The 57047-nt window shown below is 73.5% G+C and carries 51 protein-coding genes (1 of these 51 running past the window's edge); 33 read left to right on the top strand and 18 right to left on the bottom strand.

What is annotated here, in order from left to right:
- Window positions 1-1770: the 3' portion of a glycosyl hydrolase family 28-related protein gene (locus ACWGKI_RS06190; RefSeq protein ID WP_452185532.1), read on the top strand. It extends 66 nt beyond the left edge of the window; only the last 1770 of its 1836 coding nucleotides appear in the window; the start codon falls outside the window, past its left edge; it ends in the stop codon at window positions 1768-1770.
- A gap of 54 nt (window positions 1771-1824) precedes the next feature.
- On the opposite strand, the gene ACWGKI_RS06185 is transcribed toward ACWGKI_RS06190, so the two are convergent.
- The gene (locus ACWGKI_RS06185) at window positions 1825-2793 is read right to left on the bottom strand and encodes a LacI family DNA-binding transcriptional regulator (protein WP_452185530.1); all 969 of its coding nucleotides are present in this window, start codon (window positions 2791-2793) and stop codon (window positions 1825-1827) included.
- Window positions 2794-2889: 96 nt separating this feature from the next.
- Between ACWGKI_RS06185 and dnaE the strand changes: the two genes are divergently transcribed.
- Genes dnaE through ACWGKI_RS06170 form a run of 3 tightly spaced genes read left to right on the top strand, consistent with a single transcriptional unit; the run spans window position 2890 to window position 7438 of the window.
- Window positions 2890-6477, top strand: a complete 3588-nt coding sequence (gene dnaE / locus ACWGKI_RS06180; protein ID WP_452185528.1) for a DNA polymerase III subunit alpha — start codon at window positions 2890-2892, stop codon at window positions 6475-6477.
- The gene (locus tag ACWGKI_RS06175; RefSeq protein WP_452185526.1) at window positions 6474-6992 is read left to right on the top strand and encodes an NUDIX hydrolase; all 519 of its coding nucleotides are present in this window, start codon (window positions 6474-6476) and stop codon (window positions 6990-6992) included. Before dnaE ends, ACWGKI_RS06175 begins: the two co-directional genes overlap by 4 nt.
- A gap of 41 nt (window positions 6993-7033) precedes the next feature.
- The gene (locus ACWGKI_RS06170; RefSeq protein ID WP_452185524.1) at window positions 7034-7438 is read left to right on the top strand and encodes a pyridoxamine 5'-phosphate oxidase family protein; all 405 of its coding nucleotides are present in this window, start codon (window positions 7034-7036) and stop codon (window positions 7436-7438) included.
- Between the two features lie 54 nt (window positions 7439-7492).
- Here the strand turns inward: ACWGKI_RS06170 and ACWGKI_RS06165 are convergent, their stop codons facing one another.
- On the bottom strand, window positions 7493-7720 hold the full coding sequence (locus tag ACWGKI_RS06165; RefSeq protein WP_380241740.1) for an RNA-binding S4 domain-containing protein: 228 nt from the start codon (window positions 7718-7720) through the stop codon (window positions 7493-7495).
- Between the two features lie 58 nt (window positions 7721-7778).
- Here ACWGKI_RS06165 and hisD point away from each other — a divergent pair, with 58 nt between their 5' ends.
- Both hisD and ACWGKI_RS06155 read left to right on the top strand, forming a co-directional pair.
- Window positions 7779-9104: a histidinol dehydrogenase gene (hisD, locus tag ACWGKI_RS06160; RefSeq protein WP_380241742.1), complete on the top strand. Its 1326-nt coding sequence runs from the start codon at window positions 7779-7781 to the stop codon at window positions 9102-9104.
- Between the two features lie 121 nt (window positions 9105-9225).
- Entirely contained in the window at window positions 9226-12540 is a 3315-nt protein-coding gene (locus ACWGKI_RS06155) for a DEAD/DEAH box helicase (RefSeq protein WP_452185522.1), read from the top strand.
- A gap of 116 nt (window positions 12541-12656) precedes the next feature.
- Here ACWGKI_RS06155 and ACWGKI_RS06150 read toward each other — a convergent pair whose 3' ends face one another.
- The 6 genes from ACWGKI_RS06150 to ACWGKI_RS06125 form a co-directional block, all read right to left on the bottom strand.
- The gene (locus ACWGKI_RS06150; protein WP_380241747.1) at window positions 12657-14384 is read right to left on the bottom strand and encodes an ABC transporter family substrate-binding protein; all 1728 of its coding nucleotides are present in this window, start codon (window positions 14382-14384) and stop codon (window positions 12657-12659) included.
- 67 nt (window positions 14385-14451) lie between these two features.
- A complete protein-coding gene (locus tag ACWGKI_RS06145) occupies window positions 14452-16506 on the bottom strand; it encodes an ABC transporter ATP-binding protein (RefSeq protein ID WP_452185519.1) in 2055 nt (684 codons plus the stop codon).
- Window positions 16503-17420, bottom strand: a complete 918-nt coding sequence (locus tag ACWGKI_RS06140) for an ABC transporter permease (RefSeq protein ID WP_380241752.1) — start codon at window positions 17418-17420, stop codon at window positions 16503-16505. Before ACWGKI_RS06140 ends, ACWGKI_RS06145 begins: the two co-directional genes overlap by 4 nt.
- 19 nt (window positions 17421-17439) lie before the next feature.
- On the bottom strand, window positions 17440-18423 hold the full coding sequence (locus ACWGKI_RS06135) for an ABC transporter permease (protein WP_380241754.1): 984 nt from the start codon (window positions 18421-18423) through the stop codon (window positions 17440-17442).
- A gap of 274 nt (window positions 18424-18697) precedes the next feature.
- Window positions 18698-20980: a RecQ family ATP-dependent DNA helicase gene (locus ACWGKI_RS06130; RefSeq protein WP_452185574.1), complete on the bottom strand. Its 2283-nt coding sequence runs from the start codon at window positions 20978-20980 to the stop codon at window positions 18698-18700.
- A 292-nt stretch (window positions 20981-21272) separates the two neighbouring features.
- Window positions 21273-21695 (bottom strand): hypothetical protein, encoded by a 423-nt coding sequence (locus ACWGKI_RS06125; RefSeq protein WP_452185516.1) that lies wholly within the window; start codon window positions 21693-21695, stop codon window positions 21273-21275.
- Between the two features lie 90 nt (window positions 21696-21785).
- On the opposite strand from ACWGKI_RS06125, the gene ACWGKI_RS06120 reads away from it, so the two are divergent.
- Window positions 21786-22331 carry a Rieske (2Fe-2S) protein gene (locus ACWGKI_RS06120; RefSeq protein WP_452185515.1) on the top strand — a complete coding sequence of 182 codons (546 nt, stop codon included), beginning with the start codon at window positions 21786-21788 and terminating at the stop codon, window positions 22329-22331.
- Window positions 22332-22426: 95 nt separating this feature from the next.
- On the opposite strand, the gene adhP is transcribed toward ACWGKI_RS06120, so the two are convergent.
- Window positions 22427-23458, bottom strand: a complete 1032-nt coding sequence (gene adhP, locus ACWGKI_RS06115; RefSeq protein ID WP_380241761.1) for an alcohol dehydrogenase AdhP — start codon at window positions 23456-23458, stop codon at window positions 22427-22429.
- 278 nt (window positions 23459-23736) lie between these two features.
- On the opposite strand from adhP, the gene ACWGKI_RS06110 reads away from it, so the two are divergent.
- The 6 genes from ACWGKI_RS06110 (at window position 23737) to ACWGKI_RS06085 (ending at window position 28523) form a co-directional block, all read left to right on the top strand.
- Window positions 23737-24951 carry a histidinol-phosphate transaminase gene (locus ACWGKI_RS06110; protein WP_380241763.1) on the top strand — a complete coding sequence of 405 codons (1215 nt, stop codon included), beginning with the start codon at window positions 23737-23739 and terminating at the stop codon, window positions 24949-24951.
- Window positions 24951-25553: an imidazoleglycerol-phosphate dehydratase HisB gene (gene hisB, locus ACWGKI_RS06105; RefSeq protein ID WP_380241765.1), complete on the top strand. Its 603-nt coding sequence runs from the start codon at window positions 24951-24953 to the stop codon at window positions 25551-25553. The genes ACWGKI_RS06110 and hisB overlap by 1 nt, the downstream gene beginning before the upstream one ends.
- A 4-nt stretch (window positions 25554-25557) precedes the next feature.
- Window positions 25558-26094: a hypothetical protein gene (locus tag ACWGKI_RS06100; RefSeq protein WP_452185512.1), complete on the top strand. Its 537-nt coding sequence runs from the start codon at window positions 25558-25560 to the stop codon at window positions 26092-26094.
- A gap of 167 nt (window positions 26095-26261) precedes the next feature.
- Complete coding sequence (gene hisH, locus ACWGKI_RS06095) at window positions 26262-26933, top strand: imidazole glycerol phosphate synthase subunit HisH (RefSeq protein ID WP_452185572.1); 672 nt, start codon at window positions 26262-26264, stop codon at window positions 26931-26933.
- Window positions 26934-26982: 49 nt separating this feature from the next.
- Window positions 26983-27714: a bifunctional 1-(5-phosphoribosyl)-5-((5-phosphoribosylamino)methylideneamino)imidazole-4-carboxamide isomerase/phosphoribosylanthranilate isomerase PriA gene (gene priA / locus ACWGKI_RS06090; protein WP_452185510.1), complete on the top strand. Its 732-nt coding sequence runs from the start codon at window positions 26983-26985 to the stop codon at window positions 27712-27714.
- The gene (locus ACWGKI_RS06085) at window positions 27711-28523 is read left to right on the top strand and encodes an SseB family protein (protein WP_452185508.1); all 813 of its coding nucleotides are present in this window, start codon (window positions 27711-27713) and stop codon (window positions 28521-28523) included. The genes priA and ACWGKI_RS06085 overlap by 4 nt, the downstream gene beginning before the upstream one ends.
- A gap of 6 nt (window positions 28524-28529) precedes the next feature.
- On the opposite strand, the gene ACWGKI_RS06080 is transcribed toward ACWGKI_RS06085, so the two are convergent.
- The 5 genes from ACWGKI_RS06080 to ACWGKI_RS06060 form a co-directional block, all read right to left on the bottom strand.
- A complete protein-coding gene (locus ACWGKI_RS06080; RefSeq protein ID WP_452185506.1) occupies window positions 28530-29366 on the bottom strand; it encodes a S1C family serine protease in 837 nt (278 codons plus the stop codon).
- Window positions 29363-29971 carry a hypothetical protein gene (locus ACWGKI_RS06075; protein ID WP_380241773.1) on the bottom strand — a complete coding sequence of 203 codons (609 nt, stop codon included), beginning with the start codon at window positions 29969-29971 and terminating at the stop codon, window positions 29363-29365. Before ACWGKI_RS06075 ends, ACWGKI_RS06080 begins: the two co-directional genes overlap by 4 nt.
- 1 nt (window position 29972) lies before the next feature.
- A complete protein-coding gene (locus tag ACWGKI_RS06070) occupies window positions 29973-30359 on the bottom strand; it encodes a DUF1844 domain-containing protein (RefSeq protein WP_380241775.1) in 387 nt (128 codons plus the stop codon).
- A gap of 91 nt (window positions 30360-30450) precedes the next feature.
- A complete protein-coding gene (locus ACWGKI_RS06065; RefSeq protein ID WP_380245560.1) occupies window positions 30451-31968 on the bottom strand; it encodes a catalase in 1518 nt (505 codons plus the stop codon).
- A 32-nt stretch (window positions 31969-32000) separates the two neighbouring features.
- Window positions 32001-32456, bottom strand: a complete 456-nt coding sequence (locus ACWGKI_RS06060; protein ID WP_452185503.1) for a Fur family transcriptional regulator — start codon at window positions 32454-32456, stop codon at window positions 32001-32003.
- Window positions 32457-32837: 381 nt separating this feature from the next.
- On the opposite strand from ACWGKI_RS06060, the gene infC reads away from it, so the two are divergent.
- The 8 genes from infC to ACWGKI_RS06020 all read left to right on the top strand — a co-directional run bounded on the left by infC (window position 32838) and on the right by ACWGKI_RS06020 (window position 41143).
- Window positions 32838-33938: a translation initiation factor IF-3 gene (gene infC, locus ACWGKI_RS06055; protein ID WP_452185570.1), complete on the top strand. Its 1101-nt coding sequence runs from the start codon at window positions 32838-32840 to the stop codon at window positions 33936-33938.
- A 101-nt stretch (window positions 33939-34039) separates the two neighbouring features.
- Window positions 34040-34234, top strand: coding sequence for a 50S ribosomal protein L35 (rpmI, locus tag ACWGKI_RS06050; RefSeq protein ID WP_380245181.1), 195 nt, complete (start codon window positions 34040-34042; stop codon window positions 34232-34234).
- A 90-nt stretch (window positions 34235-34324) separates the two neighbouring features.
- Window positions 34325-34708: a 50S ribosomal protein L20 gene (rplT, locus tag ACWGKI_RS06045; RefSeq protein ID WP_380245182.1), complete on the top strand. Its 384-nt coding sequence runs from the start codon at window positions 34325-34327 to the stop codon at window positions 34706-34708.
- 44 nt (window positions 34709-34752) lie between these two features.
- Window positions 34753-35604: a TrmH family RNA methyltransferase gene (locus tag ACWGKI_RS06040; protein WP_452185501.1), complete on the top strand. Its 852-nt coding sequence runs from the start codon at window positions 34753-34755 to the stop codon at window positions 35602-35604.
- 116 nt (window positions 35605-35720) lie between these two features.
- Window positions 35721-36404 carry a 2'-5' RNA ligase family protein gene (locus ACWGKI_RS06035; protein ID WP_452185499.1) on the top strand — a complete coding sequence of 228 codons (684 nt, stop codon included), beginning with the start codon at window positions 35721-35723 and terminating at the stop codon, window positions 36402-36404.
- Window positions 36405-36571: 167 nt separating this feature from the next.
- Window positions 36572-37645, top strand: coding sequence for a phenylalanine--tRNA ligase subunit alpha (gene pheS / locus ACWGKI_RS06030; protein WP_380245185.1), 1074 nt, complete (start codon window positions 36572-36574; stop codon window positions 37643-37645).
- Window positions 37645-40257 (top strand): phenylalanine--tRNA ligase subunit beta, encoded by a 2613-nt coding sequence (gene pheT, locus ACWGKI_RS06025; protein ID WP_452185497.1) that lies wholly within the window; start codon window positions 37645-37647, stop codon window positions 40255-40257. The genes pheS and pheT overlap by 1 nt, the downstream gene beginning before the upstream one ends.
- Complete coding sequence (locus tag ACWGKI_RS06020) at window positions 40250-41143, top strand: SDR family NAD(P)-dependent oxidoreductase (RefSeq protein ID WP_452185495.1); 894 nt, start codon at window positions 40250-40252, stop codon at window positions 41141-41143. The genes pheT and ACWGKI_RS06020 overlap by 8 nt, the downstream gene beginning before the upstream one ends.
- Before the next feature lie 22 nt (window positions 41144-41165).
- On the opposite strand, the gene ACWGKI_RS06015 is transcribed toward ACWGKI_RS06020, so the two are convergent.
- The 4 genes from ACWGKI_RS06015 to ACWGKI_RS06000 all read right to left on the bottom strand — a co-directional run bounded on the left by ACWGKI_RS06015 (window position 41166) and on the right by ACWGKI_RS06000 (window position 44509).
- Window positions 41166-41951 carry an LLM class F420-dependent oxidoreductase gene (locus ACWGKI_RS06015; protein ID WP_380244126.1) on the bottom strand — a complete coding sequence of 262 codons (786 nt, stop codon included), beginning with the start codon at window positions 41949-41951 and terminating at the stop codon, window positions 41166-41168.
- Between the two features lie 34 nt (window positions 41952-41985).
- Entirely contained in the window at window positions 41986-42777 is a 792-nt protein-coding gene (locus tag ACWGKI_RS06010) for a methyltransferase domain-containing protein (protein WP_452185493.1), read from the bottom strand.
- A gap of 94 nt (window positions 42778-42871) precedes the next feature.
- Window positions 42872-43855 (bottom strand): quinone oxidoreductase family protein, encoded by a 984-nt coding sequence (locus ACWGKI_RS06005; protein ID WP_452185491.1) that lies wholly within the window; start codon window positions 43853-43855, stop codon window positions 42872-42874.
- Window positions 43856-43903: 48 nt separating this feature from the next.
- Complete coding sequence (locus ACWGKI_RS06000; RefSeq protein ID WP_452185489.1) at window positions 43904-44509, bottom strand: DUF1684 domain-containing protein; 606 nt, start codon at window positions 44507-44509, stop codon at window positions 43904-43906.
- A 23-nt stretch (window positions 44510-44532) separates the two neighbouring features.
- Here ACWGKI_RS06000 and ACWGKI_RS05995 point away from each other — a divergent pair, with 23 nt between their 5' ends.
- The 12 genes from ACWGKI_RS05995 to tyrS all read left to right on the top strand — a co-directional run bounded on the left by ACWGKI_RS05995 (window position 44533) and on the right by tyrS (window position 56607).
- Complete coding sequence (locus ACWGKI_RS05995) at window positions 44533-45051, top strand: N-acetyltransferase family protein (protein WP_452185487.1); 519 nt, start codon at window positions 44533-44535, stop codon at window positions 45049-45051.
- Window positions 45052-45114: 63 nt separating this feature from the next.
- The gene (gene argC, locus ACWGKI_RS05990) at window positions 45115-46203 is read left to right on the top strand and encodes an N-acetyl-gamma-glutamyl-phosphate reductase (RefSeq protein ID WP_452185485.1); all 1089 of its coding nucleotides are present in this window, start codon (window positions 45115-45117) and stop codon (window positions 46201-46203) included.
- Window positions 46200-47390: a bifunctional glutamate N-acetyltransferase/amino-acid acetyltransferase ArgJ gene (gene argJ, locus ACWGKI_RS05985; protein ID WP_452185483.1), complete on the top strand. Its 1191-nt coding sequence runs from the start codon at window positions 46200-46202 to the stop codon at window positions 47388-47390. The genes argC and argJ overlap by 4 nt, the downstream gene beginning before the upstream one ends.
- A complete protein-coding gene (argB, locus tag ACWGKI_RS05980; protein ID WP_380244119.1) occupies window positions 47387-48343 on the top strand; it encodes an acetylglutamate kinase in 957 nt (318 codons plus the stop codon). The genes argJ and argB overlap by 4 nt, the downstream gene beginning before the upstream one ends.
- Entirely contained in the window at window positions 48340-49677 is a 1338-nt protein-coding gene (locus ACWGKI_RS05975) for an acetylornithine transaminase (RefSeq protein ID WP_452185481.1), read from the top strand. Before argB ends, ACWGKI_RS05975 begins: the two co-directional genes overlap by 4 nt.
- Window positions 49677-50609 (top strand): ornithine carbamoyltransferase, encoded by a 933-nt coding sequence (gene argF / locus ACWGKI_RS05970; protein WP_452185479.1) that lies wholly within the window; start codon window positions 49677-49679, stop codon window positions 50607-50609. Before ACWGKI_RS05975 ends, argF begins: the two co-directional genes overlap by 1 nt.
- A complete protein-coding gene (locus ACWGKI_RS05965) occupies window positions 50606-51142 on the top strand; it encodes an arginine repressor (RefSeq protein WP_380244116.1) in 537 nt (178 codons plus the stop codon). The genes argF and ACWGKI_RS05965 overlap by 4 nt, the downstream gene beginning before the upstream one ends.
- A 78-nt stretch (window positions 51143-51220) precedes the next feature.
- Window positions 51221-52450: an argininosuccinate synthase gene (locus ACWGKI_RS05960; protein ID WP_380244115.1), complete on the top strand. Its 1230-nt coding sequence runs from the start codon at window positions 51221-51223 to the stop codon at window positions 52448-52450.
- A gap of 52 nt (window positions 52451-52502) precedes the next feature.
- Window positions 52503-53921, top strand: a complete 1419-nt coding sequence (gene argH, locus ACWGKI_RS05955) for an argininosuccinate lyase (RefSeq protein ID WP_452185568.1) — start codon at window positions 52503-52505, stop codon at window positions 53919-53921.
- An 85-nt stretch (window positions 53922-54006) separates the two neighbouring features.
- Entirely contained in the window at window positions 54007-54627 is a 621-nt protein-coding gene (locus ACWGKI_RS05950) for a uridine kinase family protein (protein ID WP_452185476.1), read from the top strand.
- Window positions 54624-55286: a DNA-3-methyladenine glycosylase gene (locus ACWGKI_RS05945; RefSeq protein ID WP_452185474.1), complete on the top strand. Its 663-nt coding sequence runs from the start codon at window positions 54624-54626 to the stop codon at window positions 55284-55286. Before ACWGKI_RS05950 ends, ACWGKI_RS05945 begins: the two co-directional genes overlap by 4 nt.
- A 61-nt stretch (window positions 55287-55347) precedes the next feature.
- Window positions 55348-56607 carry a tyrosine--tRNA ligase gene (gene tyrS, locus ACWGKI_RS05940; protein ID WP_380244112.1) on the top strand — a complete coding sequence of 420 codons (1260 nt, stop codon included), beginning with the start codon at window positions 55348-55350 and terminating at the stop codon, window positions 56605-56607.
- The last annotated feature ends 440 nt before the right edge of the window (window positions 56608-57047 follow it).

The following is a 57047-nucleotide window of genomic DNA, read 5'->3' as shown; positions in this document are numbered from 1 at the left end:
CCGGACCTCGGCCCGAACGTCACGGTCTTCGGGCCCGAGACCCCGCAGTCCGAGATCCAGGCGACGATGGACGCGCTGCACGCGCGGCTGGTCGACGCCGAGATGACCACCGAGCGGCAGGCCGTGTACTTCCTGCCCGGTACCTACGGCTCGGCCGCCGACCCGTTGCAGGTCAACGTCGGCTACTACACCGAGGTCGCCGGCCTCGGCGCCTCGCCCGAGGACGTCACGATCGACGGGGCGGTCGAGGTGCGCAACCGCTGCCTCGGCGACGACGCGAACCCGAACTGCATCGCCCTCGTCAACTTCTGGCGGACGATCTCCAACCTCTCCCTCGACGTGGACACGGCGGGCCAGGGCGGCTGCGAGGCGACGGCGAACTTCTGGGCCGTGTCGCAGGCGGTCTCCATGCGGCGGCTCGACGTCCGCGGGCCGCTGTCGCTCATGGACTACTGCACCGCCGGCCCGCAGTACGCCAGCGGCGGCTTCATCGCCGACTCCCGGTTCGACAGCCCGGTGGTCAACGGCTCGCAGCAGCAGTGGCTCACGCGCAACAGCGAGCTGGGCGGCGGCTGGTCGAACGGCGTGTGGAACCAGGTCTTCTCGGGGGTCGAGGGGGCGCCGAGCGAGGCGGGCTTCCCGGCCCAGCCGTACACCGTGCTGGGCGAGACCCCGACGAGCCGGGAGAAGCCCTACCTGTTCGTCGACGACCAGGGCCGGTACAACGTGCGGGTCCCGGCGGCGCAGCACGACAGCAGCGGCGTGTCCTGGTCCGACGGGACCACGCCCGGCCGGACCGTGCCGATCACCGACTTCTACATCGCGCGCCCGGGCGACTCGGCGACGCGGATCAACGCCGAGCTCGCGCGCGGCAAGAACCTGCTGCTCACGCCGGGCGTCTACGACGTGGACCGCAGCCTCCGGGTGATGCGCGCCGACACCGTCGTGCTCGGCATGGGGCACGCGACGCTGACGTCGGTCGACGGGGCGGTGCCGCTGGAGGTCGGGGACGTCCCGGGTGCGGTCGTCGCAGGGGTGACGATCGACGCGGGCCCCGAGCGGTCGCCCGCGCTCCTGCGGGTCGGCAAGGCGCACGGCAACAACCACCGCTCGGACCCCGCGAACCCCGTCACCCTCTCGGACGTCTACTTCCGCGTGGGTGGCCCGCACGTCGGGCGCACGGACGTCGCGCTCGAGGTGAACGCGGACGACGTGCTGATCGACCACACCTGGGTCTGGCGCGCGGACCACGGCGTGGAAGGGTTCGCCACCGACGGCTCGGCGGGGGTCAACGGCGACACCGAGCGGTGGCGCACCAACACGGCCCGCAACGGCGTCGTCGTCAACGGCGACCGGGTGACCGCGACCGGCCTGTTCGTCGAGCACTTCCAGGAGCACAACACGGCCTGGAACGGCGAGGACGGCACGGTGGTGCTGTACCAGAACGAGCTGCCCTACGACCCGCCCACGCAGGCCGACTGGACCCAGCCGGACGGGACGCTCGGCTGGGCCGGGTACAAGGTCGGTGACGACGTCCGCCGGCACCGGCTCTTCGGCGGCGGGGTGTACGTGTTCAACCAGAACAACCCCGCGATCGTGACCGAGGACGGGTTCTCGGTGCCTGAGCGGCCGGGTGTCCGGCTGCACCACCTCATGACGGTCAACCTCAGTGCCGGCACCATCGACCACGTCGTCAACGGCGTGGGCGACGCGGTGCCGCCGTCGTCCTCCGGCTCGCCGGAGTACCTGGCCGACTACCCGGCACCCTGACGCAGGGACCGCCGCCTGCGGTCGCACGGCCCTGGTGGTCGTGCGACCGCAGGATCAGGCCGAGCCGCGGACGACCACGCGAGCGGGGTCGTGCGGCCACGGCGGTGCCACGACGCCGTCCAGCGCCGCGAGCACGCTCGCGGCGAGGTGGTCCGACTGCGGCCCCACCGGCTGGGCGACGGTGGTGAGCGGAGGGGAGGCGACCCGCCCGGCGGGTGCGTCGTCGACCCCGATCACCGCGAGCCGGCCGGGGACCGTGAGCCCCGTCTCGCGTGCCCCCGCCACCACCGCCAGCGCCAGGTCGTCGTTGTACGCCACGACGCCCGTGACGCCCTGGCCGTGCCAGTCCCGCACGGCGCGGGTGGCGGCCTCGTCCGGGCGCACGACCGTGCGCAGGGGCGGGCGGAGACCGCGTCGCGCGCACGCGTCGCGCGCGCCGGCGACGCGGAGGTCGGCGAACCGGCTCAGCCGCGCGTCGTCGGTCGTGGCGACCGCGAGGCGCTCGTGCCCGGCGGCGGCCAGGTGGTCCACCTGCAGCGCCGCGATGCCGCGCTGCGAGCGGTCGAAGGCGTCGTCGTCGGCAGGCTGGGCGGCGCCGACCACCTGGATTCCGGCGCGCTCCATCGCCGCCACGTCCGCGGCGGAGAAGGGGGCGAGGCCGACCACCGCCCGGGGCGTCACCGCTCGCCACAGGTCGGCGAGGTCGCGCGAGCCCCGGTGGTGGTGCACGAGGACGAAGAGCCCGCGGGCGGCGAGGACGTCGGTGAGGTGGTCGAGCACGGAGTCCACGACCGGGCCCGTCGGCCAGTCCGGCAGCACGCAGACCACGAGGTCGCTGCGGCCACGCCGGAGGGTGCGGGCCGCGGCGGACGGGGCGTACCCCAGGCGGGCGGCCGCGGCATGGATGCGCGCGCGCGTCGCCTCGGAGACCGAGGCTCCCGGAGTGTCGTTGAGCACGTAGCTGACGGTGGTCCTGGACACCCCGGCCGCGCGCGCGACGTCGGAGCTGGTCACTCCCGGCACTGGGCCTCCTCGCGGTGTCGGCGGTCGCCAGCACTGTATCGGGGGTCGCCCGGGAGTCGTCACCGGGACGTCGGTGGGGCGACCTAGACTCGCGGCATGCCCGACGCAGGATCCCCCACCGTTCAGCCGACCGGCACCTCCGAGGACGACTTCGTCCATCTCCACGTGCACACCGAGTACTCGATGCTCGACGGCGCGGCGCGGATGAACGACCTGTTCAGCGAGGTGTCGCGCCTGGGCCAGAAGGCCATCGCCATCACCGACCACGGGTACCTGTTCGGCGCGTTCGACTTCTGGAGCACGGCGCAGAAGCACGGGGTGAAGCCGATCATCGGCGTCGAGGCGTACGTCACGCCGGGCACCAGCCGCCACGACCGCACCAAGGTCCTGTGGGGCGAGCAGCACCAGCGGCGCGACGACGTCTCGGCGGGCGGCGCGTACACGCACATGACCCTCTGGGCGCGGGACAACGAGGGCATGCACAACCTGTTCCGCGCGTCGTCCCTGGCGTCGCTGGACGGGCAGATGGGCAAGTGGCCGCGCATGGACCGCGAGCTGCTCGAGACCTACGGCAAGGGCCTCATGGGCACGTCGGGCTGCCCCTCGGGCGAGGTGCAGACGCGCCTGCGGCTCGGTCAGTGGGACGAGGCGGTGCGCGCGGCGGGCGAGCTGCAGGACATCCTCGGCAAGGAGAACTTCTTCGTCGAGCTCATGGACCACGGGATCGACATCGAGTCCCGCACCTTCAAGGACCTCCTGCGCCTCGCCGAGCACATCGACGCGCCGCTCGTGGCCACCAACGACCTGCACTACACCAAGCAGGAGGACGCCCACTCGCACGAGGTGCTGCTCGCGGTGAACTCCGGGTCGACGCTCGACGAGCCGACCTACGACCAGGGCGGCAGCCGGTTCGCCTTCAGCGGGGACAGCTTCTACGTGCGCTCGGGCGCGGAGATGCGCCGCCTGTTCGCGGAGCTCCCGCAGGCGATCGACAACACGCTGCTCATCGCGGAGCGCTGCGAGGTCTCGTTCGACACCAAGGCGAACTACATGCCGCGCTTCCCGGTGCCCGAGGGCGAGGACGAGATCAGCTGGTTCGTCAAGGAGGTCGAGGCCGGGCTGCGCCGCCGCTACCCGGACGGCATCCCGGACGACGTGCGCAAGCAGGCGAACTACGAGGTCGAGGTCATCATCCAGATGGGCTTCCCGGGGTACTTCCTCGTGGTGGCCGACTTCATCAACTGGGCCAAGGACCAGGGCATCCGCGTAGGGCCCGGCCGAGGCTCCGCGGCCGGTTCGATGGTGTCGTACGTCATGGGCATCACCGAGCTCGACCCCCTCAAGCACGGTCTGATCTTCGAGCGCTTCCTCAACCCGGAGCGCATCTCGATGCCCGACGTCGACGTGGACTTCGACGAGCGCCGGCGCGCCGAGGTGATCCGGTACGTCACCGAGAAGTACGGCGACGACCGGGTGGCGATGATCGTCACCTACGGCTCGATCAAGGCGAAGCAGGCGCTCAAGGACGGCTCGCGCGTGCTGGGCTTCCCCTTCGCGATGGGGGAGAAGCTCACCAAGGCGATGCCGCCCGCCGTGATGGGCAAGGACATCCCGCTCTCGGGGATCTTCGACCCCAAGCACGAGCGGTACGCCGAGGCCGCCGAGTTCCGCGCGGTGCACGACGCCGACCCCGAGGCGCAGCGCGTCGTCGAGACGGCGCGCGGCATCGAGGGGCTGAAGCGCCAGTGGGGCGTGCACGCCGCGGGCGTCATCATGTCGAGCCACCCGCTGATCGACATCATCCCCATCATGCGGCGCCCGCAGGACGGGGCGGTCATCACGCAGTTCGACTACCCGACGTCCGAGGGCCTCGGCCTCATCAAGATGGACTTCCTCGGCCTGCGCAACCTGACGATCCTCGACGACGCGCTCGAGAACATCGTCATGAACGGCAAGGACCCGGTCGCGATCGAGACGGTCGAGCTGGACGACAAGGCCACCTACGACCTGCTGGCCCGCGGCGACACGCTCGGCGTGTTCCAGCTCGACGGTGGCGCGATGCGCTCGCTGCTGCGCCAGATGCGGCCCGACAACTTCGAGGACGTCTCCGCCGTCATCGCCCTGTACCGCCCGGGCCCGATGGGCATGAACTCGCACATCAACTACGCCCTGCGCAAGAACGGGCTGCAGAAGATCGAGCCGATCCATCCCGAGCTCGAGGAGCCGCTCAGCGAGGTGCTGGGGGAGACCTACGGCCTCATCGTGTACCAGGAGCAGGTGCAGCGCGCCGCCCAGATCCTCGCCGGCTACTCGCTCGGCCAGGCCGACCTGCTCCGCCGCGCGATGGGCAAGAAGAAGAAGGAGATCCTCGACAAGGAGTTCGTCCCGTTCGAGGCGGGCATGAAGGAGCGCGGGTACTCCAAGCCGGCGATCCAGGCCGTCTGGGACACCCTGGTCCCCTTCGCCGGCTACGCGTTCAACAAGGCGCACTCGGCCGGCTACGGCGTCGTCTCCTACTGGACGGCCTACCTCAAGGCGAACTACCCGACCGAGTACATGGCCGGCCTGCTCCAGAGCGTGCGGGACGACAAGGACAAGATGGCGCTCTACCTGGGCGAGTGCCGTCGCATGAACATCACGGTCCTGCCGCCGGACGTCAACGACTCCGCCGCCAAGTTCACCGCCGTCGGGAACGACATCCGGTTCGGGCTCACGGCGATCCGGAACGTCGGCGCGAACGTGGTGGACGCGATCATCGCCGCGCGCGAGGAGAAGGGGGCGTTCACCTCGTTCACCGACTTCCTCGACAAGGTGCCCGCGGTCGTCTGCAACAAGCGGACCATCGAGTCGCTCATCAAGGCGGGCGCGTTCGACTCCCTGGGCCACCCGCGCCGTGCCCTGCTCGTGGTGCACGAGCAGGCGGTGGACTCGGTGATCTCGGTGAAGCGCAAGGAGGCCGAGGGCCAGTTCGACCTCTTCGCCGGGTTCGGTGGTGCGGACGAGGACGCGGCGATGACGTTCGCCGTCGACGTCCCGGACCTGCCGGACTGGGACAAGAAGCAGCGGCTCGCGTTCGAGCGGGAGATGCTCGGCCTGTACGTGTCGGACCACCCGCTGTCCGGGCTGGAGCACGTCCTCGCCCGCGCGGCGGACACGTCGATCGCCGCGCTCATGGCTGACGAAGGGCGCCAGGACGGGTCCACGGTCACGGTCGCGGGCCTGCTCACGAGCGTGCAGCGCAAGATGAGCAAGAACGGCAACCCGTGGGCGGCGGTCACCGTCGAGGACCTCGAGGGCGCCGTCGAGGTGATGTTCTTCGGGGAGACCTACCTGGCCTACTCGACGATCCTCGCCGAGGACCAGGTCGTGACGCTGCGCGGGCGTGTCCGGCGCCGGGACGACCAGATGCAGCTGCAGGCCATGGAGGTGTCGCTGCCGGACACGTCCGCCGTCGCCGACGCGCCCGTGCTGGTGACCGTGCCGCACACGCGGTGCGTGGAGCCGGTCATGGTGCGCCTGCGCGAGGTGCTCGCGACGCACCCGGGGTCGGCAGAGGTGCACGTGAGCGTCGCCGAGCCCGGCAAGCGCACGGTCGTGCGCGCGGCCGACACCCTGCGGGTCGAGAAGTCGCCCGCGCTGTTCGGGGACCTCAAGGCCCTCCTCGGCCCGAGCTGCCTCTCATGACCGGGACGCCGGGCACGGCCGTCGAGGGGCCCGACGACGGTTCCGCGGACCACCGCTTCCGCGTGGTCCCCGCGGCGTACCTCTACCTGCGCCGCGAGGGCCAGGTGCTGCTGCAGCTGCGGCAGGGCACCGGCTTCATGGACGGGTACTGGGCCGCCGCTGCCGCGGGGCACGTCGAGGCAGGGGAGTCCGTGCACGAGGCGGCCGTGCGGGAGGCGCGCGAGGAGCTCGGCGTCGTCGTCGAGGCCGCGGACCTGGTGCCGGTCACGGCCATGCACCGCGGCCAGCCCGGAGGGCCGGCCCTGGAGCAGCGGGTCGACTTCTTCTTCAGCGCGACCCGGTGGACGGGCGGCCCCGCGATCCGGGAGCCCGCGAAGGCCGGCGACCTGCGGTGGTTCCCGTTCGTCGCCCTGCCCGAGCGGGTGGTGCCGCACGAGCTGGTGGTCCTGCGCGCGCTGCACGACGAGGGCAGGCACGGCACCCGGGTGCCGCCGATCCTCAGCGCCGGCTTCTGACGCGGGCGGGGCTCGCCCACGCGCGCCGTAGGCTCGGGGGCGTGTTCCGCCTCAACCCCGAGCAGCTGGTGTTCGTCACCGAGCGCCACCTCGCCACCCTGACCACCCTCCGCGCCGACGGCAGCCCCCACGTCGTGCCCGTCGCCTTCACCTGGGACGCCGACGCCGGCGTGGCGAGGACCACGGCGCGCCGGACCTCGGTCAAGGTCGCCAACGCCCGCCGTGCCGGCGCCGACGGCGCACGGCCGCGGGCGGCGCTGTGCCAGGTCGACGGCGGCCGGTGGCTGACCCTGGAGGGCACCGTCGAGGTGAGCGAGGACCCGGCCGAGATCGCGGACGCGGTCGCACGCTACGCGAAGCGGTACCGGCCCCTGGAGCACGACCCGGCCCGGGTGGTGCTGCGCCTGACGCCCGACCGCGCGATGGCGTCGACCTACATGGCCTGAGACGTCCTGAGCGAGCGTCTGGTCAGGCGGGCGGCTGGCCAGGCGAGCCTCTGGTCAGGCGACGACGGCCGACTCGTCGCCCTCGGGCAGGGAGACGGTCACCACGTCGCCACGGACGAGCTGTCGCCCGCGCCGCGTCTCGACGTCGCCGTTGACCTGCACCTCGCCGTCCGCCACGAGGTCGCGGGCGTGCGTGCCGGACTCCGCGAGGCCGGCGAGCTTGAGGAACTGGCCGAGGCGGATGATGTCGTCGCGGATGGGGACGTCGGTGGCGGCGGTCATGCGTCCATTCTCCGACAAAAGGCTCCGGCGTCCGACCCGCGCTGCCTAGACTGGCCGGGTGATCCGACGCATCGACCTCCGTGGTCAGGAGCTGTCTCGCACCGAGCTGCTCGGGGTGCTGCCGCGCCCCGAGATCGGGGTGGACCAGGCGACCGCGGCCGTGGCCCCGATCCTCGCCGACGTCCGGGCCCGTGGCGCTGCCGCGCTGCGTGACCTGGCCGAGCAGTTCGACGGGGTGCGTCCCGAGCATCTGCGCGTCCCGGCGGCGGCACTCACGAACGCGCTCGACACGCTCGACCCGGTGGTGCGGGCCGGCCTCGAGGAGGCGATCCGGCGGGTCCGCACGGTGCACGCCGCCCAGGTGCCCACCGAGCACGCGACGCAGCTCGCCCCCGGCGCGGTCGTGCGCCAGCGCTGGATCCCCGTGCAGCGGGTCGGCCTGTACGTGCCCGGCGGGCTCGCCGTCTACCCGTCGTCCGTGATCATGAACGCCGTCGCGGCGCAGGAGGCCGGCGTGCCCGGCCTGGCCGTCGCCTCACCGCCCCAGAAGGACGCCGGCGGGCTGCCGCACCCGACGATCCTCGCCGCGTGCGCGCTGCTCGGCGTCGACGAGGTGTACGGGGTGGGCGGCGCACAGGCCGTGGGCATGTTCGCGTACGGCGCGGCCGGCTCCGCACCGCAGGACGGTCCCGTCCTGTGCGAGCCGGTCGACGTCGTGACCGGGCCGGGCAACGTGTACGTCGCGGCGGCCAAGCGGCTCGTGCGCGGCGTCGTCGGCATCGACGCGGAGGCGGGCCCCACCGAGATCGCGGTGCTGGCCGACGCGACCGCCGACCCGGGGCACGTCGCCCTCGACCTCATCAGCCAGGCCGAGCACGACCCGATGGCGGCCTCCGTGCTGGTGACGCCGTCCGTCGAGCTGGCGGGTGCCGTCGAGGCCCGGCTGAGCGACCTGGTCGGTTCCACCAAGCACTCCGCGCGCGTCATGCAGGCCCTGAGCGGTCCGCAGTCCGCCGTCGTGCTGGTCGACGACCTGGACCACGGGCTCGCGGTCGTGGACGCGTACGGTGCCGAGCACCTGGAGATCCAGACCCAGGACGCCCCGACCCTCGCGAACCGCGTGCGCTCCGCGGGCGCGATCTTCGTGGGCCCGTGGTCGCCGGTCTCCCTCGGCGACTACATGGCGGGCAGCAACCACGTGCTGCCCACCGGCGGGTCGGCGCACTTCTCCAGCGGGCTCGGGGTGCACGCGTACCTGCGGTCCGTCCAGGTCGTGGAGTACACCCGGGACGCGCTCGAGGAGCTCGCGGACCGGATCGTCGCCGTCGCCAACGACGAGGACCTGCCCGCGCACGGCGAGGCCGTGCGCGGCCGCTTCCTCTGAGCTCCGGGCGCCAGTCGCGCGCCAGGGGTCCTGCCGCTCTGGCGTGTCCTGCGCCGAGGGCAAATAGTGTGCCAAGCGCGACTGGCACACCGCGTCGGAGGCACGTGCGAGCATGGACGCCATGCCCGCCCCGCCGCCCCGCCTCGACCCCGTCGTGGTCGGCGGCATCGTGGGGAGCGCCACGTTCCGCCGTGCCCAGGGCTACGAGCGGGCCGGCATGGTCGGCACGTGGCGCTGGGACGCGGACGCGCTCGTCCTGACCTCCCAGGTCACGGGGAGCGGCCCGCAGCCCTACACCTGCCGCGTCACGTTCGACGTGGGCGCCGACGGCCGGTACGCGTACCGGGCCGCGACGTGCAGCTGCCCCGTGCGTGAGGACTGCAAGCACGTGGCGGCCACGCTGCTGCACGTCGGGCAGCAGGCGGGTGCGACGGAGGTCGGTGGCCACGCCGCGGCCGAGGGGACGACGTCGACCGGCTGGCGCGGTCGGCTCGCGGCGGTGACCGGGAGCGCACGGGGCCCGGCCGTGGGGACGGCGTCCGACGGTGCGACCGGCGGAGTGCTGCCGGTGGCGCTGCGCTTCCGGCTCGACGAGGCGTTCGGCGACCTGCCGCCGCAGCTGTCGGTGCGCCCGGTGGTGCGTGGTCGCACCGGGTGGAAGGTGGCGCCCGAGGCGAGCTGGGAGGCGCTCGCCACCGGGCTCTACGCCTTCGCCGACGTGCGGGCCACGCCGGCCCCGCAGGTCCGGCGCTGGTTCGCCGACCTGGGTTCCGCCCTCGCCGACGGCGGGTTCGGCCGCGGCCGGCTGGCGTGGCGGCCGCTCGCCGCGGGGGGACGCGGCCTGTGGGCCCTGCTCGCCGAGGCGGCGGACCTGGAGATCCCGCTGGTCGCGCACGGCGCGCGCGACGAGGTGCGCCTGGCGGGCACGGCCGAACTCCGGCTCGTGGTCAGGTCCGGCGACGACGGGGTGCGCCTCGACCCGGTGGTCGCCTTCGACGGCGCGGACGCGCCCGCAGGCTCTGCCCTCGGGACGGTCGGCGACACCGGCGTGTACGCCGTCGAGACCGAGGGGCGGCGCACGGTGCTCCGCCTCGGGCCCACCGCGCGCCGCCTCTCCGACTCGGCCCGCGAGCTCGTCGTCGTCGGCCGGGTCGACGTCCCGCGCGACGACGTGGCCGAGCTGTTCGCCGAGCACCTGCCGGTGCTGCGGCGCGCGGTCCGCGTGCTCTCCGACGGTTCGGTGACGCTGCCCGACCCGCCGCGCCCGGTGCTCGTCGCCGAGGTGGGCTTCGCGTCGCCGGAGCACGCGCGGCTCGCGTGGTGCTACGAGTACCCCGCGTCAGGCGGGTCGCCGCGGCGCGTCCCGCTCGAAGGTGCCGCCGCCGACCCGTTGCGGGCCCCGGACGCCGAGGCCGAGATGCGGGCCAAGGCGCAGGCCGCCGTCCGCGGCGTGCCGGGCTTCGAGCGGTTCGACCTCGCGGCCCGGACGGAGCTGAAGGGGCTGGACGCCCTCGACCTCGCGCACGGGGTGCTGCCCGCCCTCGCGGCCACGGGCGACGTGCGGGTCGAGGCCACCGACGTGCCGCACTACCTGCATCTCGACGCCGCCCCGCGGGTGGTCGTCTCCGGGGCTCCGTCAGGGGACTCCGACTGGCTCGACCTCGGCGTCTCCGTCACCGTGGCCGGCAAGGAGCTCCCGTTCGCGCGCCTGTTCACCGCCCTCGCGCGCGGCGACAAGCGGCTCCTGCTCGTGGACGGCTCGTGGCTCCGGCTCGACCAGCCGGTCCTGGGGCGGCTGCGCGACCTGATCGCCGAGGCCACGGAGCTGAGCGACCGACCGGGCAAGGCGCGGGTCAGCCGCTACGACGCGCACCTGTGGGGCGAGCTCGAGGACGTCGCGGACGTCGTGGAGGCCGCGGCGACGTGGCGGCGGTCGCTGGCGGGGCTGCGGTCGTTCGCGGCGGGGGAGACGGTGGCAGAGCCGGTCGACGTCCCCGTGGGGGTCCGTGCCGACCTGCGCCCGTACCAGCGCGAGGCGTTCGAGTGGCTGGCGTTCCTGTGGAGCCACGGGCTCGGCGGCATCCTGGCCGACGACATGGGGCTCGGCAAGACGGTCGAAGCCCTCACGTTCCTCGCGCACGCCCGCGCCACCGCGCCTGACGCGCCGCCGTTCGTCGTCGTCGCGCCCGCCTCCGTGGTGGGGAACTGGGTGGACGAGGCGGCACGCTTCACGCCCGGGCTGCGGGTGGCGTCGATGCCGGCGACAGGGCGCACGCTGGGCAGAGGGGTCGCGGAGCTCGCTGCGGGGGCCGACGTGCTGGTCACGTCCTACGCCGTCTTCCGCCTCGAGTTCGACGCGTTCGACGCGCTCGGTTGGAGCGGCCTGATCCTGGACGAGGCCCAGGTGGCGAAGAACCCGCGGACGAGGGCGCACGAGACCGCGCGGCTCCTCGACGCACCGTTCAAGCTCGCGATCACCGGCACGCCCCTGGAGAACAACCTGCTCGAGCTCTGGGCGTTGCTGGCCGTCGTCGCGCCGGGCCTCTACCCGTCGATGCACCGCTTCCGCGCCGAGACGGCGCGGCTCGTCGACGCCGCGGCCACCGACGACGACCCGCAGGTGGTGGCGGCAGGCAACCGCGCACTGGCCCGCCTCAAGCGCCGGATCCGTCCCCTCGTGCTGCGTCGCACCAAGGAGCAGGTGGCGCCCGAGCTGCCCGAGCGGCAGGAGCGCGTCCTGCGCGTGCCGCTCACCCCGGACCACCGCAAGGTCTACGACACCCACCTGCAGCGGGAGCGGCAGCGGCTCCTCGGCCTGCTGGAGGACTTCGAGGCCAACCGGGTGGCCATCTTCCGCTCGCTGACCACCCTGCGCCGCCTCGCGCTCGACGCGTCGCTGCTCGACGGCGCGTACGCGGGCGTGGGCTCCGCGAAGCTGGACGTGGTGACCGACGAGCTGGTCGAGATCGCCGCGGAGGGCCACCGGGCCCTCGTGTTCTCGCAGTTCACGTCGTTCCTGCGCCGGGTGGAGGCGCGGTGCGCGGAGGCGGGGCTGGCCGTCGCCTACCTCGACGGGGCCACCCGCCGCCGCGCGGACGTCATCCGCGGCTGGAAGGAGGGGGACGCGCCGGCGTTCCTCATCAGCCTCAAGGCGGGTGGGGTGGGGCTGAACCTCACCGAGGCGGACTACGTCTACCTGCTGGACCCGTGGTGGAACCCCGCGGCCGAGGCGCAGGCGGTGGACCGCACCCACCGCATCGGGCAGACCCGGCACGTCGCTGTCACCCGCCTCGTGGCGCAGGACACCATCGAGGAGAAGGTGATGGCGCTGGCGCGCCGCAAGGCCGCGCTGTTCGACGCGGTGCTGGACGACGAGGGGGGCGCGTTCTCCCGCTCGCTCGCGGCCGACGACGTGCGCGGGCTGCTGGAGCCGTAGGCCGGACGGGGCCCCGCCCGGCACGCCCCAGGCACGACGAAGCCCTCGGGGCCGGCGGCGGGTGCCACCGGCCCCGAGGGCCTTGCTGGTCGAGCCGTACGGCTCAGGCGTCCGCGTCAGTTCGCGGGGGCCGTGCCCTTCTCCCAGCCCACGTTCTCCACCGGCTGCAGGCCGAAGAGGTCGAGACCGGTGTAGGTCTCGGGCGTGAGGTTGGCGAGACCCTTCGTGGCCATTGAGATCCACGGGCCGTTGTACAGCGGCAGGATGCCCCAGGTCTCGGAGATGATCTCCGACTCGAGCTTCATGCCCGCCTCGGTCTGCTCCTCAGCCGTCGGCAGGGACGACACCTGGTCCGCGATCTTCTTGTCGATCGCCTTGGTGCCGGTCGACGACAGGTTCAGGCCCGAGTCCGAGCAGTACAGCTGGCACATGTACGCCACGCCGTACGGGTCGCTCGACGAGAAGCCGAGGATGACGAGGTCCCAGTCCTTGGTGGACAGCACGGTCGAGAAGTCGCTCGCGGGGCGCTTGTCGATGTCGAGCTTGAAGCCGATCGCGGCGAGCTGCTGCTGGACGACCTTGGCGCGGGCCTCGGTGATCGGCTCGTCGCCGAAGATGGGCAGACGGCCCTCGAACTTCACGCCGTCCTTCTCGCGGACGTCGCCGTTCTTGGTCCAGCCGGCCTCGTCGAGGAGCGTGTTGGCCGCGTCGACGTCGTACTTGTAGCCCGCCGCAGCGAGCGCGTCGACGTAGCCCTCCTGGAACGGGAACAGGTTCAGCGAGCCGGCGTCGGGCTCGGTGTAGTTGAGGCCGTTCCAGACGACCTCCTTGATCTGGTCGCGGTTGATGGCCTTGAAGAGGGCCTCGCGGACCTTGACGTCCTTGAACTGCGGACGCTCGGCGTTCAGCTCGAGGAGGTTCGTCGACGTGCGCTGCGCGCGGTACGTCTCGGCGTTGTCGACGTCCTTGAGCTGCTCGAGGTTGTCGGCCGACAGGTTGTCGACGTAGTTGACCTCACCGTTCTGGAAGCCGTTCACCGCGGCGGTGGGCTCGAGCACGCGGAACGTGACCTTGTCGAGCATGGGCTTGTCGCCCCACCACTTGTCGTTCGGCACGAACGAGACGACGCCACCGTTGAGGTCGAACTCGTCGATCTTGTACGGGCCGGCGCCCCAGTCGGCGTGCGCGTCCTCGAGGTAGCCCTCGTTGAACACCTTCGGCGAGTTCACGGCCGGGTTCATGATGTGCCAGAACAGACCGTCGGTCCAGGGGAACTCGGTCTTGAAGGTGACGACCGCCTGGCGCTCGTCCTCGCCCTGCTTGACAGACTCGATCTGCGAGTAGCCGTCGGTCGAGCTGGGGACGTAGCCCTCCTCGGTCGACCGGTTGGCCTTCCAGAGCTCCTCGTAGGACTTCCAGGTGATCGGGCTGCCGTCGTTCCAGACCGCCTTGGGGTTGATCGTGTAGGTCACGACGGTCTTGCCGTCCTTGACCTCGGTGGTCCAGTCGGAGAGGTAGTTCGGGTTGGCCGAGGCCTCGCCCTCCGGGGACATGAGGATCATCTGCGGGTTGTACCACTCCCAGATGCGGGCGGTGTCGACCGACCCGTCGGAGTGGTTCGGGTTCATCTGCGGGGTGATCTCCGTCAGCGGGAAGGTCACCTCGCCGCCCTGCTCGAGCTTCTCGCGCGGCTGCGGGTTGTAGTCCGCGCCCTCGATGGTCTGGGCCGAGGCGGACGGCTTGGCGCCGCCGTCGTCGTTGCTCCCGCCGCCGCAGGCGGTGAGGGCCAGGGCCAGCACGCCGGCGACGGCGACGCTGCCGGCCAGTCTCTTCTGCAGCCTCATGGGTGCTCCTTTCGCGCCTGGTAGGCGCTCACTCGATGGTTGGAGTTGATGGGTGAGGAAAGCTTCGTCAGCGGTGGTGGCAGGCGTTCACGTGCACGCCCGTACGGCCGCTGAGGACAGGGACCTTCGTCTCGCACACGGCCCGCTCCGGGGCGTCGAGGGTCTGGTACAGGGGGCACCTGGAGACGAAGGGGCACCCTGTGATGGTGTCGGTCGGGCTGGGAAGGTCGCCCTTGAGCACGATGTGCTCGCGGCCGCGCTCCTTCACCGGGTCCGGCACCGGGATCGCCGACAGCAGCGCTCGGGTGTACGGGTGCTGCGGGTCGTCGAAGACCGCGTCGACCTCGCCGTGCTCGACGAAGCTGCCGAGGTACATCACGGCGACGCGGTCGGCGATGTGCCGCACGACCGACAGGTCGTGCGCGACGAAGAGGTAGGACAGGCCCAGGCGCACCTTGAGCTCGTCGAGCAGGTTGATGACGCCTGCCTGCACCGACACGTCGAGCGCGGACACCGGCTCGTCGAGGACCACCAGCTTCGGGTTGGTCGCCAGAGCGCGTGCGATGCCGATGCGCTGGCGCTGCCCGCCGGAGAACGCCGCCGGGAAGCGGTCGCTGTGCGCCGGGTCGAGGCCGACGAGGTCCATGAGCTCGTCGACCCGAGGCCCGACGTCAGCGGTCGGGGTGCCCACGGTGCGCAGGGGCTCGGCGATGACGTCGAAGACCGTCATGCGCGGGTCGAGCGAGCCGACCGGGTCCTGGAACACGATCTGCACGTCGCGGCGCAGCTGACGCTCGGCGCGGCCACCCTTGATGTCGGCGACGCTGGTGCCGACGATCCGGATGTCGCCGTCGTCCTGCGCGGCGAAGTCCATGATCTGCAGCAGCGTCGTGGTCTTGCCGGACCCGGACTCGCCGACGATCGCCATCGTCTCGCCCTCGCGGACGTCGAAGCTGACGCCCTTGACGGCGTGCACCTCGCCGACCTTCTTCTTGCGGAACGAGCCCTTGAGGAGCGGGAACGTCTTCGTGAGGTTCTCGACCTCGAGGGTGGGCGCACGCAGGTCGCGGGGCACCCTCTCGAGGGTCGAGGAGGGGATCTCGGGGACCGGGTAGACCGGCTCGTCCCCGATGCGGCCGGCACGGATCTCCTCCGCGCGGATGCACGCGGCACGGTGGTCCGGTGCGCCGCCGACGGGCAGGAGCTCGGGCTCGGAGGTGAGGCACGCGTCCTGCACGATCGGGCACCGCGCGGCGAACGGGCACGCGTCGGGGAGGTCGACCAGCAGCGGGGGGCTGCCCTTGATGGGCACGAGCGGCTGGTCCACCGACTTGTCGACCCGGGGGATCGCCCCGAGCAGGCCGATCGAGTAGGGCATGCGGGTGTCCGCGAACAGCGTCTCGACCGGGGCCTTCTCGATCGCGCGACCGGCGTACATGACGACCACGTCGTCCGCGATGTTGGCCACCACGCCCATGTCGTGCGTGATCATCATGACCGCGGCACCGGTCTCGCGCTGCGCCGTCTTGATGAGGTCGAGGATCTGGGCCTGGATCGTGACGTCGAGGGCCGTCGTCGGCTCGTCCGCGATGATCAGCCGCGGGTTGTTCGCCATCGCGATGGCGATGACCACGCGCTGGCGCATGCCGCCCGAGAACTCGTGCGGGAACGACTTCACGCGCTCCTGGGGCCGGGGGATCCCGACGAGGCCGAGCAGCTCGACGGCGCGGTCCCAGGCCGCGCGGCGCGACATCCGGGGGTTGTGGACCGTGAGTGCCTCGACGATCTGGTCACCGACCGTGAACACCGGCGTCAGCGACGTCAGCGGGTCCTGGAAGATCATCGCGATGCCGTTGCCGCGGATCTTGGACATCTGCGCGTCGCTCTTGCCGAGCAGCTCCTCGCCCTCGAACTGCACCGAGCCGCCGATGCGGGCGTTCTCGTCGAGCAGGCCCATGACGGCGAGCGAGGTGACGGACTTGCCGGAGCCGGACTCGCCGACGATCCCGAGGGTGCGCCCCTCGGCGAGGTCGAACGAGACGCCGCGGACGGCGTCGACGCGCCCCGCCTCGGACGGGAAGCTGACGGTGAGGTCGCGGACGGAGAGTACGGGGGTGGTCATGCGCGGCCTCCCGCAGCGGAGGTGGGATCGAGGGCGTCGCGCAGGCCGTCGGCGACCAGCGCCATGGAGACGGTCAGCAGCGTCAGTGCGGCGGCGGGGAAGTAGAACATCCACGGCGCGCTCGAGATGCTGGAAGCGCCGATGCCGATGAGGGACCCGAGCGAGACGTCGGGGAGCTTCACGCCGAAGCCGAGGAAGGACAGCCCGGTCTCGGCCATGACGGCGCCGACCACGCCCAGCGTGAAGTTGATGACCAGCAGCGACCCGATGTTCGGGATCAGGTGGCGCAGCACGATCCGCAGCCCGGGCACGCCCATGTAGCGCGCGGCGTGGACGTACTCCCGCTCGCGCAGCGAGAGGGACAGCGTCCAGATGGTGCGGGCCTGGAAGAACCAGCTGACGAGGATCAGGACGAGGGCGATGACCTTCCAGTCGCCGCCGGAGTCGTTGGACATCATCGCGAGGAGCAGGAACGTCGGCGCCACCATCAGGAAGTGGATGATGAACAGCGCCACCCGCTCGATCCGGCCGCCGAAGTAGGCGGCCGCGGTGCCGATGACGGCCGACAGGATCGTCGTGCCCGTGGCCACGACGACCGCGATCAGCAGCGAGCGCTGCAGGCCCACGACGACCATCGCGTACAGGTCGTTCCCGGCGTTGTTGGTGCCGAACCAGTGCTCGGGGCTCGGCGGGTCGGACAGGGCGAGGAAGTCGAGCTCGACGTGGTCGTACTTCTGGAAGAACGTGCCGAACACCGCGAAGAGCACGAGCAGCACGAAGATGACCACGCCGCCGACCGCGGGACGGTTGCGGGCGAAGCGGCGGCTGTACAGCCGCCACTTCGACAGCCGCTTGCGCTCACCGGGCTCCGCGACGGGGGGAGCGACCTCGGTCTCGGCCAGAGGGTCGACCATGGAGGGATCGTTTGCCATGTCAGCTCACCCGCACTCGGGGATCGAGGACGACGACCGCGATGTCCGCGAGGATCGCGCCCACCGCGGTCATGACCGCGCCGAACGCCGCGACCGCGACCACACCGTTGATGTCGTTCTTCGAGATCGTCTCGATGAAGTACTGCCCCATGCCCTTCCAGGCGAAGATCGACTCGGTCAGCACGGCGCCCGTGAAGATGCCGGGGATCGAGAACGCGACCTGCGTCGTGACGGGGATCAGCGACGTGCGCAGGGCGTGCTTGCGGATCGCCTGCTGCTTGGTCAGGCCCTTGGCCCGCGCCATGCGCACGTAGTCGGACTTGATGTTGTCGAGCAGCAGGGAGCGCTGCAGGAAGTGGTACTGCGCGTACCCCACGATGATCAGCGCGATGGTGGGCAGCGTGAGGTGCTGGACGGTGTCGAGCAGGGTGGGGAAGAAGCCGCTCACCCCCGGGCTCGACGAGCCGGTGACGTAGAAGACCGTCGTGCCCACGGCGCCGTTGAAGGCGATCGCGAGCAGCACGAGCCCGAGCGCCGCGACCACGATCGGGATGTTCATCGTGATGATGGACGTGCCCTGCGCGATCCGGTCTCCGACGCGGTACTGGCGGGAGGCGCTGTAGACGCCCAGCGCGATGCCGATGAGCGTCAGCAGGATCGTCGCGCCGAGCATCAGCTCCGCGGAGACCCACATGCGGTAGGAGACCTGCTCGTTGACCGACTGCCCGGTGGGGCTGACTCCCCAGTCCCAGTGGAAGAGGATGCCGCTGAACCAGTTCCACCACCTCACGAGCAGCGGCGTCTGGTCGTCCAGGTTGCGCGGCTCGAGCAGGTTGTGGATCTGCTCCTCGCTGAGAGGGGGCCGCCTCCCGACGTAGTTGCTCCGGGGGTCGAGGTAGGCCCAGGCGAGGAAGTACGTGAGATTCGTGACGGCTACGACCATGAGCAACCAGCCCGTGGTGCGGCGCAGCAGATATCGGGTCAAAGTCGGAGGGGCTTTCTTCAGGAACGGTCGCGGTGCCGTGACATTACCGCCGTCCAGAGTGGCCTCCGACACATCTGGGCCGAGCGGCTCGGATCGTTACGGTTTCGTGCTCCAGGCGAACAATCCCGGAAACATGCGGAGCGGCCGGCGGGTCCTGCCCCCTGGTGCTGGCCCGGAGCGGGTCCGGGGCGGTCCGCAGGTCCGCCTCGATCAGGTCGGGGGCGGTCTGACCTGCCCCGACGTCCTCAGCGCACGTCGGTGCAGTCAGCGCGCGTCAGCGCACGCCGAGGACGAACGGGTGCACGGCGGACGCGCCGGCCTGCCGCAGGAGCCGTGCGGACACCGTGAGCGTCCACCCGGACTCCGTCCAGTCGTCGACGAGCAGCACCGAACGGCCGGGCAGGCCGCGCAGGGTCGCGTCGTTGAGCTCGAGCCGGAGCCGCCGGGCCACCCCGGCGAGCCGCATCGCGGAGTTCACGTCGTGCCGAGCCGGCTGCTCTGCGCCTGCCGCAGGGCCGACGGAGCCGATGAGGGGGACGCCGAGGTAGGCGGCGAGTCCGGACGCCAGGTGGTAGGTCAGCTGCGGTCGGGTGGTCGAGCGCACGGCCACTACCCCCTCGACCAGCGTGCGGCGCGCGCCTGCGGCGGCGGTCTCGCCGTCGCCCTCTACGCCCTCTACGCCCTCTACGCCCTCTCCGGCCGCGCCGGCCGCGCGGACGGCGTCCCAGTCGTCCAGCACGCGAGCCGCGGCGTGCCGCAGGGGCACCGGCACCTCGCCGTCGGGGGCGCCGGTCGCGAAGAGGTCGCGCAGCGGTCCGGACCAGCCCAGGCCGTCGAGGCGGGCGACGGCGCGCCCCGTCTCGGCGCGCTCGTCGGGCGCGATCTTGCCCTTGAGGTCGAGCCCGAGCGCGGCGAGGCCCGACGGCCACATCGCGCGGGGGCCGACCTCGACACCCGGCCGGTCCATGTCGGCACGCGCCGCGGCGACGGCCTCGGCGTCCGGGACGGCGGGCAGGGAGACACCGTCACACCGGTCGCAGCGGCCGCACGTCCACCCCGCGGCCAGCTCCGGGTCGTCCAGCTGGGCCCGCAGGTACGCCATGCGGCACCCGGTGGTCGCGACGTAGTCGACCATCGCCTGCTGCTCCGCCTGGCGCGTGGCCTCCACCCGGGCGTACCTCTCGGCGTCGTACGCCCACGGCGTGCCCGTGGCGACCCAGCCGCCCTGGACCCGGCGCACGGCGCCGTCGACGTCGAGCACCTTGAGCATCGTCTCCAGGCGCGAGCGCTTGAGGTCGACCTGGGTCTCCAGCGCGGCGGTGCTCTGCGCGCCGTCCGACGCCGAGAGCGCCCCCAGGGTGGTGCGGACCTGTGCCTCCGCGGGGAACGCCTGGGACCCGAACCAGTCCCAGATGGCGCGGTCCTCCTGCCCGGGCAGCAGCACCACGACGGCGTCGTCGACGCCACGTCCCGCGCGGCCGACCTGCTGGTAGTACGCGATGGGCGACGACGGGGCACCGAGGTGGACGACGAAGGCGAGGTCGGGCTTGTCGAAGCCCATGCCGAGGGCCGACGTGGCGACGAGGGCCTTGACCCGGTTCTCCTTGAGGTCCTGCTCCAGCTGCTCCCGCTGCGTCGGGTCGGTGCGTCCGGTGTAGGCGGCGACCGCGAGCCCGGCCCCGCGCAGCTGCTCGGCGACCTGCTCGGCGGCCGACACGGTGAGGCAGTACACGATCCCCGACCCGTCCACGTCCTGCAGGGCCTCGACGAGCCAGGCGACGCGCGTGGGCTGGTCCGGCAGCTCCAGGACGGCGAGGTGCAGCGACTCCCGGTCCAGCCCGCCGCGCAGCACCAGCACGTCGTCCGTGGTGCGCGCCTCGGCGCCCGCCTCGGCCTCGAGCTGCCCGCCACGCACCGCGAGCTGCTCCGCGACGTCGGACGTCACGCGTGCGTTGGCCGTGGCGGTGGTCGCGAGCACCGGGATGCCGGGCGGCAGGTCGGCGAGCAGGGTGCGGATGCGCCGGTAGTCCGGGCGGAAGTCGTGACCCCAGTCCGAGATGCAGTGCGCCTCGTCGATCACGACGAGTCCCGCGTCGGCCGCCAGCCGGGGGAGGACCTCGTCGCGGAACGCCGGGTTGTTGAGGCGCTCGGGGGAGCAGAGCAGCACGTCCACCTCGCCCGCGGCGATCGAGGCGTGGACCTGGTCCCACTCCGTGACGTTCGACGAGTTGATCGTCACGGCACGGATCCCGGCCCGGGCGGCAGCCGCGATCTGGTCGCGCATGAGGGCCAGGAGCGGCGAGACGATGACGGTCGGTCCGGCCCCGCGGGAGCGCAGCAACGACGTGGCGACGAAGTACACCGCCGACTTGCCCCACCCGGTGCGCTGCACCACGAGCGCGCGCCTCCGGAAGGCGACCAGGGCCTCGATCGCGCGCCACTGGTCGTCGCGCAAGGTGGCGTCCTCGCGGCCGACCAGCGCACGGAGGGACTCCTCCGCCTGCTCCCGCAGCGTGCCCCCGCCCTCGCCCGCGCTGTCGAGCAGCCCGCGGAGCATCGCGAGCTTCGCGCGCTTGGCGGGGTCGGTGCCGGGCGGTCCGTCCTGAGGGCCGGCGGCCGGGACCGGCGCCGGCGCCGGCGCCGGCGCTGGGACGGACGGGCGCGCCGGGGGAGCGGGTTCCGGCTCCGGAGCCAGGTCGTCCGGCGGCGGGGCGTCGTCGTCCGAGGGGGCGAACACGAGGTCGGCGTACGGGTCGTCGGGGTGGCTCACCCTCCCGATCGTAGGGTGCGCCGCCGACGGGCGACGGCAGCTCTCCACAGCCCGCGCGGCGGCTCGTCCTGGAGCGCGGTCAGCGCACGTACTCCCGCAGGAGCGCGACCGCCGACCCGACGACCGTGACCACCTCGGAGGCCGCCGCGAGGAGCTCGTTGGTCCCGGCGAACGTCTCGTTGACGCCGTAGAACCCGACCGTCGTCGAGAGGACGAACGCGAGCAGGGTGAGGCCGCCGAACCCGATCCCGCCGACCAGGGGCAGCCAGTGCCGCCAGATCACCAGCGCCGCGGCGAGCACGACGCCGGCCACGGCGTTGAGCAGGAAGAGAGGGCCGACGACGGCGATCGTGTCGTAGCCGTCGAGGTACAGCAGCACGTGGATCACGGCGGACACCAGGGCTCCCGCGGCGGCCACGGCGCGCCACACCCGCGCGAAGGGGCGGCCGGGCGGTCCCCCGGCCCGTGGCCGCGGTGGCACTGCGCTGGGCGTGGAGTCCATGATGATGATGCTCCCACTCCTCGGGCCCGCCGTCTCCGGAGCGGACGCGCATGTTGACGGGCCCCCTGGACCACACCCCTCGGAGGCTCGATGCCCAGCACCCCGACCACGACGTCCGCGACGCCCGAGGCGCCCGTGAGCCCCGCCGCCGAGACGCCCGGCAGCACTGCACCCGGGGCTCCGCTGACGGCGCAGCGTTGTGCCTGCGGGCCCACACGTCGGCAGGTGCTGCGCGGCACCGGGGCGGTGGCGGGCGCCGTCGCCGGCGCGGGCGTGCTCGCCGCCTGCGTCGAGCAGAAGCCGACCCCGGAAGAGGCCGCGGCGTCCGCGAGCGCGGCCGGGGCGGGGACCGTCGTCGTCGCGCTCGCGGACGTGCCGGTGGGTGGCGCCGTGTCCGCGAAGGTGGGCGGCCAGGACGTGCTCGTCACCCAGCCGACGCAGGGGGAGGTGCACGCCTTCAGCGCGATCTGCACGCACGCCGGGTGCACCGTCGCGCCGGGTGACGGGGAGCTCCTGTGCCCCTGCCACCAGTCGCGCTACGCGCTCACCGACGCCGCGGTCCTGGGCGGCCCTGCTCCTGAGCCGCTGCCCGCGATCCAGGTCGAGGTCTCGGGGTCCGACGTCGTCCTGGCGTGAGGTCGTCCTGGCACGAGGTCGTCCTGGCATGAGGTGGCGGGCGACCGGGCCCGGCGGTGTCGTCCGGCCCGGTCGGCCCGCGGAGGCAGTGCCGGTCAGCCCCGCATGTCCATGACCACCCTGCCGTCGATGGTGCCCGCGATCATCTCGTCGAAGATCGCGTTGATGTCGCCGAGGGGGCGCACGGAGTAGGTCGGCGCGACCTTGCCACGGGCGAAGAAGTCCAGCGCCTCGGCCATGTCCTTGCGCGTCCCGACGATCGAGCCTCGCACGGTGAGGCCGAACAGGACCGTGGTGAAGATGTCCAGCGGGAACTTCTCCGGGGGCAGCCCCACGAGCGAGACGGTGCCGCCACGGCGGAGAGCCCCCACGGCCTGGGGGAACGCGTGCGCGTTCACCGCCGTCACGAGGGCGCCGTGGACGCCTCCGCCCGTCCCCTCCCGCAGCTCCGCGGCCGCGTCGGCCGACGTCGCCGCGTTGACCGTGACCTCGGCACCGTGCTTGCGCGCCAGGGCGAGCTTCGTCTCGTCGACGTCGACCGCGGCGACGCGGCGGCCCATCGCGACCGCGTACTGGACGGCGATGTGGCCGAGCCCGCCGATGCCGGAGACGAGCACCCACTCGCCCGGCTGGGTGTCGGTGACCTTGAGGCCCTTGTAGACGGTCACTCCGGCACAGAGGATCGGCCCGACCGCCGACAGGTCGACGCCGTCGGGGATGATCGGCGCGTACCGCGAGTCCACGAGCATGTACTGGCCGAAGGAGCCGTCGACCGAGTAGCCGCCGTTCTTCTGGTTCGGGCAGAGGGTCTCCCAGCCGGTCTCGCAGTACTCGCACTCGCCGCAGGCGCTCCAGAGCCACGCGTTGCCGACGGTGTCGCCGACGGCGAGCCGCGTCACCTGGTCGCCCACTGCCACGACGTGGCCGACCCCCTCGTGGCCGGGGACGAAGGGCGGGGTCGGCTGCACCGGCCAGTCGCCGTGCGCGGCGTGCAGGTCGGTGTGGCACACGCCGGTGTAGTCGACCTTGACGAGGGCCTCGTGGGGTCCAGGGGTGGGGACCTGCCGGTCCTCGACGGAGAGCGGCTCGCCGAACGAGCGGACGACCGCGGCTTGCATGGTGCTCATCTCAGACTCCCTTCAACGGGGCCCTCGGGTCGGACCCCCCGGCGTGCTGTTGCTCCTTCGACGGTAGGCAGGAAAGGGGTGCCGCTGCTCTCCCAATGCTTGTGAAGCCTGTCACAAGCCGCAGGGTCAAGCCGTTCGATGCATGTGAAGTCGTTCACAAGCGCTGGATCCGGAGCGCTGCCGGGCGCCGAGTGTGCGAGCCCGGGCGGCGGCGCAGCCCGACGGCCGAGGGGCGGACGGCGGGCCCCGACGTCCTGGCGGTTCCGTAGACTGCCCGTGTGACCACCCCTCTGTCCGCCCCGGCGCCCGCGGGCGGGGTCGACGGCGCGCGGCTGCCGTTGCGCCCGGAGCTCGCCGACGAGGTGCCGTACGGCGCCCCGCAGCTCGACGTCCCCGTGCTGCTCAACGTCAACGAGAACCCGTACGCGCCGTCGGAGGCCGTCGTCGCCACGATCGCCCGGTACGTCGCCGACGCGGCACGGGGGCTCAACCGCTACCCGGACCGCGACTTCGCCGCCCTGCGCGGGGACCTGGCCGACTATCTGGCGCTCGAGTCCGGGGTGCGCGTCGCGCCCGAGCAGGTCTGGGCCGCCAACGGCTCCAACGAGGTCATGCTGCACCTGCTGCAGGCGTTCGGCGGCCCCGGACGCACGGCGGTGTCGTTCGCGCCCACCTATTCCATGTACCCCGAGTACGCCAGGGACACCCATACCCGCTGGGTGACCGGTCGTCGTGAGACGGACTTCACGCTCGACGTCGACCACGCGGTCGCGACGATCGAGGAGGTCCGGCCGTCGGTGGTGCTGCTGGCCAGCCCGAACAACCCGACCGGCACCGCGCTCCCGCTCGCGACCGTGGAGGCGGTCCTGGCCGCCGCGGCCCGCGTCGAGGTGCCCGACGCGCCCGAGCACGCCGGGCGGCGTGCCGGCGCGGTCGTCGTGGTGGACGAGGCCTACGCCGAGTTCCGGCGCCCCGGCACCCCGTCCGCGCTGGAGCTGCTCGCCGGGCACCCGCACCTCGCCGTCACGCGCACGATGTCGAAGGCCTTCGCCGCGGCGGGCCTGCGGCTCGGCTACCTGGCCGCGTCGCGGGAGCTCGTCGACGCCCTCCGCGTCGTGCGGCTGCCGTACCACCTGTCCGCGGTGACCCAGGCGGCCGCGCGCGGCGCCCTGGCGCACCACGACGAGCTGCGCGCCCAGGTGCGCGGCCTGCGCGACGAGCGCGACGACCTCGTGGCCTGGCTGCGGGCGCAGCGCGTCGACGGCCGCCCCCTGCGGGTGGCCGACTCCGACGCGAACTTCGTGCTGTTCGGGACGTTCGACGACCGGCACGCCGTCTGGCAGCGCCTGCTCGACCGCGGCGTCCTGATCCGGGAGACCGGCCCGGAGGGCTGGCTGCGGGTCTCGGTGGGCACACCCGCGGAGAACGCGGCCTTCCGGGCCGCCCTCACCGAGGTCGTCACCGGCGCCGACGCGCCCGAGAAGGAGGACTGATGCAGCACCGCACGGCCCGCGTGGAGCGCACGACGAGCGAGTCGAGCGTCGTCGTCGAGCTGGACCTCGACGGCACCGGGCGCACGGAGATCTCGACCACCGTGCCGTTCTACGACCACATGCTCACGGCGCTCGGCAAGCACTCCCTGATCGACCTGACGGTGCGTGCCACGGGAGACACCCACATCGACGCGCACCACACCGTCGAGGACGTCGCGATCGTCCTGGGGGAGGCCCTGCGCGAGGCGCTCGGCGACAAGCGCGGGATCTCGCGCTTCGGTGACGCCACGGTGCCCCTGGACGAAGCGCTCGCGCTGGCGGTCGTCGACGTGTCCGGCCGCCCGTACCTCGTGCACTCCGGCGAGCCGGAGGGGCAGGAGTACCACCTCATCGGCGGCCACTTCACCGGATCCCTCACGCGCCACGTGCTCGAGTCGCTCGCGCACCACGCGGGCATCTGCCTGCACGTACGGGTCCTCGCCGGTCGCGACCCGCACCACATCGTCGAAGCCCAGTTCAAGGCGCTGGCCCGTGCGCTGCGCGCCGCCGTCGCCCCCGACCCCCGCGTCGAGGGCGTCCCGTCCACGAAGGGTGCGCTGTAGCCGCATGACCACCGATCGCGACCAGCACCAGGACGTGCCGGACGAGCTGCCCGAGGGCTTCGAGGTCCCCGACGACCTGTCCGGGCTCGACGGCGCGTCCGCCGACCCCGAGCTGGCGGTCCTCATCACGCAGATCGCCGGCGCGGAGCCGTTGGCGGCCGCCTGTGCGCTCGCGGAGCTCGACGTCGACGCCGCGCCCACGCCGGTGGGCGCCCTCGCCGTCCTGCGCGACACCGGCGGCGACACCCCGGCCCGCGCCGCCGCGTCGATCTCGAAGCTCGTCGCCGGGGTGCCTCTCGTCCTCGTGACCCGGCGGGGCGAGCAGCTCACGTGCGTGCGCTACGCGGACGGCGCGGCAGAGGGCGAGCTCCCGCCCGGCCTGGTGCTGGGCGGCGCGCCGGAGGCTCTCGAGGACCTCGTCACGGGGCAGCTCACCGTGGCCGACCTGCCCGGCGTCGTGCCGTCGGCGAGCATCGGCCGGTTCAAGGCGATGCGGATGCTCACGGGCGCCGCGCGCAAGGCTCGCAAGAAGCAGCAGTAGGGAGTCACATGCCGGAGACGACGCCGGGCACGACGCCGGGCACGACGCCGGACCCCGCCGGTCAGGGGGAGCGACGGCCCGATCTCGCGGCCGCGCAGACGGCCGCGGGCATCGCGCCGCTGCTGCCGCACGGGGGTGCCGCGGCGGACCTCAACCCTGCGCCCGCGGTGGCACGTGCCGACGGGCGACGCCGGGTCGTGGTGCTCGACTACGGGTTCGGCAACGTCCGGTCGGCCGTGCGCGCGCTCGAACGGGTCGGCGCCGACGTCGAGCTCACCGCCGACCTGACGCGTGCCACCGAGGCCGACGGCCTCGTCGTGCCCGGGGTGGGCGCCTTCGCCGCCTGCATGGCCGGGCTGCGGGCCGTCCGCGGCGACCAGGTGGTCGACCGCCGTCTCGCCGGAGGCCGGCCCGTGCTCGGCATCTGCGTCGGCATGCAGGTCATGTTCGACGCGGGGGTGGAGCACGGGGAGCGGGCCGAGGGGCTGGGCGAGTGGCCGGGCGTGGTCGAGCGCATCGACGCGCCGGTGGTGCCGCACATGGGCTGGTCGCCGGTCGAGGTGCCCGAGGGCTCTCGCCTCTTCGCGGGGGTGGAGCACGAGCGGTTCTACTTCGTGCACTCCTACGCGGCACAGGAGTTCACCCAGGGGCACGACGGCGAGGCCGACCCGCGGTACACGCCCCCGCTGGTCACCTGGGCGCGGCACGGCGCTCCCGGCTCCGAGGCACGGTTCGTCGCGGCCGTCGAGAGCGGACCGCTGTCCGCCACGCAGTTCCACCCCGAGAAGTCCGGCGACGCGGGCGCGACCCTGCTGGAGAACTGGGTCCGCTCGCTCTGACACCCCGCCGGACCACCCACCACGCACCGAAGAGCTGGAGAGACACCCCATGACCGAACGCCTCGTGCTGCTGCCCGCCGTCGACGTCGCCGACGGCCAGGCCGTCCGCCTCGTGCAGGGAGAGGCCGGCTCCGAGACGTCCTACGGCGACCCCCTGGCCGCCGCCCGCGACTGGCAGGCGGGCGGCGCCGAGTGGATCCATCTCGTGGACCTGGACGCCGCCTTCGGACGCGGGTCGAACGCCGAGCTGCTCGCGCAGGTCGTGGCCGAGCTGGACGTCCAGGTCGAGCTGTCGGGCGGTATCCGTGACGACGCGTCGCTCGAGCGCGCCCTGGCCACGGGCGCGCGTCGCGTCAACATCGGCACCGCCGCCCTCGAGGACCCGGAGTGGACCGCCCGCGTCATCGCCGAGCACGGCGACGCGGTCGCGGTGGGCCTGGACGTGCGCGGCACCACCCTCGCCGCCCGTGGCTGGACCCAGGAGGGCGGCGACCTGTGGGAGGTTCTCGCCCGCCTCGACGACGCCGGGTGCGCGCGATACGTCGTCACGGACGTGACCAAGGACGGCACGCTGCGCGGCCCGAACGTCGAGCTGCTGCGGGAGGTCGCCTCGCGCACGCCCGCGAAGGTGGTCGCGTCGGGCGGCATCTCGTCGCTCGCCGACCTCGAGGCGCTGCGCGCCCTCGTGCCGGACGGCGTCGAGGGCGCCGTCGTGGGCAAGGCGCTGTACGCCGGGGCGTTCACGCTTCCCGAGGCGCTCGACGTGGCGGGTCGGCCGTGACCGGCCCCGCCGCCGGACCGCAGGACGGCGGCGACGGCCGCGCGCTCCCCGGCCACCTGAAGTCCATCCAGCCCACGTCGCAGTTCGCGGGCGACGACGGCACCGCCGACCCGGAGCTCGCGCGTCTGCTGCGGGCCCACGCCGACGGTGCCGGCGCGCTGCAGGAGGTCGTGCGCCGCCTCGCGGCCACCCGGGTGCTCGTCCCCGTCCTCGCCGAGCTCGCCGTGGCCGACGTCGTCGAGCACGAGGGCCCGTCCGGCACGCAGGAGCTGCACGTCGACAAGGAGGCCGCCGCGGGCGTCGTGGCGATCGAGGCTCCCGACGGCCGCCGCGCGCTGCCCGTCTTCACGTCCGTCGAGTCGATGCGGGCCTGGCGTGCCGACGCCCGTCCGGTGCCGGTCGAGGCCGCGCGTGCGGCGCTGTCCGCCGTCAGCGAGGACTGGTCGCTGCTCGTGGTGGACCCCGCCGGGCCCGCCACCGCCCTCGTGCCCCGCCCCGCGGTGTGGGCGCTGGCCCAGGGCGAGGAGTGGCGTCCTGCGCTCGTCGAGGGCCCTGGCGGCGCGGTCGAGGTGGAGGCGGAGGTCGCGACAGCGGTCGCCGACGCCGCCGCCCCCGTGCAGCACGTCGTGCGGGCCCATGCCGAGCGGGGCCGCCGCGCCGAGGTGGCCGTGGTGCTGGCCCTGGACCCGGGCCTGGACCGTGCCGGGCTGGACCGGGTCCTCGCGCAGGTGAACGCCCGGCTCGGCGCCTCGAGCGTGATCTCCTCGCGCGTCGACTCCCTGGAGCTCCGGGTCGGCGCCGCGCGCTGACCGCCGCTACCGGGACGGGGGCGGGGTCTCCTCGGTCGGCTGCTCGGTCGGCTGCTCGCTCGGCTGCGCGGTCGGCTGGTCACAGGGTGGGAGCGGCTGGAACCCGTCGGCATCGTCGAGCACCCGCTCCAGCGTGGAGACGGGCACCAGCAGCGACCGGTCGTCGGAGGTCTTCGCGTAGACCACGCCGATGACGCGGCCGTCCGCGTCGAGGGCCGCGGACCCGGACGAGCCGGGCTCGACCGGCGCGTCCGTGAGCAGCACCTCGCCCAGGTTCTCGTGCAGAGGGTCGGTGGTCGGCCCGATCACCTCGCCCGCCGTGACGGTGAGCCGTCCGCCCTCGGGGTAGCCCACCACGGTCACGGCGTCGCCCGGCTCGGGGTCGGCACGGGCGAGCGTCGGGTGGCTGGGCAGCGGGTCCGCGGTGCGTACCAGTGCGAGGTCGGCCAGGGACGCGCTGCCGGCGGCGGCGACCTCGAGGTCTCGACCGTCGTACGTGCTGACCTCGAGCGACTCGGAGTCCGCCACGACGTGCCGGTTGGTGATCAGGGTGTGCTCGTCCACGGCGAACCCTGATCCGGTGGACAGGCCGTCGCACCCGACGTTGCGGATGCGCACCGCCATCCGCTGCACGGTGTCGAAGCCGTCGGGGGACAGCGCCTGCGCCCCGCGCGGGTCCAGCGAGGGTGGCGCGGAGGCCGTCCCGCCCGTGGGGACGACGTCCTCCGGGACGGGACCGGGCACCGACGGCAGGACACCGCAGCCGGCGAGAGCGGTCGCGAGGAGCGCGACGGACGCCGTGCGGGCGGCGCCGGACGCCCGCGGTGCGCCCGGTCGCCTCACTGATCGAGCTCCTGCTTGAGCTGGTCGCTCGCCTTCGACGCCTGCCGGCACAGCGTGCCGACGTCGGCGGCGAACCGGTCGAGGTCCTTCGCGTCGTACGCGTCCCGGTCCTCGAGGGAGGTGATGAGCCGGGCCTGCGCGTCCACGCAGTCGCCGAGGGCCGTGGTCACGACGCCCGCGGCCTCGCTCACCCGCTTCTGGTAGTCGAGGTACTGCTGCGAGGCGACGTTCTCGTCGCCGAGCTGGGCCTTCTCGTTCGCCAGGTCCGTGATGCGGGAGGTCGCGGTCGCGAGCTGCTCGCGGGCGGCGACGAGCTCGGCGTCGGTGGCGTGCAGCTGGGCGTCGAGGTCCGCGACCCGGTCGGCGTAGCCACGGGCCTCGTGCTCCCATGCCGCGCTGTGCTCCTGCCAGCGCGTCGTGGTGACCCACAGGTACGCGCCCAGGCCGAGCGCGAGCGCGAGCAGCACGGCCAGGACGACGACCACCGTCGTGCGCCGGTCGTGATGCTCGTCGTGGCGCCGGGCTGCCCCGGCGCCGGCACCGGGCGGTACCGCCGGGCCCGGCGGCGGGTCCGGCGGCGGCGGCCAGGCGGACGGCGTGGACATGTCAGACGACGGAACCCGTGTACTTCTCGCCCGGGCCCTCGCCGGGAGCGTCGGGGACGACGGACGCCTCCCGGAACGCCAGCTGCAGGGTGCGCAGCCCGTCCCGCAGGGAGCGGGCGTGCTGGTTGCCGACGTCGGGGGCGCTCGCCGTGACCAGTGCGGCGAGCGCGGTGATCAGCTTGCGCGCCTCGTCGAGGTCGAGGTGGTCCTGCGCCTCGGCGTCCTCGGCCAGGCCGCACTTCACGGCGGCCGCGCTCATGAGGTGCACGGCGGCGGTCGTGATGACCTGGACGGCGGGGACGTCGGCGATGTCGCGCGTCGCGTCGTCCTCCACGGTCGTGGCCGGGACGGCGTCGGGGGAGGGGGTCGCGTCGGGGGTGGTGCTCATGGGGTCCATCTTCGCATCGGGGCGGGTGGGTGACGACGGCCGAGGCCGGGCCCCGACGGGACCCGGCCTCGGCGTGCGCGTGGTGCGTCGGTCAGATGCCGACCGGCTCCACGTCGGGACCGGAGCCGACGGCGACTGGCCGGGGCGTGCGCCCGGCCTCGACCTCGGCGCGCAGCTTGGCGCCCAGCTCGGCGTCGACGTTGGTCCAGTACTCGTAGAACCGCTCGCGGATCACGTCGATCGTGATCGCGAGGCCCTGGCCGGTGAGGGTCTCGAGGAATCGCGCCTTGGCGGCGTCGTCGAACACCTCGCGGTAGAGCGTCCCGGCCTGGCCGAAGTCGGAGTCCTCCGCGTGCAGCGTCTGGGCGGAGCGCAGCAGCGCGCCGTCCGACTCCCAGGCGGACTCGACGCCGCGCTCCGGGTCGGCCGACGGGCCGCCCACGGCACCGAACGAGTTCGGGGTGTAGACGCGGTGCTCGGGTCCGTTGAAGTGGTACTGCATCGGGCCCTCGTGCATGTAGTTCGACACGGAGGCGGCGTGCGGCTGGTTGACCGGCAGCTGGTTGAAGTTCGCGCCGATGCGGTGGCGGTGCGCGTCGTTGTAGGCGAACACGCGGGCCATCAGCATCTTGTCCGGCGAGATGCCGGTGCCGGGCACCTGGTTGCCCGGCGAGAACGCGGCCTGCTCGATCTCCGCGAAGAAGTTCCGCGGGTTGCGGTTCAGGGTGAACGTGCCGACCTTGATGAGCGGGTAGTCCGCGTGCGGCCACACCTTGGTCATGTCGAACGGGTTGAACCGGTAGGACTTGGCGTCCTCGTAGGGCATCACCTGGACGTTGACGTCCCACGAGGGGAACTCGCCGCGCTCGATGGCCTCGTACAGGTCGCGGCGGTAGTAGTCCGCGTCCTCGCCGGCGATGCGCTCGGCGTCCTCGGCGCCGATGTTCTCGACACCCTGCTGGCTGATGAAGTGGTACTTCACCCAGAAGCGCTCGCCCTCGGCGTTGACCCACTGGTAGGTGTGCGAGCCGTAGCCGTTCAGGTGGCGCCAGGACTTCGACAGGCCGCGGTCGCCCATGACGTAGGTGACCTGGTGGGCCGTCTCGGGGGAGAGGGTCCAGAAGTCCCACTGCATGTCGGCGTTCCGCAGGCCGGAGCCGCCGAGCCGCTTCTGGGAGTGGATGAAGTCCGGGAACTTCATCGCGTCACGCAGGAAGAAGACCGGCGTGTTGTTGCCGACGATGTCGAGGTTGCCCTCGGTCGTGTAGAAGCGCAGCGCGAAGCCACGGACGTCGCGCCAGGTGTCGGGGGAGCCCTGCTCGCCCGCGACGGACGAGAAGCGCAGGAGCGTCTCGCTCGTCGCGCCCTTCTGGAAGACCGCGGCGCGGGTGAAGCGCGACACGTCCTCCGTGACGACGAGCTCGCCGAAGGCGCCGCCGCCCTTGGCGTGGGGGTTGCGCTCGGGCACGCGCTCCCGGTTGAACGAAGCGAGCTTCTCGACCAGGTAGCGGTCGTGCAGGACGGTGGGCCCGTCCGCGCCCACGGTCAGCGAGTGCGCGTCGCTCGCCACCGGGGTGCCGGTCTGCGTCGTCGTGAACGGCGTCGTCATGTGATGACGTCCTCTCTCAGGGGGTTTCCGGTTCAGATGGTGGTGCTGGTCGCGGCTGCCGGGACGGGGTCGGCAGCGCAGGCGGGGCACAGGCCCCAGAAGGTGACCTCGGCGAGGTCGACGGCGAAGCCGCTGGTCGCGCTCGGCGTCAGGCAGGGCGCGTGCCCCACCGTGCAGTCGACGTCCGCGACGGCGCCGCACGAGCGGCACACCACGTGGTGGTGGTTGTCGCCCGTGCGCCGCTCGTACCGGGCGGGGTGCCCGGCAGGTTCCATGCGACGCAGGAGCCCGGCCGACGTGAGCGCGTGCAGGCAGTCGTAGACGGCCTGCACGGACACCGAGCCGAGATCGGCCCGCACCGCGCGCACGACGTCGTCCGCGGTGGCGTGCTGGTGCTCCGAGAGCGCACGGAGGACGGCGAGCCGGGAGCCGGTGACGCGCAGGCCGTGCTCCCGGAGCAGCAGGTCGTCCGTCCTCGCCGTGGTCATGGCGCCGACCCTGCCACACTTTCTGGAACGATTCCAGTAAAGCCCATGGGGCGGTCCGGGCGGTCCCGGGCCGGGCCGACGTCGAGCGGCGCAGGGGCGGCAGGTGGTGGCCGGGTGCTGGCCGGGAGGCGCTCGTCACAGCGACCGACGTCGAGGCGAACGCGTGCTAGCCTTAATGGCTGACCGACCTGGTCCGTGCGTACGACGCTCCGAGCGAGCGTCGTCGTCGGGTCCAGGTGCATCAAGTGGATCTCATCCCACCCGAGCACCGACCGAGCGCCCCGGCGCCGACAGGGGCCGGGTCCCGGTCGGGGGCTCCTCGTGGGCACCCGCCTCGGTCGTCGGAGCGCTCGCGCCCCGGCGTCGGTAGATGGCCTCCACCTGTGCTCAGGTCGGGGGCCTTTCCCGTCCCTGACGGTCTACCGACGAGTTCCTAGGAGCATCACCATCAGCGAGCCTCGCATCAACGATCGGATCCGCGTCCCCGAGGTCCGACTCATCGGCCCGGGCGGGGAGCAGGTCGGCGTGGTCGCCACGGGAGTCGCCCTGAAGCTTGCCCAGGACGCCGACCTCGACCTCGTCGAGGTGGCCCCGGACGCCCGTCCGCCCGTCGCCAAGCTCATGGACTTCGGCAAGTTCAAGTACGAGTCGGACATGAAGGCGCGCGAGGCGCGGCGCAACCAGGCGAACACGGTCCTCAAGGAGATCCGGTTCCGCCTGAAGATCGACCCGCACGACTACGGCACCAAGAAGGGCCACGTCGTCCGCTTCCTCGAGGCGGGGGACAAGGTCAAGGTCATGATCATGTTCCGTGGTCGTGAGCAGTCCCGCCCTGAGATGGGCGTGCGCCTCCTGCAGCGGCTGGCGGAGGACGTCGCCGAGCTCGGCTTCGTCGAGTCGATGCCGAAGCAGGACGGGCGCAACATGACCATGGTGCTCGGCCCGGTGAAGAAGAAGGCCGACGCCAAGGTCGAGCAGCGCAAGCGGTCCACCGAGATCAACGCGCAGCGCAAGACCAAGTCGGAGGTCAAGGCCGAGGCGCGTGCGCGCGCCGAGGGCGACGTCGCGCCGGTCGACTCGCCGGTCGACACCGAGCCCGCAGCGCCCGCGGAGACCGTCGAGCCGGTCGCGTCGGAAGCGCCCCGGACGCCGGCCGTCGAGGAGTCCTCGGTCGCCACGGCGAGCGAGCCGACTCCTGCGCCGGAGCCCGAGCCGACCCCCGAGCCCGAGCCCACCCCCGAGCCCGAGCCGAAGCCGGTCGACGAGCCCGTCGCCGAGCCGAAGCGTGCGGCCACGCCCAAGCCGGCGGCCGAGAAGAAGCCGACGGCGGAGAAGAAGCCGGCAGCCGAGAAGAAGGCGAGCGCCCCGGCGCCCGCCCCCCGGCCTGCCGCGCCCAAGCCCGCCTCGGCGGGTGCCGCCAAGCCGGCGGCCCCGCGGCCTGCGGCACCTCGGCCGAAGCCCAGCCCCCGCCCGGGACGCTGACGCTACTGACCATCTAGGCACCGGGTCGGCCTGCCGGCCCCGGTCCGCACACGTCACCCGCCCACCCGGGCGGATGACCGACACGAGGAGATACGGCAGTCATGCCGAAGAACAAGACGCACTCCGGCGCCAAGAAGCGCTTCAAGGTCACCGGCAGCGGCAAGCTCATGCGTGAGCAGACCAACGCTCGTCACTACCTGGAGCACAAGTCCAGCCGCCGCACCCGTCGTCTGGCTCAGGACCAGGTGGTCTCGGCCGCCGACACCAAGACCATCAAGAAGCTGCTCGGCAAGTGACCCGCCCGGGCGGATCGCGCCGTCGACGATGAACTCGTCGCACGCGGCCGCCGGCAGCACTTCCGGACCCGACACTGCAAGGAGCATCACGTGGCACGCGTGAAGCGGGCGGTCAACGCCCACAAGAAGCGCCGTACGACCCTCGAGCGCGCCAGCGGCTACCGCGGCCAGCGTTCGCGCCTGTACCGGAAGGCGAAGGAGCAGGTCACCCACTCCCTCGTCTACTCGTACCGCGACCGCAAGGCGAAGAAGGGCGACTTCCGCAAGCTGTGGATCCAGCGCATCAACGCTGCGTCCCGCGCGCAGGGGCTGACCTACAACCGCCTCATCCAGGGCCTCAAGGCCGCTGGTGTCGAGGTCGACCGTCGCATGCTCGCCGAGCTCGCGGTCAACGACGTGGCGGCGTTCAACGCGATCGTCCAGGTCGCCAAGGACGCGCTGCCGGCTGACGTCAACGCGCCGAAGGCCGCCTGAGCCACCGCTCAGCACCCGGACGCCCGGACACCCCTGACCTGTCGATGCCCCGCATCCCCGACGTGACGCTCGCCAACCCGCGAGCGGACCGGGTCAAGCAGGTCAGGGCGCTGTCCGGGCGTCCTGCGCGTTCCCGGCACGGGCAGTTCCTCGTCGAGGGGCCGCAGGGCGTGCGCGAGGCCGTGCGGCACGCGGCCGCCGACGTCCGGGACCTGTACCTCACGCAAGCCGCCGCCGAGCGCTACGTCGAGATCGTCGACGCCGCGCTCGAGGCCGGGCTCCGAGTCCATCTCGGCACCGGCGAGGTGCTGGAGGCGATGAGCCCGGACGCCCAGGGCGTCCTCGCCGTCGTCCGGTCCCGCGCGCTCGCGCTCGACGACGCGCTGCGGGGGATCGCCGGGCGGCCCTTGCTGGTCTCGGTGCTCGCGAACGTCCGCGACCCGGGCAACGCGGGCACGGTGATCCGCGCGTCCGACGCCGCCGGCGCCGACCTCGTGGTGCTCGCCGGCGAGAGCGTCGACCTGCACAACCCGAAGGTCGTCCGCTCCACCGCGGGCTCTCTCTTCCACCTGCCCGTCGTGACGGGGCTGCCGCTCGCCGACGTCGTGGCCGCCGTGCGCGGCGCGGGCTGCGTCGTCCTCGCCGCCGACGGCGCGGGACCGCACGACCTCGACGACCTTCTCGACGTGGCCGGCTCCGCGCCGGACGACGGCCGGCCCGACCTGTCGGGCTCGACCGCCTGGGTCTTCGGCAACGAGGCGTGGGGCCTGCCCGAGGCCGACCGCGCCCTGGCCGACGCCGTCGTGCGTGTGCCGATCCGAGGCCGCGCCGAGTCGCTCAACCTGGCCACGGCCGCCACCGTCTGCCTGTACGCGAGCGGACGCGCCCAGCGATGACGCGGGGCGGGCCGGCGCGGTCCGGTCCGCGTCTGCCGCGACGGTCGTCGAAGCCCTCTGCCGACCGCCCCGGACGCCTCCCGTCCGTGCACCGCGCCCGTGAATAGCATGGGCGGATGCGTCTGTTCACGGCCGTGTACCTGTCCGCCGCTGCGGGCGCTCACCTGGAGCTCGCTCTCGCCGGCGTGGGGGGTGCCGCCGTGGCCGACCCCGGGCGCGGTCTGCGGTGGGTCCCGCCCGACCAGCGCCACGTGACCCTCGCCTTCCACGGCGACGTGCCCGACGGCGCGGTGCCCGGTTATGTCGACGCCCTGCACGTCGCCCTCGCCGACGTGCCGCCGTTCGAGCTGTCCCTGACCGGCAGCGGCTCTTTCGGGGGCCGGACCCTCTGGGTCGGCGTGGCCGGGGCGGTGGACGTCCTGCGCCGGGTCGCGGACCTCGTGCAGGACGCCGCCGTCGGCGTCGCGGGGCTGCCCGCCTCGGACCGGGCTTCTGGCCGACCGCACCTCACGGTCGCGCGCGCGACGCTGCGGTCCGCCGAGGGGCGGCGGCAGGTCGCCGGCGCACGGGGCGGGTCGCGCCGCCCGCGCGGCCGGGAGCAGGAGGGGTCGCCCCTGGTGCCGTGGGCACAGGCCCTCGCCGTGTACCGGGGACCCGCGTGGGAGGTGGACGCCGTGCACGTCGTCGCCTCCCGGCTGGGGGAGGGGCGCTCCGGCGGCCCGGTGCACGAGGACGCCGCGGTCGTCCCGCTGGCGAGCCGCGACGCGTCGGGCGGCCCCGTGCCATCATGGGAGGCGTGACACGCCGCGACCGCCGATTTACCGGGCCCGCCACGGGCCCGGCACCGGCTGCGCCCGCGCGCTGAACGCGCGCGGCACCGCGGACGCCGACCTGACCGGCCCGGGCGGGCACATAAACTGACCCCCGCCGCCACAGCCCTCGCAGGGACCCTCTCAGGAAGGCACGCATGTCCACGCCCGCACCCACCCCAGACCTCGGCCCCGACCCGCTCGACGTCGGCGCGCTCGACGCCGCCGTCTCCGACGCCCTCGCCGCGGTCGCCGCGGCGCGCGACCTCGACGAGCTCAAGGCCGTCCGCAGCGCCCACACGGGGGACCGGAGCGCCCTCGCGCTGGCGAACCGCGCCATCGGCACCCTCCCCGGCCCCGACAAGGCTGCCGCCGGCAAGAACGTGGGACCCCGCCGCGGCCGCGTGAACCAGGCGATCACCGCACGCCAGGCCGAGCTCGAGGCCGAGCGGGACGAGCGTGTCCTCGTCGACGAGGCCGTCGACGTCACGCTGCCGACCGACCGGCGCCCGGTCGGCGCCCGGCACCCGATCGAGCTGGTGCAGGAGCGCATCGCGGACTTCTTCGTCGGGCTCGGCTGGGAGATCGCCGACGGGCCCGAGGTCGAGGCGGAGTGGTTCAACTTCGACGCCCTGAACTTCGACCAGGACCACCCGGCGCGCCAGATGCAGGACACGTTCTACGTGGAGGGGGAGGGCGGCAAGCCGTCGAACCTCGTGCTGCGCACGCACACGTCGCCGGTCCAGTCCCGCTCGCTGCTCGAGCGGGGGGTCCCGCTGTACGTCGCGTGCCCGGGCAAGGTCTTCCGCACGGACGCGCTCGACGCCACGCACACCCCGGTCTTCCACCAGGTCGAGGGCATCGCCATCGACAAGGGCCTGACGATGGCGAACCTCGTCGGCACGCTGGACGCGTTCGCGCGGGCGATGTTCGGGCCCGAGGCGCGCACGCGGTTGCGGCCGAGCTTCTTCCCCTTCACCGAGCCCAGCGCGGAGATGGACCTGTGGTTCCCGCAGAAGAAGGGCGGGGCCGGCTGGATCGAGTGGGGCGGCTGCGGCATGGTCAACCCGAACGTCCTGCGGGCGGCCGGGATCGACCCCGAGGAGTACCAGGGCTTCGCCTTCGGGATGGGCATCGAGCGCACGCTCATGCTGCGTCACACGATCGCGGACATGCACGACATCGTGGAGGGCGACGTGCGCTTCTCCACCCAGTTCGGGACGGAGATCTGATGCCTCGCATCGTCACTGACTGGCTCGGCGAGCACGTCGAGCTGCCGGCGGACCTCACGGCGGAGCAGCTCGCCGCCGCGCTGGTGAAGGTCGGGCTGGAGGAGGAGGAGATCCACCCGGCCGCCGTCACCGGCCCGCTCGTCGTGGGCCGCGTGCTCGCACAGACGCCCGAGCCGCAGAAGAACGGCAAGACCATCAACTGGTGCCTGGTCGACGTCGGCCCGGAGCACAACGCCGTCCAGATCAAGGGTGTCGACGACGCCGACGTGCCTGCCGGTGGCGCGCGCGGCATCGTCTGCGGGGCGCACAACTTCGGCGTGGGTGACCTCGTCGTGGTGTCGCTGCCCGGTGCCGTGCTGCCCGGTGGCTTCGCGATCGCCGCCCGCAAGACCTACGGGCACGTCTCCGACGGGATGATCTGCTCGGTGCGCGAGCTGGGCATCGGCGAGGACCACGACGGGATCCTCGTGCTCACCCGCGCGGGCTTCGACGCCGCGGACCTCACGCCCGGACAGGACGCGACCGCGCTGCTCGGTCTCGGCGACGAGGTGCTCGAGATCAACGTGACCCCGGACCGCGGGTACGCGTTCAGCTACCGCGGCGTGGCGCGCGAGTACGCGCACTCCACGGGTGCGCGGTTCACCGACCGCGGGCTGGCGGAGAACCTGGTCACGCCCCCGCCGGCCGCCACCGCGGACGGGTTCGCCGTGGAGGTCGACGACGCCGCGCCGATCCACGGGCAGGTGGGGTGCGACCGGTTCGTCACGCGCGTGGTGCGGGGCATCGACCCTGCCGCGCCGACGCCGTCGTGGATGAAGCGTCGTCTCGAGGGCTCGGGCATGCGGGCCATCTCCCTGGCCGTGGACGTCACCAACTACGTGATGCTCGACCTCGGTCAGCCCCTGCACGCCTACGACCTCGCCCAGGTGACGGCGCCGATCGTCGTCCGTCGTGCGGCGCCGGGCGAGCGGCTCACCACGCTCGACGACACCGACCGCGCGCTCGACGCCGAGGACCTGCTCATCACCGACTCGCCCGCGGGCGAGCGTGGCTCGCGGGTCCTGGGTCTGGCCGGCGTCATGGGCGGCGCGTCCTCCGAGGTGAGCGACGCCACGACGGACGTGCTGGTCGAGGCGGCGCACTTCGACCCGATCACCGTGGCCCGCACCGCGCGCCGCCACCGGCTGCCGTCCGAGGCGGCCAAGCGGTTCGAGCGCGGCGTGGACCCGCAGCTGCCTGCCGTCGCGGCGCAGCGCGTCGTCGACCTGCTCGTCGAGCTGGGCGGCGGCACCGCCGACGCCGCGGTCAGCGACCTGGACACGACGGTCGCACCGAAGTCCGTGCGCCTCGACGTCACCTTGCCCACCCGCCTGTCCGGCGTCGCGTACGACCGGTCGACGGTGGTGGGCATCCTCGAGCAGATCGGATGCACGGTGACGGACGCCGTCACCGGCGCGGCGGTGGACGCCGTCCGCGTGACCCCGCCGACGTGGCGCCCCGACCTCACCGAGCCGGCCGCGCTGGTCGAGGAGGTCGTGCGGATCGCGGGCTACGACCAGATCCCCTCGGTGCTCCCGGCCGCCATCGGCGGTCGCGGCCTCACCTCCGAGCAGCGAGCCCGCCGGACGGTGGCGCGCGCGCTGGCGGAGGCCGGTCTGGTCGAGGTGCTGTCCTACCCGTTCGTCGGCGAGGCGGACCTGGACGCGCTCGGGCTGCCGGACGAGGACGTGCGCCGGGTGACCCTGCGGCTGGCCAACCCGCTGGCCGACGACCGGCCGTTCCTGCGCGCCGACCTGCTCTCGACGCTGCTCGAGACGGCGCGCCGGAACGTCTCGCGCGGCCTGCCCGACGTGGCGGTCTTCGAGATCGGCCTGGTCACCCGACCGGTGCCGGGCACGCCGGCTCCGCCCCAGCTGCCGGTGGGCGTCCGCCCGGCCGAGGAGGACCTGGCGGCGCTCGTCGCGGCCGTGCCTGCTCAGCCGCGGCACGTCGCCGGCGTCCTGACGGGCCGGGCCGTGCCCGCCGGGTGGTGGGGAGACGGGCGGACCGCCGACTGGGCGGACGCGCTCGGCGCGGCGCAGCTCGTGGCCGTGCGCACCGGCGCGGAGGTCACCGTCGTGGCCGACTCGCGGACGATGCCCTGGCACCCCGGCCGCTGCGCGGCGCTGACGCTGGCCGACGGCACCGTCGTCGGGCATGCGGGGGAGCTGCACCCGAAGGTGGTCGAGGCGCTCGGCCTGCCCGCTCGTGCGTCGGCGTTCGAGCTCGACCTCGGCGCCCTGATCGCCGCGGGCGGCGACGAGCCGGTCGCCGCGTCGCCCGTCTCGGCGTTCCCGGCCGCCAAGGAGGACTTCGCGTTCGTCGTCGACGACGCCGTCCCCGCCGCGGACGTGCACGCCGCGGTCGTCGCGGGAGCGGGGCCGCTGCTGGAGGACGCGCACCTGTTCGACGTCTTCACCGGTGCCCAGGTGGGCGAGGGCAAGAAGTCCCTCGCCTACTCGGTGCGGCTGCGCGCCGCTGACCGCACCCTCACCGCGGACGACGTGCGAGCCGTCCGCGACGGTGTCGTCGCGGCGGCCGCCGAGAGCGTGGGGGCGGTGCTGCGTGGCTGACCAGGCCGCGACCGCCGCGACCGGCGCGACGCCGGGGCCGGAGGGCGCAGTCCCTCCGGCCCGCACGGCGCTGGTCACCGGCGCGAGCCGAGGCATCGGCCGGGCGGTCGCGGTCGGCCTGGCACGGGCCGGCCTGGACGTCGCCCTGCTGGCCCGGGACGGGGCGGCGCTGGCGGAGGTCGCCGCCGAGGTGCGGGGGCTGGGCCGCGTCGCCCTGGAGCTGCCGTGCGACGTCACGGACCTGCCTGCGGTGGCCGCAGCGGTCGGCCGGGCGGAGGCTCCCACGTCGGAGGGCGGGCTCGGCCGGGTCGACCTGCTGGTCAACAACGCCGGTCGTATCGACGCGGAGGTGCCGCTCTGGGAGGCCGACCCGGACGAGTGGTGGTCGGTGCTCGAGACCAACGTGCGCGGGCCGTTCCTGCTCTCGCGGCACGTGGTGCCGGGCATGCTGGCGCGCGGCGGAGGCCGTGTGGTGGAGCTCAACAGCGGTGCCGGGTCGCACGACAACGCCGAGGCCACGGCGTACAACGCGAGCAAGACCGCGCTCATGCGTCTCGGAGCCGGCCTGCACGCTGCCGGTCACGATCGTGGGCTGCGTGTCCTGGAGCTCGCCCCGGGTGTGGTGCGTACCGACATGACCGGCGCGATGCGCGCTCACGAGGGGCGGACGGACTGGACCCCGGTGGAGCGGACGGTGGCGCTGACGACGGCGTTCGCCCGTGGGGACCTGGACGCGTGCTCCGGCTGGTTCGTGCGTGCGTCCCACGACACCCCGGAGTCGCTGGCCCGGCTCGCGGCTCGGGCGTCGGCGCCGGCCGCGCGCCGGCTGCGGGTGCAGCCGGCGGCGGACGACGACCCGCTGACCGAGGTGCTCACCGGTCGCTGACCGTGGCACCCCGGCCGGGGGTTCACCGGCGCTCGTCGCGCCAGCGCACCCACTGCTCGACGAGGGACAGGTCGTAGTCGGGGCCGCTCGACCCGATGGTGAAGAGCGTCGCCCCGGCGTCGAGCAGGTCCTGCCCGACCTCTTCGGGCGGGGCCGACACGCCCACGGAGCGCTCCACGAGGGTCGCGGTGTCGCGCCCGACGGCCGCGCCGTGCTCGTCGAGGATCGCGGACTTGCGGGCGAGGGTGTCGACGTCGCCGAACGAGTGCCACACGTCGGCGTGCTCCGCCACCAGGCGCAGGGTCTTCTTCTCGCCCCCGCCGCCGATCAGGACCGGGATCTCGCGGGTCGGCGCGGGGTTGCCGGCGGCGAGCCGTGCCTTGATGCGGGGCAGGGCCTCGCCCAGCTCGGCGATGCGCGAGCCCGCGGTGCCGAAGTCGTAGCCGAACTGCTCGTAGTCCTTGGCGAACCAGCCCGCGCCGATGCCGAGGATCAGCCGGCCGCCGCTGATGTGGTCGACGGTGCGGGCCATGTCCGCGAGCAGCTCGGGGTTGCGGTACGAGTTGCAGGTGACGAGCGCGCCGATCTGCACGCGCTCGGTCTGCTCGGCCCACGCGCCGAGCATGGTCCAGCACTCGAAGTGCTTGCCGTCGGCGTCGCCGGACAGAGGGAAGAAGTGGTCCCAGTTGAAGATCACGTCGACCCCGGCGTCCTCCGCGCGCCGGACGGCGTCGCGGATCTGCGGGTAGTCGGCGTGCTGCGGCTGGAGCTGGACCCCGATGCGGATCGGGTGGGTGGTGTCGGTCACGGCCTGAGCCTACGACCGGCGGCCGGGGTCGTCGTCAGGCTGTCCGTGTCGCGACCGCGAACACCCGGCGGAACTCCAAGGGCGTGCCGAACGGACGTCGCGGGTAGGCGCCGCGCAGCTCTGCTCCGAGCTCGGCGTCGAACCGTGCGCGCAGGGACGTGCCGTGCGCGGCGTCGTGGGCGTCCAGGGCGTGCAGCACCGGCTGTGCGCCCGTCGCGGAGATCCAGCGCAGGACGGGGTCCTCGCCGCCGAGCACGTGCGTGTAGGTGGTCTCCCACGCGTCGACGGACCAGCCGGGGGCGGCGAGGATCTCCAGGTACTCGGCGGGGTCGGCGACGGCTCGTCGCTCCACCTGCCCGACGGCGGCGGCGTAGGGGGCGCGCGCCGCGACCTCCCGCAGCAGCCGGTGGCTGGGCGCGTCGTGGTTCCCGGGCACGGAGAACGCGAACGTCTGACGTGCTGTGGCGGCGAGCGCCGGGAGCAGGTCACGGTGCCCCGGCACCCACTGGAGGGTGGCGTTGCTGATGACGAGGTCGGCCTCGGGTGACGGACCTCGGCCGGCGGCGTGGTCGCGCACGTCGCCGAGCTCGTAGCGGCCGTCCGGGTCCGCCGTCCGGGCGCGCTCGATCATCGCGGGGGAGGAGTCGATCCCGACGAACGAGGCGTCCGGCCATCGTCCGCGCAGCACGGGGGTGAGGTGGCCGGGGCCACAGCCGAGGTCCACGATGCTCGCCGGTTCGCGCTGCACGCGGGCGAGGAGCTCGCCGTACGGGCGGGAGCGCTCGTCGGTGTAGCGCAGGTAGGCGGTGGGGGACCAGTCGGCCACGGCGAATCCTCTCGACGTCAAGTCTCTTGATGTCGAGAGACTAGCGGGAGACGAGTCCGGGCACCAGGCCGGGTCGGCCGCGCCCGAGATCCAGCTAGGGGACCAGGAGCACCTTGCCCGTCGTGGCTCGCCCTTCGAGGGCGCGGTGGGCCTGCTCGGCGTCGGCGAGGGCGAACGTCGCACCCACGCGGACGTCCAGGTCGCCCGACGCGGCGGCGCCGAGCACCTCGGACGCGCGCCACTCCAGCTCGGCGCGGGTGAGCGTGTAGTGCGCCAGCGTCGGCCGGGTGAGGTACAGGGATCCGCCGCTGTTGAGGCGCTGCGGGTCGAACGGCGGCACCTGGCCGGACGCGCCGCCGAACAGCACCAGGGTGCCGCGGGGCCGCAACGACGCGAGCGAGGCGTCGAACGTCGCTCGGCCCACGCCGTCGTAGACCACGTGCACGCCACGGCCGTCGGTGAGGTCGCGCACGACGGCGGGCAGCTCGGTGGCGAGGTCGTCCATGGCCGCGTAGTCCACGGTGTGCGCGGCCCCGGCCGCGGACGACAGGGCGGCCTTCTCGGGCGAGGAGACCGTGGTGATGACGCGGCCGCCGCGGGCCGTCGCGAGCTGGGTGGCGAGCAGCCCGACGCCGCCGGCGCCGGCGGTGAGCAGCACGTCGTGACCCGGGCCGACCTCGAAGGTGGACGCGACCAGATAGTGCGCGGTCATGCCCTGGAGCGGCAGGGCCGCGGCCGGCACGAGGTCGAGACCCGTGGGCACGGCCACGGCGTTCGTCGCGGGGACGACGGCGAGCTCGGCGTAGGAGCCGGGGGCCTCGTTCCAGGCCACCCGGTCGCCGACCACGAAGTTCTCGACGCCGTCGCCGAGCGCCTCGACGGTGCCCGCCCCCTCGACCCCCACGACGTGCGGGTAGTCCATCGGGTAGACGCCGCCGCGTCGGTAGGTGTCGATGAAGTTGACGCCGGCGGCCGCCACGCGGACGAGGAGCTCGCCGGGGCCGGGCGACGGGTCGGGCTGCTCGACGTACTCCAGGACCTCGGGACCACCCGCCGCGCGGGCCACGACTGCGTGCATGTCTCCGAGCCTACGCACCACCGTCGAGCGTCAGCCCGGCGGCAGGGGTCAGGGCATCCGCTCCCCGGCGCGCACCGGTGCGTCCAGGCGGTTGCCCGCCGGCGCGAGCGGGCAGGTCCATGCAGGGTCGTAGCGGCACGAGGGGTGGTAGGCGAAGTTCAGGTCCACGACGACGCGGCCGTCCGCGCCGCCGAGGTCGGCGCCCTTGGCGGTGTCGAGCAGGTAGCGGCCGCCGCCGTACGACCCGGAGCCGGCGGTGCCGTCGCGCAGCGGGACGAACAGCCCGCCGCCGTACTGGGCCAGCCACCAGGCGTCGAGCATGCCGAGGCCCGGCAGCTCCAGGATGCCGACCCGCTCCATCGTCGTGGTCCCGTCCGCGCCGGTGTCGACGGCGAGGGTGGCCGGCTCGGCCGCCTGCAGCGGCAGCTCGAACCGGAGCGAAGGGTCGTAGGGCCAGCACGGCAGGCCCGTCGAACGCAGCGGGTCGCCCGCGGGGAGCGGGCTCTGCGGGTGGGTGCGGAACAGGGTGTCGCGCCCGGCGCGCCACAGCCCGTGACCGTGGGCCGGGTCCGGCTCGGCGCGCACGGCCGCGTACAGCTGGGCGACCCGGCGTCGCCAGTCCGTGAGCTCGAGAATGGTCTGGGTGGAGGTCACGACGTCGACCCTATGCTTCGCCTGTGACCCGAGACACCTCCGCCACCTTCACCATCCGCCCTGCGACCGACGACGACTGGGCCGCCCTGTGGCCGATCGTCGAGGGCGTCGTCCGCGAGGGCGAGACGTACGTCTACCCGCCGGACCTCACGAGCGCGCAGGGGCGCGAGCTGTGGATGGAGCGGCCGCCGGGCGCGACCGTGGTCGCGCAGGGCGCGGACGGCACGGTGCTGGGCACGGCCAAGATGGGGCCGAACCGCCCCGGCCACGGCGACCACGTGGGCACGGCGTCCTTCATGGTGTCGCCCGCCGCGCGAGGCCTCGGGGTAGGCAGGGCGCTCGGTGAGCACGCGGTCGCCTGGCACCGGGAGCAGGGGTTCCGCGGGATCCAGTTCAACGCGGTCGTGGAGTCGAACGAGGTCGCCGTCCGCCTGTGGCGCTCGCTGGGGTTCGAGGTCGTCGGCACCGTCCCCGGTGCCTTCCGCAGCCCCGCCCACGGCTACGTCGGGCTGCACGTGATGTACCTGCCGCTGGTCGACTGACGACGCGGCCGCAGCGTGGGCGAGCGTCCCTGGCGGCATGCATAGGTATGTATAGTGCTGCATATGGTCAGCACTGAGTCGCGCACGTTCCGTGTCGCCGTCGCCGGTGCCTCCGGGTATGCCGGGGGCGAGTTCCTGCGCCTGGCGGCACGCCACCCCGCGCTGGAGGTCGGCACGCTCACGGCGCACTCGAACGCGGGGGCGCGGCTCGGCGCGCTGCAGCCGCACCTGCGTTCGCTCGCGCACCGCGTGCTGGAGCCGACCACCCCCGAGGCGCTCGCCGACCACGACGTCGTCGTCCTCGGCCTCCCGCACGGGGCGTCCGGCGAGATCGCCGCCCAGCTCCCGGACGACGTGCTCGTCCTCGACCTGGGCGCCGACCACCGCCTCACCTCGGCCGCCGACTGGGAGCAGTTCTACGGCTCGGCCCACGCGGGCACCTGGCCCTACGGGCTGCCCGAGCTGCTCCACGCCGACGGTCCGGGGACGGTCACCGGCACCCAGCGCGACCGCCTGGCCGGCGCACGACGCGTCGCCGTGCCCGGCTGCAACGTCACGGCCGTCACGCTCGGGCTCCAGCCCGGCGTGGCCGCCGGCCTGGTGAGCCCGGTCGACGTCGTCGCCGTGCTCGCCAACGGCTACTCGGGAGCCGGGAAGTCCCTCAAGCCGCACCTGCTCGCCGCCGAGGGACTCGGCTCCGCCGCCCCGTACGCGGTGGGGGGCACCCACCGCCACATCCCCGAGATCACCCAGAACCTGCGCGTCGCGGGGGCGGACGAGGTGTCGATCAGCTTCACGCCCGTCCTCGTCCCGATGTCCCGGGGCATCCTCGCGACCGTCACGGCCCGGCTCGCGCCCGGCCACGAGGGTGCCACCGCCGCCGACGTGCGCGCGGCCTGGGCCGACGCGTACGCGGACGAGCCCTTCGTCGAGCTGCTGCCCGAGGGACAGTGGCCCACCACCGCCGCCACCCTCGGTGCCAACACCGCGCTCGTGCAGGTCGCCCTCGACGAGGCCGCCGGCCGCGTCGTGACGGTCACCGCCGTCGACAACCTGGTCAAGGGCACCGCCGGCCAGGCGGTCCAGGCCATGAATCTCGCCCTCGGTCTGCCGGAGACGGCAGGCCTCGTCACCGAAGGAGTCGCACCGTGACCATCACCGCACCGGCCGGGTTCCGTGCCGCCGGCGTCGCCGCCGGCCTCAAGTCGACGGGGGCGCGCGACGTCGCGCTCGTCGTCAACGACGGTCCCCGACGCACGGCCGCGGCGGTGCTGACGACCAACCGTGTGCAGGCCGCTCCCGTGGTGTGGACCCGGCAGGCCGTGTCCGACGGCGCCGCGCGCGCCGTCGTCCTGAACTCGGGCGGCGCGAACGCGTGCACCGGGCCCGAGGGGTTCGGCGACACGCACCGCACGGCGGAGCACGTCGCCGCCGTGCTCTCGGCCGGCGCCGCGGACCCCCAGGACGAGGTCGGCGCGGGCGACGTGCTCGTGTGCAGCACCGGTCTCATCGGCGTGCGCCTCGACCTCGACGCCCTGCTCGGCGGCGTCGACGCGGCAGCGGCGGCGCTCGCGGCCGACGGCGGAGACGCCGCGGCCGACGCGATCCGCACCACCGACACCGTGTCCAAGCAGGCCCTCGCAGAACGGGACGGCTGGCGCGTCGGCGGGATGGCGAAGGGCGCCGGCATGCTCGCCCCCGGCCTCGCGACGATGCTCTCCGTGGTCACCACGGACGCCGTCGTCGACGCCGCCACGGCCGACGCCGCCCTGCGCGCCGCCACGGCCGCGACGTTCGACCGCGTCGACTCCGACGGGTGCATGTCGACCAACGACACGGTGATCCTGCTCGCCAGCGGCGCGTCCGGCGTCGAGGTCGGGCTCGAGGACCTGACCCACGCGGTCACCGAGGTCACGGCCTCGCTGGCGCGCCAGCTGGTGGCCGACGCCGAGGGGGCCAGCCACGACGTGGCCGTCACCGTCACCGGCGCCACGACCGAGGAGGCAGCGGTGACGGTCGCCCGCGCCGTGACCCGCTCCAACCTGTTCAAGGCGGCGATCTTCGGCAACGACCCCAACTGGGGGCGCATCGTGGCCGCCGTCGGCACGGTGCCCGAGGACGTCGCACCCTTCGACCCCCTGTCGCTCGACGTGACGGTCAACGGGGTGCAGGTGTGCCGGGCGCAGGGTGTGGGGGAGCCGCGCGAGCTCGTCGACCTCGCGTCGTCCCGGGAGGTCACCGTCGTGGTCGACCTCCACGCCGGCGACGCTTCCGCGACCGTGTGGACCAACGACCTGACGCACGACTACGTCCACGAGAACAGCGCGTACAGCTCATGAGCAGCGACGTGGTGAACGGGCTCGCACCCGAGCAGAAGGCCGAGGTGCTCCTCGAGGCGCTGCCGTGGCTCCAGGAGTTCGCGGACGCGCTCGTCGTCGTCAAGTACGGCGGGAACGCCATGGTCGACGACGAGCTCAAGGCCGCGTTCGCCCAGGACATGGTCTTCCTGCGCCAGGTCGGGCTGCGCCCGGTGGTGGTGCACGGCGGGGGACCGCAGATCAACGCGATGCTGGAGCGCCTCGACATCCACAGCGAGTTCCGCGGCGGGCTGCGCGTCACGACCCCGGAGGCCATGGAGGTGGTGCGCATGGTCCTCACGGGCCAGGTGTCGCGCGAGCTCGTGGGCCTCATCAACGCGCACGGACCCCACGCCGTCGGGCTCTCGGGCGAGGACGGCGGCCTGTTCGGCGCGGTGCGCCGGCACGCGGTCGTCGACGGGGAGCCGGTGGACGTGGGCCTCGTCGGCGACGTCGTCGAGGTCCATCCGTCCGCCGTGCAGGACCTGCTCGACGCCGGCCGCATCCCCGTCGTGTCGACGGTCGCGCCCGACGTGGACGACCCCACCCAGGTGCTGAACGTGAACGCCGACACGGCAGCCGCGGCGCTCGCCGTCGCGCTCGGCGCCTCGAAGCTCATCGTCCTCACCGACGTCGAGGGCCTGTACACCTCGTGGCCCGACAAGGACTCGCTCGTCGAGGAGATCGCGGCGCCGGAGCTCGCCGCGCTGCTGCCGAGCCTCACCGCCGGCATGGTGCCCAAGATGGAGGCGTGCCTGCGGGCCGTGCAGGGCGGCGTGCCGCGTGCCACCGTCATCGACGGGCGGCAGCCGCACTCCGTGCTCCTGGAGGTCTTCACCACCCGCGGCAACGGGACCATGGTGGTGCCGGGCGCGGCGCCCTCGGCCACCGGCACCGTCGCGGCCGTCCCGAACAGCAAGGAGGCGGGCGCATGAGCGACCCTGCGACCACCGTGGCACCCCTGGAGTCCGTGAGCGGCGGCGCTCTGGCCGAGGCCTCGAACGCCGCCTGGACCGGCCGGTACACCCACGCGGTGATGGACACCTTCGGGCCGCCCCAGCGTGTGCTGGTCCGTGGCGAGGGCGCGTACGTCTGGGACGCCGACGGGCGACGCTACCTCGACCTGCTCGCCGGGATCGCGGTCAACGCCCTCGGCCACGCGCACCCCACCCTCACCGCGGCGGTGAGCGCGCAGCTGGGCACCCTCGGGCACGTGTCGAACTTCTTCGCCACGCCCACGCAGATCTCCCTGGCCGAGCGGCTCCTGCACCTCGCGGAGGCCCCCGCCGGATCGCGCGTGTTCTTCACGAACTCGGGCACCGAGGCGGTCGAGGCCGCGTTCAAGATGGCGCGCCGCAACCGTGGCGAGGACGGCAGCCGCACGCGGGTCCTGGCCCTCGAGGGCGGCTTCCACGGCCGCTCGATGGGCGCGCTCGCGCTCACCGCCAAGGCCGCGTACCGCGAGCCGTTCGAGCCGCTGCCCGGCGGGGTCGAGCACCTCCCGTTCGGCGACACGGCCGCCCTCGACGAGGCGTTCTCCCCGGCCGCGGTGGCCGAACGGGGCGGCGTGGCGGCTCTCGTGGTCGAGCCCTTGCAGGGCGAGGCCGGTGTGCGGCCCCTGCCGCCGGGGTACCTCGCGCACGCGCGCCGGCTCACGAGCGAGGCGGACGCGCTGCTCGTCCTCGACGAGGTGCAGACCGGCGTCGGGCGGACCGGCTCGTGGTTCGCCTACCAGCAGGCCGAGATCGGCGGCGGCGTCGTGCCCGACGTCGTCACGGTGGCCAAGGGGCTCGGCGGTGGCTTCCCGGTGGGCGCGGCGATCGCCTACGGCGAGCGCGCCGCGACGCTGCTCGGCCGCGGCCAGCACGGCACGACGTTCGGCGGCAACCCCGTGGCGGCCGCCGCAGGGCTCGCGACGCTCGGCGTGATCGAGCGCGACGGGCTGCTGGAGAACGTCCGCCGCGTCGGTGACCTGCTGCGCACCGAGATCGAGGCGGCGGGCAACCCGCTCGTCGCCGGCGTGCGCGGCCGCGGCCTCCTGCTCGCCGTCCAGCTCGCTCGCCCGGTCGCCGGCGAGGTGGCGGCGGCGGCGCTCGACGCCGGGTTCGTCGTGAACGCCGTCGCCCCCGACGCGATCCGCCTCGCACCGCCCCTCGTCCTCACCGCCGACCAGGCCCGCGACGCCGCCCGGTTCTTCGCCTCGGTCGACGTCCCCGACACCACACCTTCCGCCACGCCCGGTGGCCTGCCCGTTGAAAGGGAGCACTGATGCCCCGCCACTTCCTGCGCGACGACGACCTCGCACCCGACGAGCAGCGGGAGGTGCTCGAGCTCGGCATGGCGTTCCGGGAGGACCGGTTCGTCCGCGCGCCGCTCGCCGGTCCGCAGGGTGTCGCCGTGCTGTTCGACAAGCCGACCCTGCGCACCCAGGTCTCGTTCTCGACGGGGGTCGCCGAGCTGGGAGGCTTCCCGGTGATCGTCGACGGCCGCCTCGCCCAGGTGGGCGTGCGCGAGTCCGTCGCCGACGTCACCCGCGTCCTGGACCGCCAGGTCTCGGCCATCGTGTGGCGCACGTTCGGCCAGGACCGGATCGAGGAGATGGCGGCCGTCGCGCGGGTGCCCGTGGTCAACGCCCTCACGGACGACTTCCACCCCTGCCAGATCCTCGCGGACCTGCTCACGGTGGCCCAGCACCGCGGGGGCATCGGCGCGCTCGCAGGTCAGCGGCTCGCGTACGTCGGCGACGCGGCCAACAACATGGCGGCCTCCTACCTGCTCGGCGGCGTCACCGCCGGCCTGCACGTCGCCGTCGCAGGGCCGGACGGCTACCTCCCGCCCGAGGACGTCGTGACCCGCGCCGAGGAGATCGCCGCCACGACCGGCGGCTCCGTGACCGTGACGACCGACGTGCGCGCCGCCGTCGCGGGGGCCGACGTCGTGGCCGCCGACACGTGGGTGTCGATGGGCGACGAGGACGAGGCCGCCGACCGGCTCGCCGACCTCGCCGGCTACGCCGTCGACGACGAGCTGATGGCGGCCGCGGCCGAGGACGCGATCTTCCTGCACTGCCTGCCCGCCTACCGCGGCAAGGAGGTCACGGCCTCCGTGCTCGACGGGCCAGCCTCGGTGGTCTGGGACGAGGCCGAGAACCGGCTGCACGCGCAGAAGGCGCTGCTCACCTGGTTGCTGGAGCACCGGTGACCGCGCCCGACGGCGCGCCGGCCACGGCGGGTCCCACGACGAAGGCGGCGCGGCACGCGCGGATCGTCGAGATCGTGCGCCGCACGGCGATCCACTCCCAGGCGGAGCTGGCTCGCGAGCTCTCCGACGCCGGGGTGAGCGTCACCCAGGGCACGCTGTCGCGCGACCTCATCGAGCTGCGCGCCGAGAAGGTGCGCAACGCCGCGGGCGCGCTCGTGTACGCCGTGCCGGGCGAGGGCGGCGACCGCAGCGTCCAGGCCGCCGGCATCGGCGAGAGCGAGGTCGAGTACGTGGCGGCACGCCTCGCCCGGCTCTGCAACGACCTGCTCGTGTCCGCGGAGGCGTCGGGCAACCTCGTGGTCCTGCGCACCCCGCCCGGCGCCGCCAACTACCTCGCGTCCGCGATCGACCACTCGGTCTTCCCCGGCGTCCTCGGCTCCATCGCGGGCGACGACACCATCCTCGTGATCGCCCGCGACCCGCTCGGCGGCGACGAGGTCGCGCGCCGCTTCCTGGAGCTCACCCAGCCGTGAGCCCTGACCCGAGGCCTCGTGCCACCGGGCACCCCCTGCCAGACTTGACCCGAACCCCACGCCAGAAAGAGAACTGTGATGACTGATCGCGTCGTGCTCGCCTACTCGGGCGGCCTGGACACCTCCGTCGCCATCGGCTGGATCGCCGAGGCCACCGGGGCCGAGGTCGTCGCCGTGGCCGTCGACGTCGGCCAGGGCGGCGAGGACATGAACGTCGTGCGCAAGCGTGCCCTCGACTGCGGCGCCGTCGAGGCGTACGTCGCGGACGCGCGCGACGAGTTCGCCGCCGAGTACTGCATGCCCGCGCTGCGCGCCAACGGCCTGTACCTGGACCGGTACCCGCTCGTGTCGGCCCTCTCGCGCCCCGTGATCGTCAAGCACCTCGTGCGCGCCGCGCGCCAGTTCGGCGCCTCGACCGTCGCGCACGGCTGCACCGGCAAGGGCAACGACCAGGTCCGCTTCGAGGTCGCCACGACGTCCCTCGCGCCCGACCTCAAGACCATCGCCCCGGTCCGCGACCTGGCGCTCACGCGCGAGAAGGCGATCGAGTACGCCGAGCGGAACGACCTGCCCATCGCGACCACCAAGAAGAACCCGTTCTCGATCGACCAGAACGTGTGGGGCCGCGCCGTGGAGACCGGCTTCCTCGAGGACATCTGGAACGAGCCCACCAAGGACGTCTACTCCTACACCGACGACCCGACGTTCCCGCCGGTCGCCGACGAGGTCGTCATCACCTTCGACCAGGGCGTGCCGGTGGCCCTCGACGGCGTGGCCGTCACCCCGCTGCAGGCGATCCAGGAGATGAACCGCCGGGCCGGCGCCCAGGGCGTGGGCCGCATCGACATCGTCGAGGACCGCCTCGTGGGCATCAAGTCCCGCGAGATCTACGAGGCGCCCGGCGCCATGGCCCTCATCGCCGCGCACCAGGAGCTGGAGAACGTCACGCTCGAGCGCGAGCAGGCCCGCTTCAAGCGGACCGTCGAGCAGCGCTGGGCCGAGCTGGTCTACGACGGCATGTGGTTCTCGCCGCTGAAGAAGAACCTCGACACCTTCGTCGACGAGACCCAGAAGTACGTCTCCGGCGAGATCCGGATGGTGCTGCACGGCGGCCGGGCCACGGTCACGGGCCGCCGCTCGGAGTCGAGCCTGTACGACTTCAACCTCGCCACCTACGACGAGGGCGACTCGTTCGACCAGTCGCACGCCAAGGGCTTCATCGAGATCTACGGCCTCGCCGCCAAGCAGGCCGCCGCCCGCGACGAGAAGTTCGGCAACGGCGTGGACTTCGGCACCGGGGAGTTCTGACGTGGGGTCCGAGGTCACGCCGGGGCAGGGCGGCACGGAGCCGGACGGCACCCTGACGCGCCAGTCCGACAACGTGTCGCTCTGGGGCGGCCGGTTCGCCGGCGGCCCGTCGCCGGAGCTGCAGGCGCTGTCCCAGTCGACGCACTTCGACTGGGTGCTCGCGCCGTACGACATCCGGGGGTCCCGCGCGCACGCGCGCGTGCTGCACGCCGCGGGCCTCCTGACCGACGACGAGCTGGCAGGCATGCTCGAGGGCCTGGACGTGCTGCTCGCGGACGTCGAGTCGGGAGCCTTCCTCCCCGTGCTCGGCGACGAGGACGTGCACACCGCGCTCGAGCGCGGCCTCATCGAGCGGGCGGGCGCCGAGCTCGGCGGCAAGCTGCGCGCCGGCCGGTCGCGCAACGACCAGATCGCCACGCTCGTGCGGCTCTACCTGCGGGACCAGGCGAAGACGCTCGTCGGGCTGGTGCTCGACGTCGTGGACGCCCTCGTGCAGCAGGCGCGGACGGCCGGAGACGCCGTCATGCCCGGGCGCACGCACCTGCAGCACGCCCAGCCCGTGCTCCTGGCGCACCAGCTCCTCGCGCACGCGTGGCCGCTGCTGCGCGACGTGGACCGCCTCCTCGACTGGGACGTGCGCGCGGCGCGCTCGCCCTACGGCTCGGGGGCGCTCGCGGGCTCCTCGCTGGGGCTGGACCCGGCCGCCGTGGCGGCCGAGCTCGGCTTCGACGGCCCGGTGGAGAACTCCATCGACGGCACGGCCGCGCGCGACGTCGTGGCGGAGTTCGCGTTCGTCGCGGCGATGGTCGGCATCGACCTGTCCCGGCTGAGCGAGGAGATCATCCTCTGGAACACGAAGGAGTTCGGGTTCGTGCGCCTGGACGACTCGTGGTCCACCGGGTCGAGCATCATGCCGCAGAAGAAGAACCCGGACATCGCCGAGCTGGCCCGCGGCAAGGCGGGCCGGCTCGTGGGTGACCTCACCGGCCTGCTCACCACGCTCAAGGGCCTGCCCCTGGCCTACAACCGCGACCTGCAGGAGGACAAGGAGCCCGTCTTCGACCAGGTCGCGACGCTCACCGTGCTGCTGCCCGCCTTCGCGGGGATGGTCCGGACCCTGACGTTCGACACGGTCCGGACCGCCGAGCTCGCGCCTCAGGGATTCTCCCTGGCGACCGACATCGCGGAGTGGCTGGTGCGCGAGCGTGTCCCGTTCCGCGTCGCCCACGAGGTCGCGGGCGCGTGCGTCCGGGTCTGCGAGGAGCGCGGGATCGAGCTGTGGGACCTGTCGGACGCGGAGCTGGCCGCGATCTCGGGCCACCTCACCCCGGGTGTCCGGGACGTGCTGAGCGTCGAGGGTTCGGTCGCCTCGCGCGACGGCGTCGGCGGCACCGCGCCCGCACGCGTCGCGGAGCAGCTCGAGGAGGCCGCGGGCAGGTCCGCGGAGTATCGCTCCTGGGCGGAGGGCTGAGCACCCGCCCGCCGTCGCCGGCCGTGCGTCCCCTCCGGGGCGCGCGGCCGGCGGCGTTCGCGCGCCCGGGTCGGGAGGTGGCGGCGTGACGGTGCCGCAGGACGTGCTCGAGCTGCTCGTCGCCCGGGTGGGCGAGGCTGCGCCGAGGCTGCCGGGAGCCGGTGCTCCCGAGCCGTGGCGGCGCACCCGCCTGGTGTGCGTCGACGGGCCGGCAGGGTCGGGCAAGACGACGCTGGCCACCCAGCTGGCCCTCCGGTTCGCGTGCCAGGTCGTGCACCTGGACGACCTCTACGAGGGCTGGGATGCGGGGCCGGACGGAGGTGCCCGCCGGTTCGGTGAGTGGGTGCTCGCGCCCTTGGCCGCCGGACGGCCGGGCAGGTACCGCCGGTACGACTGGGCGGCGGGACGGTACGCCGAGCCGCACGACGTCGAGCCGGCGCCCGTCCTGGTGGTCGAGGGCTGCGGGGCCGCCGCGCGCCAGGTCGACCCCTGGTCCGCCCTGCGCGTGTGGGTGCAGGCGGCCGACGACGTGCGGCTGGCGCGCGGGCTGGACCGCGACGGCGACGCCGCGCGCGACCACTGGCTGCGGTGGATGGCGGACGAGCGTGCGCACTACGCGGCCGAGCGGACGAGGGAACGCGCCGACGTGCGGCTCGACGGCCTCGGCCGGGTCGCCGGGGCGCCGGCCGGGGCGGACGCGTGGTGACCGCGGCCGCGGCGACGAGGGTGCCGGACCGTGACTGGTTCGCGCGCGACGTCCACGTCGTCGCGCGCGACCTGCTCGGTGCCCTGCTGACGCGCCGCACGCCGGACGGACCGGTCACCGTCCGGCTCACCGAGGTCGAGGCGTACGCCGGCCCGGGCGACCCGGGGTCGCACGCCTACCGGGGCGAGACGGCGCGCAACCGCACGATGTTCGGCGAGCCCGGGCGGGTGTACGTCTACCGGCACCTGGGCCTGCACCACTGCATGAACGTCGTGTGCAGCCCGCCGGGCGCCGCGTCGGCCGTGCTGCTGCGGGCGGGCGAGGTGGTCGAGGGCGTCGCCCTCGCGCGCGAGCGACGTGCCGCGGCGGGCGTCACGCGGTCGGATCTCGACCTGGCACGCGGCCCCGCGCGGCTGACGGTCGCCCTCGCCGTCACACGAGAGGACGACGGTCAGGACGTCACCGACCCCGATGGTGACCTCGTGCTGCACGTCCCCGTGACAGCGGTCCGGGACGCGCGCGAGGTCGCCACCGGTCCCCGGGTGGGGGTGAGCGGCGAGGGCGGTCGCGCGGACCTGTTCCCCTGGCGGGCGTGGCTGGCCGGTGACCCGACGGTGTCCCCGTACCGCGCGGCCGGACCGCGGCGCCGGTCGCGGTAGCGGTCGGGCACACTAGGAGAGCGACCCGTCCGGGTCGCGTCCTGATGAAGAGGAGCACACGGTGACCGACGTTCTCGACGAGCTGCACTGGCGAGGCCTGGTGGCGCAGTCCACCGACGAGGCCGCGCTGCGCACTGCGCTGGCCGAGGGACCCGTCACCTATTACGCGGGCTTCGACCCGACCGCGCAGAGCCTGCACATCGGTCACATGGTCCAGCTGTTGAACATGCGCCGCCTGCAGCTCGCGGGGCACCGCCCCCTCGCGCTGGTCGGCGGGGCCACGGGCCTCATCGGCGACCCGCGCCCGACCACGGAACGCTCGATGCAGTCGCGCGACGTCGTCGCCGGCTGGGTCGACCGCATCCGTGCCCAGATCGAGCCGTTCCTCGACTTCGAGGGCCCGGCGGCGGCGCGCATGGTCAACAACCTCGACTGGACCGCGTCCATGTCGGCGATCGACTTCCTGCGTGACGTCGGCAAGCACTTCCGGGTCGGGACCATGCTGTCGAAGGACATCGTGGCGCGCCGGCTGCGCTCGGACGAGGGCATCAGCTTCACCGAGTTCAGCTACCAGGTGCTGCAGGGCATGGACTTCCGGGAGCTGTACGAGCGCCACGGGTGCACGCTGCAGCTCGGCGGGAACGACCAGTGGGGGAACCTGCTGTCGGGCGTCGAGCTGATCCGCAAGGCGCACGGCACGACGGTGCACGCCCTGACCTCGCCGCTCATCACCAAGGCGGACGGCACGAAGATGGGCAAGTCGGAGGGCGGGGCCGTGTGGCTGGACCCGGAGCTGACGAGCCCGTACGCCTTCTACCAGTTCTGGCTCAACACGGCCGACGCCGACGTCGTGAAGTACCTCAAGGTGTTCACCTTCCGCTCGCGGGAGGAGATCGAGTCGCTCGAGGGGGAGGTGGCCGAGCGGCCGTTCGCCCGCGAGGCGCAGCGGGCCCTGGCCGGCGACCTCACGACCCTGGTGCACGGGCAGGGAGCGACGGACGCCGTCATCTCGGCCAGCCAGGCGCTCTTCGGTCGGGGGGACCTGCAGGCGCTCGACGCCGGCACCCTCGGCGCCGCGGTGTCCGAGCTGCCCCGCACGACGGCGAAGGCCGGCGACCTCGTGGTCGATGCGCTGGTCGGCTCGGGCCTGGTGGCCTCGAAGGCCGCCGCGCGCCGGGCGATCGGGGAGGGCGGCGCGTACGTGAACAACACGAAGGTGGTCTCCGAGGACGCCGCCCTCGCGCCGGAGGACCTGCTGCACGGTCGGTACGCGGTGCTGCGCCGGGGCAAGCGGACCCTGGCGGTGGCCGAGGCGGAGTAGTGGCCGCAGGTTCGTGACCGGGCCCGGGAGGAGCGCATCAGCTCCTCCCGGGCCCTGTGCGTTCCCTCCCGGTCACGTCCCAGGCCACGGTCCCCGGGCATCGGCGCAGGTCAGAGCGCGATTTGGCACCCCGCCAAGAGTGTGTGTAATGTTCTGGTCGTTCGCCCGACAGGGAGAACGGACACCGAGGAGACAGCCGAGAGGCTGGGTACCGGTGGCCGGCCCGGGGCGGACAACCCGAATCCTTCTTCACGAGGTCGACGAGTGCGCCTTCGTTCGGGAACGGGACGTTCGAACCATCGCTTTCAGGCTTCGGCCGGGACTTGACGGGGCAGAACGAACCGAGTAAGTTTGAGGGGTTGCCCCGGCGGGGCTGGAACGGAAAAGGTTCTGGTCTTGTGGGTGTGCGTCGGTTGTTTGAGAACTCAACAGTGTGTTTG

The sequence above is a fragment of the Isoptericola sp. NPDC055881 genome, assembly GCF_053615895.1.
The sequence above is the reverse complement of the archived record's forward strand: the minus strand, read 5'-3'. Positions and strand labels throughout refer to the sequence as shown.

Bases quoted from the DNA above. Each gene is read 5' to 3' on its own strand.
- ACWGKI_RS06120 (WP_452185515.1), top strand. From the start codon at position 21,786: ATGCCCAGCACCCCGACCACGACGTCCGCGACGCCCGAGGCGCCCGTG.
- pheS (WP_380245185.1), top strand. From the start codon at position 36,572: ATGTCCACGCCCGCACCCACCCCAGACCTCGGCCCCGACCCGCTCGAC.
- ACWGKI_RS06155 (WP_452185522.1), top strand. From the start codon at position 9,226: ATGCCCGCCCCGCCGCCCCGCCTCGACCCCGTCGTGGTCGGCGGCATC.
- ACWGKI_RS06040 (WP_452185501.1), top strand. From the start codon at position 34,753: ATGCCCCGCATCCCCGACGTGACGCTCGCCAACCCGCGAGCGGACCGG.
- priA (WP_452185510.1), top strand. From the start codon at position 26,983: ATGACCGAACGCCTCGTGCTGCTGCCCGCCGTCGACGTCGCCGACGGC.
- dnaE (WP_452185528.1), top strand. From the start codon at position 2,890: ATGCCCGACGCAGGATCCCCCACCGTTCAGCCGACCGGCACCTCCGAG.
- ACWGKI_RS06145 (WP_452185519.1), bottom strand. From the start codon at position 16,506: ATGACCACCCCCGTACTCTCCGTCCGCGACCTCACCGTCAGCTTCCCG.
- ACWGKI_RS05960 (WP_380244115.1), top strand. From the start codon at position 51,221: ATGACTGATCGCGTCGTGCTCGCCTACTCGGGCGGCCTGGACACCTCC.
- ACWGKI_RS06130 (WP_452185574.1), bottom strand. From the start codon at position 20,980: ATGCTCCGCGGGCTGCTCGACAGCGCGGGCGAGGGCGGGGGCACGCTG.
- ACWGKI_RS06140 (WP_380241752.1), bottom strand. From the start codon at position 17,420: ATGGTCGACCCTCTGGCCGAGACCGAGGTCGCTCCCCCCGTCGCGGAG.
- ACWGKI_RS06035 (WP_452185499.1), top strand. From the start codon at position 35,721: ATGCGTCTGTTCACGGCCGTGTACCTGTCCGCCGCTGCGGGCGCTCAC.
- ACWGKI_RS06005 (WP_452185491.1), bottom strand. From the start codon at position 43,855: ATGCACGCAGTCGTGGCCCGCGCGGCGGGTGGTCCCGAGGTCCTGGAG.
- argC (WP_452185485.1), top strand. From the start codon at position 45,115: ATGGTCAGCACTGAGTCGCGCACGTTCCGTGTCGCCGTCGCCGGTGCC.
- ACWGKI_RS06070 (WP_380241775.1), bottom strand. From the start codon at position 30,359: ATGAGCACCACCCCCGACGCGACCCCCTCCCCCGACGCCGTCCCGGCC.
- ACWGKI_RS06100 (WP_452185512.1), top strand. From the start codon at position 25,558: ATGACCACCGATCGCGACCAGCACCAGGACGTGCCGGACGAGCTGCCC.
- ACWGKI_RS06165 (WP_380241740.1), bottom strand. From the start codon at position 7,720: ATGACCGCCGCCACCGACGTCCCCATCCGCGACGACATCATCCGCCTC.
- hisB (WP_380241765.1), top strand. From the start codon at position 24,951: ATGCAGCACCGCACGGCCCGCGTGGAGCGCACGACGAGCGAGTCGAGC.
- ACWGKI_RS06125 (WP_452185516.1), bottom strand. From the start codon at position 21,695: ATGGACTCCACGCCCAGCGCAGTGCCACCGCGGCCACGGGCCGGGGGA.
- adhP (WP_380241761.1), bottom strand. From the start codon at position 23,458: ATGAGCACCATGCAAGCCGCGGTCGTCCGCTCGTTCGGCGAGCCGCTC.
- argB (WP_380244119.1), top strand. From the start codon at position 47,387: ATGAGCAGCGACGTGGTGAACGGGCTCGCACCCGAGCAGAAGGCCGAG.
- ACWGKI_RS06175 (WP_452185526.1), top strand. From the start codon at position 6,474: ATGACCGGGACGCCGGGCACGGCCGTCGAGGGGCCCGACGACGGTTCC.
- ACWGKI_RS06060 (WP_452185503.1), bottom strand. From the start codon at position 32,456: ATGACCACGGCGAGGACGGACGACCTGCTGCTCCGGGAGCACGGCCTG.
- ACWGKI_RS06075 (WP_380241773.1), bottom strand. From the start codon at position 29,971: ATGTCCACGCCGTCCGCCTGGCCGCCGCCGCCGGACCCGCCGCCGGGC.
- ACWGKI_RS06065 (WP_380245560.1), bottom strand. From the start codon at position 31,968: ATGACGACGCCGTTCACGACGACGCAGACCGGCACCCCGGTGGCGAGC.
- pheT (WP_452185497.1), top strand. From the start codon at position 37,645: ATGCCTCGCATCGTCACTGACTGGCTCGGCGAGCACGTCGAGCTGCCG.
- ACWGKI_RS06150 (WP_380241747.1), bottom strand. From the start codon at position 14,384: ATGAGGCTGCAGAAGAGACTGGCCGGCAGCGTCGCCGTCGCCGGCGTG.
- rpmI (WP_380245181.1), top strand. From the start codon at position 34,040: ATGCCGAAGAACAAGACGCACTCCGGCGCCAAGAAGCGCTTCAAGGTC.
- argF (WP_452185479.1), top strand. From the start codon at position 49,677: ATGCCCCGCCACTTCCTGCGCGACGACGACCTCGCACCCGACGAGCAG.
- ACWGKI_RS05975 (WP_452185481.1), top strand. From the start codon at position 48,340: ATGAGCGACCCTGCGACCACCGTGGCACCCCTGGAGTCCGTGAGCGGC.